Here is a 54,797-nt window from a genome sequence, read left to right as displayed (position 1 = left end):
TCTCGACCGGCTTCTCGGCCCAGGGACGGCGCACGAGCAGGGCCACCATGGCGACGGCCAGGGCGGTCAGGAGCGGGAAGCTCAGGGCAACGAGCTGGTGCGTGGTCATCGAAGACCTCCCAGGATCCACTGACCCAGCAAATGTAGGAGCACTCCGGTGACAATGCAAACCACGCCGGAGCCATAGATCAGGCCGGCCGGGGTATTCGGCGGCAGCACGCCATAGACGAACTGGGCCAACGGCACGAACGTTCCGGCGGTGACGATCGCCGTCGCCAGCGTGTTCATCCAATTGGCCGCCAGTCTCAGCCGCTCGTTGCGGCGCTCGTCCGGCGTCAGCGGCATCTCAGCACGACCCCAGCACCAGGTTGAACCGTGTCAGGAATCGTTTCTCGGCCTTGGCCGCGCTCCACGGCGTCAGGTACTCCGTCACGGTCGCCTCCGGCAGGCCGGGATCGCGGCCGAACAGCTTCTTCGCCTCGCTCTCGGAGAAGCCCGCCAGCCGGGTCGCCTCCAGATAGGCGGAGCCGCGGTCGGCCGCCTTGATCTGGCGCTCGATCTCCGGCGCGAGCTCGGCCGGAAGGCCGAAGCGGATGTGGATGGCGCCGAGCAGCCGCTTCTCGACGGATTTGTAGCTGCCGCCGAGCACCGCCTTGAACGGCGAGATCATGTCGCCGATGACGTATTCCGGCGCGTCGTGCAGCAGCGCCGCGAGCCGCAGCTTCGCATCGATGTTCGGCTTCTTCGCGCGCATCACCATCTCCACCAGCAGCGTGTGCTGCGCGACCGAGAAGATGTGCGCACCGGACGTCTGGCCGTTCCAGCGCGCCACGCGCGCCAGGCCGTGCGCGATGTCGGCGATCTCGACATCGAGCGGCGAGGGATCGATGAGGTTGAGCCGCCGGCCGGACAGCATGCGCTGCCAGACACGGTCCTGCCCGCTCGGGGGCTTCTCAATTGTCATTTGGGAGGTTTGAGGCGCGGGGCGCGGCGCTTGCCGCTGCAGGTCTCATGGCAGAAGCAGGTGACGAGATGGTCGTTGACCATGCCCGTCGCCTGCATGAAGGCGTAGACGATCGTGGGGCCGACGAACTTGAAGCCACGCGACGCCAGCTCCTTGGACATCTTGATCGAGAGCGGCGTCGACGCCGGCACGCTCGCGGTGGTCTTGAACGCATTGACCTTCGGCGCGCCGTCCATGAAATCCCACAGCAGCTTCGAGAAGCCGGGACCCTTGTCCTGGATGTCGAGCCAGGATTTCGCGCTGAGAATCGCGCCCTCGATCTTGGCGCGGTTGCGCACGATGCCGGCATCGTTCATCAGCGCGTGGATCTTCTTGTCGGAATAGCGCGCGATCTTCGCAGGCTGGAAATCATCGAAGGCGCGGCGGAAATTGTCGCGCTTGCGCAGGATCGTGATCCACGACAGTCCGGCCTGGAAGCCGTCGAGGATCAGCTTCTCATACAGCGCGCGATCGTCATATTCCGGCACGCCCCACTCGGTGTCGTGATAGGCGACATAAAGCGGATCGCTGCCCGGCCAGGGGCAGCGCGTCAGACCATCGGGATGGACGACCGCAGCGCGACCCATATCAGCGGCTCAGGCGACCGTCTGCTTCGGCGCGCCCTGCAACGCGTCGGGATCGGCGATGCGGACGGTGAGACCGCCCGCCGTCAGCGGCGTGCCCGCCTCCATCGCCTCGGCGACACGGTCGATGCGCACCAGCGCCAGGCCCTTCTGCTGCGCAGCCGAGCCCATCGTGCCGACGCTCTTCTCGCCCGCCAGAATCGGCGTGCCCGGCTCCGGGCTCGGACCATCGAGCAGAACCTTGGCCGCCCGCGTCCGCGTGGTGCCGCGATGGTGCATGCGGCTCACGACCTCCTGGCCGACATAGCAGCCCTTGCCGATGTCGACGCCGTGCAGCCGGTCCATGTTGGTCTCGTAGGGAAAGGCGTCGCCATACATGAAGTCGAGCCCGCCGCGCGGCACGGTGTGATCGATGCGATGCGCCTCGTAGTCTGCGGCGGCGACGACCTCCGCGCCCAGTCGCGCGGCGATCTCGGCGAGATCAGCCTGCGGCGCGATGACGCGGCAGCCCAGCGCGTCGTGGCGCGGGTCCTTGAAGCACAGATCGATCGCCGCAGCCGGCGCGCCGTCCCAAGCCGCGATGACGCCGACCTGGTCGGAGAGATTGCTGATCGCGACCTTGGCGCGCAGCTTGTACAAATTGAGTTTGTCCGTCAGCGCCTGCGCCAGCGCGCGGGGGCAATCCAGCAGGAAGCGTTCACCGGCGTCCCCCGCGGGCGCCTGCGCCACCAGGAAATCGATGATGATCTTGCCCTGCGGCGTCAGCAGCGCACCGAACCGGGCGTCACCCGGAACGAGCTTGGTGACATCGGTGGTAACCAGACCGTTGAGGAACTTGCGTGCATCGTCGCCGCTGACCTGGACCACGCCCCGGTCGTCGAGAAACGTCGCTTTCATTCGAAAAACCTCTTGCGACACGCCGCACTGAAACGTAAGCCGCCCTGGCATAAACCACAAGGCTGAAACGCCGCACTGCGGTGGCTTCATTCTAAAGATCAAGGCGCGCGCCGCCTCGCAGGCCAGCAAATGGGCAGGCGCGCAGCATGATCGAACTGCCTTGGGGTGATCGGGAGAATGACATCCTATGAGGGGTTCATGAGCCAGCGCTTCCAAGTCATTCTGAAATCCGGCACCGTGGTCAATCACGACGGCGAGGGTGTCCGCGACATCGGCATCTCGGGTGGACGCATCGTCGAGATCGGCGATCTCAGTGCGGCCTCCGCCGCCGAGATCATCGACTGCAAGGGCCTGCACGTGCTGCCCGGCGTGATCGACACCCAGGTGCATTTCCGCGAGCCTGGTTTGACCCACAAGGAGGATCTCGAAACCGGCTCGCGCAGCGCCGTGATGGGCGGCGTCACCGCCGTGTTCGAGATGCCCAACACCAATCCGCTGACGGTCACCGAGGAGGCGTTCACCGCCAAGATCGAAGCCGGGCGCCATCGCATGCATTGCGACTTCGCCTTCTTCATCGGCGGCACCCGCGAGAACGTCGAGCAACTGCCGGTGCTGGAGCGCGCCGAGGGCTGCGCCGGCGTCAAGGTGTTCGTCGGCTCCTCCACCGGCTCGCTGCTGGTCGAGGACGACGACAGCCTGCGCCGCATCTTCCAGGTGATCCGCCGCCGCGCCGCGTTCCACGCCGAGGACGAATACCGCCTCAACGAGCGCAAGAATTTGCGCGTCGAGAACGACCCGCGCTCGCACCCAGTGTGGCGCGACGAGGAGGCCGCGCTGCGCGCTACGCAGCGGCTGGTCAATCTCGCGCACGAGACCGGCAAGCGCATCCATGTGCTGCACATCTCGACCAAGGAAGAGATCGTCTATCTGCGCGACCACAAGGACGTCGCCACCGTCGAGGCGACGCCGCACCATCTCACGCTCGCTGCGCCCGAGTGCTACGAGCGGCTCGGCACCTACGCGCAGATGAATCCGCCGGTGCGCTCCGCCGACCATCGCGACGTGATCTGGTGGGGCGTCCACCAGGGCATCGTCGACATCCTCGGCTCCGACCACGCGCCGCACACCGCGGAAGAAAAGGCCAAGACCTATCCGGCCTCGCCTTCCGGCATGACTGGCGTGCAGACCTTGGTGCCGATCATGCTCGACCACGTCAACGCCGGCCGGCTATCGCTGCAGCGTTTCGTCGACCTCACCAGCGCGGGCCCCGCCCGCATCTACAACATCGCCCGCAAGGGCCGCATCGCCGCCGGCTACGACGCCGATCTGACGATCGTCGACCTCAAGCGCAGCGAGACCATCACCAACGAATGGGTCGCCTCGAAAGCCGGCTGGACGCCGTATGACGGCGTGCGCGTGACGGGCTGGCCGGTCGGCACCTTCGTCCGCGGCCAGCGCGTGATGTGGCAGGGCGAGCTGCTGACGCCTGCGACCGGCGAGCCGGTCAGTTTCATGGAGACGCTGCGGCCGTAACGGCGCAACTGATTATTTCGCGCCGTCGTTGCGAGCGTAGCGAAGCAATCCAGGGGTGGTGTACGGGACTCCGGATTGCTTCGCTACGCTCGCAACGAAGCGGGCATCACGCTGCGCGACGATCAGCTCGCAGCTCCGATCTGATCATCGGCCGCGATGTCCGATGCCGCTCAGGCAAACAGCTTGTCGATATCGTCCTGCGAAATCGCCACGCCCACCCGCTTCGGACCCTCCAGCAAGTCCGGCTCGGTGCTTGGGGCCGCGACCTCGGCTGCGAGCCGGGCCAGTTCCTCTTTTCCCCACATCCGGACCAGTCGGTTGATGTGGTCTTCCATGAACTTCAACGACTTGACGACGCGCGTGATCCGCTGCCCGGTGAGGTCCTGAAACGCGCACGCCTCGAACACCTTGTTCGAGCTGTCGAGGATCTCGTCGCAGATCGCCGCGGTCGTCGGGTCCTTGACGCTCTGCAGCTTCGCGACGCTGTTGCCGATCGTCTCCATGCTTTCGAGGATCGCGTTCCCGGCCACCTCCGTGTTCTCGACGATCGCATCGAGGGTGTCGGCCATCGTCGCGAAGTTGTTCTTGCTGTCGCCTTGAAGAGCTGCGAATTCCCGCCGCATGCTGCTGATGTGGGCGAACATCTCGACCAGGAGCGTTTTCAGCATCCTCTCTTCTTCTGGCGCAATCATCAGAAATCCCCGACTTTTCCCTAACGTTTCCTTAACCAAGCTCTTCACGCGGCAGCTGCAAACTCCGCTCTGCTCGTCGGTGACGGCATTTCGGATTTCGCTCCGGCGATGACCAGGTCGCGACACGGCCAATCGAGTTTTCGCGTCAGCTCGCAACGGTACTATGGTCAAGTCGGTGAAGATCAGCGGCCTAGTTTTTCCTATTTTCGTTAAGGGCGGATGTTCATGCCCCCCCAACGCCTTCGAATGGTGAAGGGTTTCTGACGCCGGATGGCGGCTGATGACCGGGGCAGTTCCCGGCCGTTCGGCGGCCCGATCGGCGATCCACGGCTGTCCATCGGCGGTTCGCCGCAGAAGAATGCGGGCTGTCCACGCGACGTCGTCAGGCAAGGTGTCCCGCGGCTTTGAGGATCAGCTGCGTGATTTCGTCGGGATGGGAGATCAGTGAGAGATGGCTGGCATTGAGTTCGATGGTCTCGGCGCCCATCCGCTTGGCCATGAAGCGCTGGAGATCCGGGCTGATGGTGCGGTCTTCGGTCGAAACCGCATAATAGCTGGGCTTCGATCGCCAGGCTGCGTTGGTGGTTTTGCCTGACAGCAGCGCCTTTTGGAACGGTTGCTGGACGGCGTAGAGGACTTTCGCTTTCGCTGTTGGCAGGTCGCCCGCGAAATCGCGCAAAAACGCCGCTTCGCTGAGACGCCCTTCGTCGCCGTCGAACACGATACCGGCTGTCGCGGGCGGCGTCGGGTAGGTCTTGGCAAGGGCGGTGTAGTCCTCGCCAGCATCCGGCGCACGTGCAGCCACGTAGACCAGCGCGGAGACCTTCGGATTCATACCGGCCTCGGTGACGATCATCCCGGAAAAGGAATGGCCCACCAGCACCGTCGGGCCATCTTGCTGCGCCAGAACCCGTTCAGCCGAAGCCACCGCGTCGGGAAGCGTCGTCAGCGGATTTTGAACGGCCGTGGCATTCAATCCCGCTTCTTGCAATCGTGCGATCACCTCGGACCAACACGAGCCGTCTGCGAACAGCCCGTGCACGAGCACGACGTTGGTGGCCTTCACTGGATTGGACGTAGCGGTCTTGCCGGATGTCGAGATCAGCGAAGCCGCACCAAGGGTCACCAGGGCGGCGGAGAAGGTCCGTCTATCAATCATCGCGCATTCTCCGGAGATGTCGATCGTGCGGTCGGCGCCGGCGGCACTGGCAGAATGATTTCAGAAGCGACCTTCCAATCTTTGCCGATGCGAAGCCAGTTGACAATCATCAGGAACGGCTTGGCTGTTCCGTCCTGTCCCGCATAGGACACCGTGATGTTCATTGGAACATAGGATTCGGCGACATCGCGTGTGAGGCCGACGATCTTGAGCCGCGAATAGTCCGGCTCGAGCACGACCGGGCCGGAACTTCCGATGTCATGCAGCTTTTGATCAATGGTCTCGTTGCCCCAATAGCCTGCCCAGTTTCCTTCGGACGGGATCGCGCTCTTGGCAACCAGCAGCGTCGACGGCGATTGCCAGAACATCTCGTGCAAACCTCTGAAATCATGTTTGTTGGCTAGTTCCATGAGCCCGGCGAATTTCGATCTGATCGCGCCGAGTGTAGCCGCATCCAGCGGCTCCTTGGTCATCGCCCGTGGAGATGCATGTGCCGGCATGACAGCCGCGGCCAAAAGAGCCCAGGCCGTGGTGAGAAACACCCTGTCCATGCGAAAATGTCCATCATCTGTTTCCAGCGTGCCGGCCGGAGTTCGTGTTATTTATCGGCCTATCTGGCGCGAATGGCGTCCTTGAGAATTGGCCCGCGCATTCACTCAGCAAGGATGTGACTTTCGCATCGAGATCTTGCGCCACGGCAAGCGCCGCCGCGTGGCCGCAGGGCCGCAAGTCGCTCTCATCCTGTCGGAGGAGATGCGCACGCCATCGGGGCGCTCATCAATGAGGATTGTGACGGGAGCGTAAGACCCGGCATCGGGCAGGGGCCACCCTCTTGTAAATGGGTGTGTGCACTCCCGGCGCGACAGCGCCGGGAGTGGCGACCGTCACTTCGCCCGTGCGGCCTTTTCGATGACCTCGGCCACCTCTTTCGCATGGACGACGAGCGAGGCATGGCTGCCGGCAACGTCCGTCGTCTGGGCCTTGATCCTCGCTGCAAACGACTTCTGCGCCTCGGGGGCGACGGTCTTGTCCTTCGTGGTGATGACGTAGAACGTGGGCTTGTCATGCCAGGCCGCAATGGTGACGGGGGCCTCGAACGCAACGTGGTTCAACGGAAGCTGCGAGTTCGCCAGGTGCTCACCGATTTCCGGAGGAAGATCGGCGGCGACGGCTGACGCAAACACCTTCGGATCGATGTACAGATCACCCTTGGCGTCGGGATGGATCGCTCTGGTGCCCTCGGTCTGCGGGCCGGCCTTCGCCAGCGACGCCAGGGATTCTCCGACGTCGGGTGCGAAGGCGGACACATAGACCAGCGCCGACACCTTGGGATCGTCGCCCGCCTGCGTGATCACCACGCCGCCCCAGGAGTGGCCGACCAACACAGTCTTGCCGTTCTGCTTTGCGAGCGCCTGTTTTGTGGCGTCGACATCCGCCGCAAGGGAGGTGAGCGGATTTTCGACCAGCGTGACGTTGTAGCCTTTCTTGGTGAGAATATCGGCGACAGGCTGCCAACTCGTCTGGTCCACGAAGGCGCCGTGCACGAGAACGATGTTCTGGGCTGCTCCCTTCGGCGGTTCGGCCGAATGAGCGGAGCCGACCAATGTCGACCCGGCAAGAAACGCGGTGGCAGCTGAGAGGAGGATATTTCGCATCGAATGATCCCATGGGCATGTCGGACGGAACAGCGTCCGGGGGGAATGGACAGGCGTTTCCAATAAGCTTGCGGGTCTTCCATTCGCGTCGGCGATAGAGTTGCCGCGCGCGACGTCGGCCCGCCGCGACATGACCTAATCCGCAGTCCATCCGGACGATAGAGATCGATCGTCCGAATGTTGTGTCCGATCGTCCACCGAGCTAGCTTGGACAGAATGGACATCCTCGCTCAAATGCTCGACCGCGTTCGTCTCGGCGGGACGCTGCTTTTTCACTTCGAGCTCGGCCATCCCTGGCATCTCGAACTGCCGGCGCGCCCTTACGCGTTGTTTCATTATGTCAGCCGAGGATCGGCGACCCTCGCTGTCGGGCAGGGACAAGAAATCCAGATGACCGAGGGCGATCTCGTCGTCATCACACGCGGCGAACCTCATGTGTTCTATTCGGATCGCCGGGCCAAACCTTTGCGCATCATCGATATCGATCGGGCATCATCGCGGTTTGGAGTCATTCGTCACGGCAGCCGTGTGAAGCCGCACGCGACCATGATCTGCGGCAATTTCACGGTGTCGCGGCCGATATTTGGCAGCGTGCTGGAGCTGCTACCGCCAGTGCTTTTGCTGAGGCCGGCGACGGACGGTGAATGGCTCGAAGCGATCCTGCGCCGCATGGTCAGCGAAGCAGCGCTCGAGCGCCCCGGCCAACGCGTCGTACTTTCGAAACTCACGGAAGTGCTCTTTGTCGAGGTGCTCCGAAGCTGGATTTCGTCTCTCAGTCCCGGACAAGGCGGCTGGCTCGGGGCGATTTCCGACCCGCATATCGGGCCGGCCCTCAAGCTCATTCATGAAAACCCGGAGCATCCCTGGACCGTGAGCGGCCTCGGACATCAGGTCGGGCTCGGCCGCTCGGCGTTTTCGGCGCGTTTTACCAAGCTCATCGGCCAGTCCGTGCAGCGCTACGTGATCGAACGCCGCATGGCTGAGGCGGCGTTTCTGCTGGAAACCAGCGATGAGTCGATCGCGCAGATTGCCAGCCGGGTCGGTTACGAGACGGCGGCAGCATTCTCCAAGCTGTTTCATCGGCACAACGGTCAGTCGCCGGGGAGCTATCGGGCCGCTCAGCGCGCCGAGGGAGGCCCCGCGCAATCGGACCACTCGGAACTACAAATGTCCAATTGAGCTGGCTTACGCGGTCGCCGTGCCTGCAACCGGCCCGTCCCTGCTGTTCGTCGTGAGCTCGATTGCCGAGGTCACGCCTGCTGTTCGACGCGAGAGCGCAAGCGTAGGTGATGGGGGGACGAGACAGCCGGTCCCCAGCGAGAGCACGTAGCAAGCGTTAAACCTGTCGCGCAAGAGGGGGCTGGGGGGCGGTGTGCCGTACGACCGCGTGCGGGCTGGTACTGACGGCAGCAACTCGAACTCTTACAGTCTCCTGAACTCATCCAAGGTTCGGATCACCAATGGCATGAACTCACTGCCGCCGGCAAAGCCAGCTATTCGGCTCCTTCCGGACATTCGGCGTCAGTTTGATGAGGTCCGCTTTCGAAGTTCGATGGCTGCGATAGAGTCAAATTTCATGACGACGCAGTCGCTTGTGACCCGAAGCGGATGCTCGCATCGGCTGCTAGTCAGCTTCAACGTAGCGAATGATGCTCTGATTTTGAACGTTTGCGACCAGTTCATCCGCGCGGGACAAAAGCCGGCTGAGTAGAGCAGAGCAATTTGCCGGGTTGTAGCCGAGAGCGAGCCCGACGGTGGGCGGGTGGCCCTCGAGCGCTCTGGCAACAACGTTTGGAGCCAGCATATTCTGCGCATAGAGTGGAACGAGTGTGACTCCGCCAGTGGACGCGACCAGTGACATGGCCGACGATATGTTCTCGCCTTCGTACTTTGCCTTGAGCACGATTCCAACCTTCGACGCATAATCCTGAATCACAGCGTGCAAGACCGGAGACGTTCTGGCCGAGCTGACATAGATCTCACGGACAAGATCCTGCGGGCGAATCCTTTTGCGCGACGCCAGGCGATGGTCTGCCGGCAGCACTACGATCAAGGGCTCCTTCGCCAACAACTTGAAGGTCACGCCTGCGGTCTGTTTCTCGGGCCGGAGAAAGGCTATGTCGAGCTTCCCGCGCGTCAATGCGAGCGCAAGTTCTGGCGAGGACTGACTGGTCAGGGTGACTTCGATCTCCGGCTCTTCCTCGCGGAGGATACGCAGCAGATGGGGGAGCCACATCACCTCCAGACCCACCATGAATCCCATGGAAAGCGTCGGCTTCTGCGGCTGCGCGATCTGCCGCGCGCCAACCGTCGCTGCCTCGACCTGCAACAGCGCCAACCGCGCATGATCGAGAAAGACTCTTCCGGCCTCGGTCAGCGCTACGCCACGCGCCTGGCGCTCCAGCAACTCCACGCCAACTTCGGATTCCAGATCGCGAATCTGCCGGCTCAGGGACGGCTGTGAGGTGTTGAGGCGCCGCTGGGCTGCCGTCAGAAAACTACCTTCCTCTGCAACGGCAATGAAATAGCGCAAATGCCGGAGTTCCATTCCGCCCTCAATATGCTTCCAAGGCATATATCCGAGCCTACAAGGTATTTGTTTCTGGCGGAAGCAGGAAATACCTTCATGCGGCCATGCGTTGGCCGTCGGGTGTTGCCGAGGCAAGGGCTCTCTCGGGCTCCTCATTATAAAATTCGGCCCGCGACATCGAGCAGCGCGTAGCTCAATGGATCAGTTAGTTCCTGTCTTTTCAGAAAGACGGACAGCGCCGATGGAGCGACTCGATGCCGACGATCACGACTAACGACGGTGTAAACATCTTCTACAAGGATTGGGGATCAGGTCAGCCGATCGTCTTCAGCCACGGTTGGCCGCTGACAGCGGACGACTGGGATGCCCAGATGACATTCTTTCTTCGTCATGGGTATCGGGTGATCGCCCACGACCGGCGGGGCCACGGCCGGTCCGACCAGCCCAGCACCGGCAACGACATGGACCGCTGGGTTGCCGACCTTGCAACCCTGACTGCACACCTGAACCTGCGCGACGCGATCCATATCGGGCATTCGACAGGTGGCGGAGAGGTGGCTCGCTATGTCGCCCGCCACCAGGAGCGCGTCTCGAAGGCGGTGCTGGTCGCTTCGCTGACGCCGAACATGTACCGGAGCGAGAACAACCCATCGGGTCAACCGCCGGAGTGGTTCGAAGCGATCCGGGCAGGCGTGCTGGGCAACCGGTCGGAATTCTACCGTTTCGTTCCGGAGAATCCGTTCTACGGGTACAACCTCGATGGGGCCAAGCCTTCGGAGGCAATCATTGCCAACTGGTGGCGCCAAGGCATGGCCGGCGGTGCTCTCGCTCACTACGCGACTGTCGACTCGTGGCTCGAAGATTATACCGAAGACCTCAAGAACATCACTGTGCCGGTGCTGGTGATGCATGGCGAGGCGGATCAAGTCGTCCCGTTCGCAAGCTCCGTGCCGCGTGCGGTCGACCTGCTCAAGAACGGGTCGCTGAAGACCTATCCCGGCTACCCCCATGGCATGCTGACCACGCACGCGGATGTCCTCAACCCCGACCTGCTCGCGTTCATCAGGTCTTGACGACATCTCTCATCCATCATCGCCTTGCCGCACGAAGGAGATGCCGTTTGAAAGGCGGCCTCTCCTTCAGCTCAAGAGACCGTATTGGACAGCCGCGTTTGGCCAACGCGGGTTTCGCGCGGCACACCGAGCAGGAACTCGGTCTCTCAGCGAAAATCCATCTCATAGCGCTTGCTGCCGCTCCTGCGCCGGCTGTGCCATCATGGCCGGATTGGATTGAAGCGCCGCGATCAAGCGCCGGGATAGCACACCCGTCGGGCAAATCAGTTGAGCGATTTGGTCGGTGACGCCGTCGTTCCCGTCTCCGCAACGACACGAGATGCATAGGCCGAAAGGATGATTTTGCGCATCGTCTCAACGTGATCGCGGTCGCGGTGCATGCTGGCTAAAAAAGCCGCTTTCCAATTATCAGAATTCGTGCCACTTCTCTCTCCATCCCGCCTCACCGAGAGGGGCGTACGCGCGGTCGTCACGAGACGCGAGGCGGGGAGGCGGTGGACGTGTCGGGTTGCAGCGTGGGCTTGTCTTGCGCGGACGAACAGCTTCGATGCGGACGTGAAGCCGTGTGGTCCTGGCCTCCCGAAGCCGAGGTCAAGCCTGCGATCGGTGCGAGAGCGCCGGCGCGGACGATGGGGGCAAGACAGCCGGTCCCCAGGGAGAGCACGGAGTAAGCGTTAAACCCATCGCGCAGGGAAGGCTGGGCTCATCCGGCTGCACCTGTGGTTCCTGCCCCGTGCATTCTTGTTCGCACGGGGGCCATGGGCGTCAGCCGACGCCCAGCCTTCCCTGCGCCCTCGATCGATGCGAGGGACGAACGACGGTCATCGCTCGGGCGCCCGCGCCGCGAGGACGATGAGGCGTGTCTCATCGCTCTTTGACATGTGAAGGTGGATGCCGATGCGCGTGAGCGCTGACGCCGTCGTGCCAAAATCGCCGCGAAGCATTTGAGCGGTAGGGCAAAGCGGCGCCCGCAGGGCGTTGCGTGCCCACCGTCGTGAGGCGAACGCGGACCGCGATGGTGGGCACGGCGCGCGAGAGAGCGCTGCATTGTCGGCAGAAGCGCGGTGCGCCTTTGCCCACCCTACGGCAGGTTGCTTGGGGGCCGGATCAGCGGCGCGAGCTTTACTGCGTCGCGCGCGACAGCGAGAACTCGCCGTTGCGGATGCGCTCGGGAAAACCCTCGACGAAGGTCGCGACCGCGTCCTCGCCGTAGGTCGTCACGAGCTCGGCCAAAGCGGCGAACAGGCTGGCCTGCGCCAGGCAGTCGCCGTCGACGCCATCATGGCGCGCTTCTGCCCAGGCTTCGTTGAGGTAGCTGAGCGCGGCCTGCTTCTGCTCATGGTCGGGCAGGGCGGCGGGAAGGGCGCTGAAGGTGAGGGGATAACTCATTGAATTCAGTCTGGCGGGGCCGCGAGGCGCGTTGATTTCCGAACGCGGGCGCGCCGGACAAGTGAGCATTACCACGCGAGGCGGGAACGCCTAGGCCAGTTCTTTAGGAAAGGTTAACAAGGTTAACGCAAACGTGGATAACGCGCCGGCCCCGTTAATTGGCGTAACGCGCCGTGAGGTCGCGCGAGATCTTCGATCCCTCGTCGATGTAGCGGCGGATCGCGACCATCGCGGCCGGGGTGCAGGTCCGGTAGGTCTGCTGGAAGCCGTTATAGCCGCGGTTGAAGCCTGCGATCATGCGGGCGCGGCGCTCGCCGGACGGGGTCTCGGCATCTACCAGCGCCTGCATCTGGTTGCGCCATTTGGCGCCTTCATTGCTGCCGCAGATGCCGCGGAGGTAATGCAGTGTGCCGAGGATCTCGGCCAGCCGCTGCAGATCGCCGTCGAACGGCGCAGCCGCATCCTGCGCCCGCACCGGAGCGGCGGCGCAGGCCGCAACGAGGACGAGGATGGCCAGCAGGCGTTTGGGGAACATCGGGAGCACTGCCGTCATATGCCTTCGCCCGGTGGCGGACGCAAGGCGCCTACACCAGAGCCCGGGCGGCGGCGATGATCTCCGGCAAGCCGTCGGTGAGGGGCAGGCCGTCCAGATCATCGGGAGCGCGCCACAGCACGTCGTCCAGCTCCTCGTTCAGCACGGGCTCGCCGGCCTGCCAGCGCGCGGCAAAGGGCAGGATCACGTAGTGGCCGTCGCCGCCCTTGCCGCCCTGGCTGGCCGGCAGCACCTCGCGCCAGCCGGCCAGCCCAATGATCGAGATCGACAGCCCGGTCTCCTCCATCACCTCGCGCGCCAGGGCCTCGTGCAGGCTCTCGCCGAACTCCACCCGCCCGCCCGGGAGGGTGTAGACGCCCTTCGCCGGAGACCGCGCCCGGCGCACCAGCATGATCCTGCCGTCGCGGAAGATCGCGGCGCTGACGGCGAGCTGGGGATGGCGGGGAGGCGGGGCGAGGGTCATGGCAGCGACGGCTCCGGGCATGGTATGCACTCTGGCGTGAAGACCACCGGGTCGGCAGCCGGTGCAACGCTAGAAGCTTGCCATGATCGCGTCGACGGCGTCGACTTCGTCGACCTCCGCCACCGGTTCCGGATCGAACTCGATGTCGCCATTGATGATGCCGCCGGCCTGCGACACCAGCGGCTTGACCCAGCCCGCGGCCTGCTCGGCCAGCTTGGCCTTGGTGGAATCCTGCTTGGCGTCGCGCATCGCGCTGCCGACCGCGAGCAGGATGTCGGTCATGGTCTTGGTGAGATGGTCGAAGCGATCGCGAATCGCCGGATCGGCCTGCTCATAGGCCTCGATGACGAGATCGCGGGCCTTGAAATTGGTGTGGGTGAAATGTTCCGGGTAGCTCAGTGGCGACCACGCCAGGAAATCCTCGGCGCATTCCGGGATATCCGGAATCATTTCAAGCAGCATAACGGCTTCGTTGAAATGATTCAGATAGTCGGTGGCGAGACCGGTGCGCGGATTGATGTTGGCGGCGCGCAAGATCGCGGCCCGCGCCGGATCAATGGCGCTGCCCGCCGGTCGTGGGGTCGTGCGATCGGAAGGCACGGATTGGGTCGCCGCTGCGGTCATCCGCTGCAGTGTTCCCAACCCCGGTTAAAAGGTGCTGAACACACCAGGATTTGAGTGACATTATGTGTGGACGTTTCGTGATCACTTCACCACCCGCAGCTATCAGGCAGATCTTCGGCTACGAGGAACAGCCGAACTTTCCGCCGCGGCACAACATTGCTCCGACGCAGCCGATTCCCGTAGTTTTCCTGGATCAGGACGTCAGGCATTTTCGCTTGATGCGCTGGGGTTTCATGCCGGCCTGGGTCAAGGATCCCCGTAGTTTCACGCTGGTGATCAATGCGCGTTCGGAGTCCGTACGCGAGAAGCCCGCATTCAAGAACGCGATTCGTCGTCGGCGCGTGATTGTGCCCGCTGATGGGTATTACGAGTGGCAGGTGATCGATGGCCGCAAGCGGCCATTCTTCATCCATCGCGCCGACCGCGCGCCAATCGGCTTCGCCGCGCTCGCCGAGACGTGGATGGGACCGAACGGCGAGGAAGTCGATACGGTGGCGCTGATGACGGCCGCCGCGAGCGCCGATCTCGCGACGCTGCATCATCGGGTTCCCGTGACCATCAGGCCGGATGATTTTTCACTCTGGCTCGACTGCCGCGCGCACGATGCCGACGACGTCATGCACCTGATGGTCGCGCCGCGGGAAGGCGAGTTCGCCTGGTACGAGGTCTCGACCCGCGTCAACGCCGTGGCCAACGACGACGAGCAACTGCTCCTGCCGATGACCGAGGAGATGCGGGCCGCCGAAGATGCGCAGCGCAAGCCGGCGAAGAAAGTTGCGTCGCGAAAAAATACAACTTCGCCCGCTGATGACGGGCAGGGGAGTTTGTTCTGAGGCAGGCTTTGACAAACCGAGACGGTCGTCATCCCCCCGTTTTCGCGGAGGACGACAGCGGAGCAAGATCCGCGAGCAAGGCGTTGGCCGCACTCAAACAAAGATCCGCAGCGCCGCGTGCTGCAGCAGCATGATGGTCTTGGCGTCCTGGATGCGGCCGTCGGCGATCATCGCGAGCGCCTCGTCGATCGAGAGTTCCATCACCTCGATCTCCTCGCCCTCATGCGCGAGCCCGCCCCCGGCGCTGACGCGCATCTCGGGCTCGTACTCCGCGACGAAGAAGTGGATCTTCTCGGTGACCACGCCCGGGCTCATGAACGCCTCGAACACGAACTTCACGTCATGCAGCCGGAAGCCGGTCTCTTCCTCGGCCTCGAGGCGGATGCGCTCCTCCGGCGAGGCATCGTCGAGCAGCCCGGCCGCGGCCTCGATCAACAGGTCGTCATGGCCGTTGAGGAAGGCGGGGTAGCGGAACTGCTTGACCAGGATGACGCTGCGCTGGACGAGGTTGTAGGGCAGGATCGCCGCCGCGTTGCCGCGCTCGAACACGTCGCGGCTCTGCATCTGCCAGGTGCCGTCGTCGCGCCGCCACTCGAACCTGGTCGAGGTCAGCGTGCCGTAATGGTCGGAGAGCACGCGCCGCTCGTGCACGCGGATGCGGTCGGAGATGCTCATGGGGGACCTCTATTTCATGCCGGGAGTCGGCGGGCGACCGTCGAGCCATTTCGAGAACACCACGCTGTCCTGCACGGCGTAGTCGAGCGCCTGGTAGAATTCCTGCACCTTGGTGTTGTCGCCGCGCACCATCAGCATCAGCTTGGCGATGCCGCGTGCCCGCAGCCAGTCTTCCGCGGCCGCCATGATGGCGCGGCCGAGGTCACGCCCGCGATGATCGGGATCGACGCTGACGTAATAGACCCAGCCGCGATGGCCGTCATGGCCGACCATCGCCGAGGCCGCGATGACGCCATCGACGCGGCCGACCAGCACGGTCGAGTCATCGCCGCGGCGGGCGAGCGCGATGTCGGCGGCGGGATCGTTCCACGGCCGCGTCAGACCGCAGCGCTGCCACAGAGCGACAATTGTGGGCACGTCCGCATCGGTGATGTCGGAGACGACGAGAGCAGGGGCGATGTTCATGAGCGGGTCGAGAGCCTACAGCACCTTGCCGGGGTTCATGATCCCGAGCGGATCGAACTGCGCCTTGATCGCGCGCATCAGCGCGATCGCGGTCGGGTCCTTCACATCCGGCAGCTCGTCGCGCTTGAGCACGCCGATGCCGTGCTCGGCCGAGATCGAGCCGCCCATGCGCAGCACGATCTCGAACACCACCGCATTCACCTCGTGCCAGCGCGCCAGATAGTCGGCGGTGTCGGCGCCGACCGGCTGGCTGACATTATAGTGGATGTTGCCGTCGCCGAGATGGCCGAACGGCACCGGCCGCGCGCCGGGCAGTTTCTTCACGACAGCCTCATTGGCCTCGGCGATGAAGGCCGGCACCGCGGCGACCGGCACCGAGATGTCGTGCTTGATCGAGCCGCCCTCCGGTTTCTGCGCCCAGGAGATGTCCTCGCGCAGCTTCCAGAACGCCATGCGCTGGGAGAGATTCTCGGCGATCACGGCGTCGTCGACGATGCCGGCTTCAAGACCTTGCTCGAGGATGGTCTCCAGCGTCGCGCGCGCATCGTCGCGCGACGACGACAGCTCCATCAGCACGAACCAAGGATGCGGGCCCGACAGCGGCGCACGGTTGCCCGCGACATGGCGGATCGAGAAGTCGAGCGCGATATGCGCGATCAGCTCGAAGCTGGTCAGGCTGCCGGCGGCCTCGCGTTGCGCGATCGCCAGCAGCTTCAGCGCGTCCTCCGGAGACTTCAGTCCGACGAAGGCGGTCTCGATCGCCCGCGGCTTCGGGAACAGCTTCAGGCTTGCAGCCGTGATGATGCCCAGAGTCCCCTCGGCGCCGATGAACAGGTTGCGCAGGTCGTAGCCGGTGTTGTCCTTCTTCAATTTCGACAGCGCATTCAGCACCCGCCCGTCGGCCAGCACCACCTCGACGCCGAGCGCCATCTCGCGCGCGACGCCATAGGCCAGCGCAGCGGTGCCGCCGGCATTGGTCGAGAGATTGCCGCCGATGGTGCAGCTGCCCTCGGCGCCGAGCGACAGCGGGAACAGGCGGTCGACCTCGGCGGCCTTCTGCTGCGCGACCTGCAGCACCACGCCGGCCTCGGCGATCATCGTGTTGGAGGCAGTGTCGACGTCGCGGATCTTGTCCATGCGCTTCAGCGACACCACGACCTCGCCATTGTGCGGGGTCTGGCCGCCGACGAGGCCGGTGTTGCCGCCCTGTGGCGTCAGAGCGATACGATGCGCGCTGGCGAGCTTGCAGATCGCGGCCACTTCAGCGGTGGAGCCTGGGCGCAACACCAGCGGCGAGCGGCCGTGGAACAGATTGCGCTCCTCGGTGACGTAAGGCGCGACGTCGGCCTCGGCGGTCAGCGCCTGGCGCTCGCCGACGATGGCGGTGAATTGCGCGATCAGCTCGGGGGACAGCGGCGGCAAAGCAGGCGGGCTGATGTTCATGGTTGGTCGCTTCCAGTGTTATCGCGGCGCGGCGGCGCGGCGCAGCCGGTCGTTGATCGCCTCGCCCAGTCCGTCGTTCGGGATCGGCATCACGGCGATGCTGCGCGCGCCGCTCGCATCGAGGCTGCGAAGATAGCCGAAAAGATGCGTTGCTGCCTCTGCCGGATCGCCCGAGGGCGACAGGTTCAGCATCGCGGCTGCGCCGGCGGCGCCGGGCAGGTTCACGGGGCCGAAGGCGAGCAGCGCCTCGCCAGCCGCGAGGTCGTTGGCCTCGAGGCGGACGGCGGCGCGCGGCGCATAATGCGAGGCCAGCATGCCCGGCGCGAGCGGCTGCTCGGCTGCATGCATCTCCGCGGTTACCCGTCGCGCCAGAGGCCGGCCGAGCACGGCCTCGATCGCTTCGCTGGGAACTCCGCCCGGGCGCAGCAGAGCGGGTGCCTCGAAGCAGCCGACGATGGTCGATTCGACGCCGACCTCGACCGGGCCGCCGTCCAGGATCAGGTCGATACGTCCGGTGAGATCGGCCGCGACATGGGCTGCCGTCGTCGGCGACACATGGCCGGAGATGTTGGCCGACGGCGCCACCACGGCGCCACCGAATGCGGCGAGCAGCGCTCGCGCTATGGGATGGGCCGGCACGCGGATCGCAACCGTGTCGAGGCCGGCGGTGGCGAGATCGGCGACGGGACACCCGTCCGCCTGCGGGACGACGAGTGTCAGCGGCCCCGGCCAGAACGCGGCGGCCAGCCGCTCGGCTGTGGCATCGAAGCGGCCGATTCGTCGCGCTGCGCCGAGATCTGCGACATGGGCAATCAGCGGGTTGAAGGCCGGCCGCCCCTTGGCTTGATAGAGATGAGCGATCGCGGCCGCATTGCTCGCGTCGGCGCCGAGGCCGTAGACGGTCTCGGTGGGAAACGCGACCAGCCCGCCGCGCGCGAACACGCCCGCCGCCGCGGAGATTCCCTTCGCGTCGGCAGGCAGGACCTGCGTCTTCAGCTCTGTCGTCTCGGGCTCGGGCATGATCGGCCGGCGGTGGTACGTTTGCGCGCCCGCTATAGCGGCTGGGGCGGAGCGAATGAAGCCCGCAAATCGCGCGCGGCCCTGCGCCCGCGCCATGACGGTTGCGCAAAGTCCCATTGTGCCAACGAGTTAACCCATCCACCGGTGATCTGCGATTTCGATGCGATTTCCTGCCTCGTGTGCCTTGCGAAGACGGAAACCCGAGGCTATAAGCCGGCTTCCCAAGTCGGAGCGTGGCTCAGCCCGGTAGAGCACTGCGTTCGGGACGCAGGGGTCGCAGGTTCGAATCCTGCCGCTCCGACCATCTTTTCGGGCACTTGCAAAGTGCCTTTCCCGATCCTGCAACGAGATGTGCAGCAATGCCCGTTGGGCAATGCGGACGCCATTCGATTGAGCGGTCTTTCACCGAGCATGACGCCCTCCTGTAGGGGCGGCTCCTTCCCTCGTTGCGCGCGGATAGTCCGGTCGCGCTGCACGGCGACGCGGCAGCGGGCTTGCCGACGAGGTGACGGCGGCGGGGGCGCACGGCAGAGTTGTCGAAGGTTGGGGATCGCGCTCACCGAACTCCAGCGAGGCCTTCCAAGTCCTGGCTGTACGCCAGTTCTTCGGCGGTCTCCAATAGAGCGTCCTCTGCCAGGCGCGGGGACAATACGGGTGAGACAGGCTCAGGAGGAGAAGGGCTCGCATGCAGCGCGCTTGGGATGCCCGTATGCCGGCGAACCGATTCCAGGATTGTCGCTGATACGCCGATATAGGCTGCCCCGATGTCATACCCTTCCAGCCGCAGCTTCGCTCCCAGCGGTCTCACGGGACAGCCATGGGCGGCGATGACATTCTTGAAGATCCAGCTGGGCATGACACCAAGATAAGACGAGATGCCGTTTTCGAGGCCGAATTCCTGGCAGCCCTGGATGAGCTGCCCGATCACTTCGCGACGTCTGCCGGCGCTCAGCGTACGATCGCAGCCGAATCGCGATGCTTCCCAAATGGCGTCCGAATGCGGTAGCGAGCCTTCGACCAGGTCGGGCCACAGGGATCTGACCATGTAGGGGCGTGTAGTCGGAATCAGCCGGGCGGTCCCCAGCGCCTGATCGTGATCGTCGACGACCAGAATATAGGTGGCTGCCGGTGTGTCGAACTCATCATATTCGATGCCCTGATAATGAGGCACGGACCACCTCTGCCGCTCGACGAACATCCGGTACCGCAGCCGGTGATGCGAAATCCACGCTTCGCCATGTCGATGGACGGTTTCCCACCTGATTGAAACGGTACGCATGAGCATCTTCCAATCTGCCTCGTGACAGGAAGATGCAGACTAATGGGCACGGCGTTACAGAGGGAGCTACCCAGTCGAGTAGCTCCCTCGCCTATCGAGGGCTGTTGTGCCATCCGCTTTCTCGGGAGACGACATCTGTCAGACCGCGCCCCAATATCACCTATAATTAGACGCAATTCTGAGTTGTGCTGCTCGGCAGTTGTTGGCTTTTGCAAGGCTAGTCCTGGCCGGCCCGAACGACCCGCGTGATATGGGCGGGCTGCTGGGCTGCGGGTGATGCGTGCGGAAAGAATGCCGTGAATGTGCATGATCCGCTCGAAGTTTGTACCAGTGAGCTGATGCTTGCCGACAGGAGTGCCGAAGAACACCTATCAGGAAGGCACTTTGCTGCGCGATGTGGTTGACCGGATCGGCAACATCGTCCGGCCGCCGATTCCTGAAAAGGGCAACGCTGATGGCATCACGGCTTCTGAGAGATTAAGCGATTGTGATCGTCAATTGCACGACGGAGCGTATGATGGTAGTGTCTACCTCAGGTTGGGTTGAAGTTTGGACAAGCAAGCGCCCGCTTCTCGCCTCAGTCGAGGCCGACGAAGGGGCCGGGACGAACCGTCGGCAACCGGGACGTTGAGACGGATTCGTTTTCACGATCATATCTGGGCGGAACTTGCGCAGCTTTGTCTGCCGTGAGGTAGCAATGGACCTCTTCAGCTTCATCGATTGTGCAAACCGCACACAGTCGTTGGCCGACCTCTTCGACCTGCTCGTCCGTTCTGCGGACGACAAGGGGTTCGGTCAGGTGGCGTATGGCGCCTTGAACTACGAAGAGACTGTACGTCTGCCAGACCATCCGATGCCGGCCATCGCGCTCAACTTCCCGCTCGACTGGTGCAACCACTATTTCGAGCACAAATATCAAGAGATCGACCCTGTCATCAGGCGAACGGCGTCGCACAGCAAGCCTTTCATGTGGGATCAACTGCTCGAGCAGCGTCAACTGCACGACGGCGAGCGATTGGTCCTTCTCGAGAGCCGCGAAGCCGGCCTCAAGCACGGCGTGAGCGTGCCGCTGTTTGGGCCGTCCGGGCGCATCTCCGTTCTATCCTTTGCATCCCGCTTCGAGGACGCCGACCCGGTCCGGCAGTTGAAGCATCTTCACGCCCTGGCCTGTCAGTTCCATGTCGCTTTTGGCGAGCTTGCCCAGCCGGCGATGGGCAACAAGGCTATCAAGCTTTCGCCGCGCGAACGGGAATGCCTGGCGTGGACGGCGGAGGGCAAGTCCTCCTGGGACATCGGAATCATCCTCAAGATCAGCGAAAACACGATCAACTTCCACATCAAGAAGGCGACGAGAAAGCTCGGCACGAACAGCCGGACGGTCGCAGTCGTCAGAGCGATACGGCTTGGTCTGATCGAGGTCTCCGGACTATCCGGCTCAACGTCGCCGGCGTGGATGGATAGAATACCAAATGGAGCCAACCGCGATCAGGCGCCGCTAATCTGATACTTGCGGGCACCCATAACGCGTGAGAATAGGCGTCCTTGATTTCGGACTTTGACAGAGAGGGAGGACTCTTCCAGCCTGATGGGTGGGGTAACGGGCGAGGCACCGGATGAAGTCCATCTATATGAAATATGTGTCTGTCTTGGCTTTCTGCATCGCTGCCATTGTGAACGCGACCGGTGATGTGTTCGCGGCGGAAGTCGGGCCTGGGGCCACCCTGCAAATCGGTGCTGGAGGATCAGACATCACCACGCTCGATCCGCATCGTGCGACGACCAGCACCGACAAGCCGCTGATCGGCTTGATGTTCAATGGCCTGGTTCGATTCAAGCCCGGCAGCGCGGACCCTAAGGATCTCGAGCCCGATCTCGCCGAGCGCTGGGAAACCTCCGCAGACGGACGAGTCTGGACCTTCTTCATTCGAAAGGGTGTCAAGTTTCACGGCGATTGGGGCAGCCTCACCGCAGATGATGTCGTCTACTCGCTCACGCGTGCCGCAGACCCCAACCGCTCGAGCTTCGCTGCAGACTTTGCCGCAGTGGAGAAGATCGAGAAGGTAGATGACGCGACGGTCCGCATCGCGCTGAAATATCCGGATCCGCATTTCCTCGGCCGTTTGTCCAACTATCACGGCGGAAACATTGTCTGCAAAAAAGCGGTCGAGGAGCTTGGAGGCAAGTTTGCCTCCAACCCGGTCGGCACGGGTCCGTTTGCGTTTGCAGAGCACGAGACTCAGCGGCATGTAAAGCTGGTTGCAAACGAGGCCTATTTCCGCGGGCGCCCGCAAATCAGCAACATCATATACCGTACAATCCCCTCCGATAGCGCCCGCGAGCTCGCCTTTTCGTCCGGAGAGCTCGACGTCATTCAAGGCCGGCGCGAGCAGCGCTGGGTCGATACGACCCGTCAGCGCAGCAACATGGTCGTTGATGTCTTCCGTCCTGGAGAGTTTCGGACGCTTCACATCAACAGCAGCATTCCGCCGCTCGAGGACATCAGGGTCCGACAGGCGATCGCCGCGGCGGTCAATCTCGACGACCTGGTGCAGTTTGTCGGTAAGAGCGTCAGCCTGAAAGGCTGCTCGGTCGTTCCCCCCGGCTATATCGGAGAGGACTGTTCATCTGGGGCCTATCCCTACGATCCGGTCAAGGCGAAGGCGCTTCTGGCCGACGCGGGCTACTCGAATGGCCTGACGCTCAAGGTCGTGGTGTCCAATATCTCGGCCATCCTGCCGACAATGGAAATCATTCAGCGCCAGCTCGCAAAGGTGGGGATCAAGCTCGACATGAGCGTGGTCGATCACGCGACCTACCAGAGCCAGATCCGCGGCAATGCCAGCGCCCTGGTGTTCTATGGGGCTGCCAGATTTCCGGTCGCCGACACGTACCTGACCGAATTTTATCACTCGAGCTCGAGCATTGGAAAGCCCACGGCGGTTGCCAATTTCTCTCATTGCGAGGTTGCGGATGCCGAGATACAGGCGGCGCGGGTGGAAGGCAGCGTGGAGCGGCAGCAGGAGCTGTGGAAAGAGGCTCAGCGCAAGATCCATGACGCCGTCTGTTCTGTTCCGCTGTTTGAGCTTCAGCAGGTGTGGGGGCACAGCAAGCGCGTCAACTATGGCTATGAGCTCAAAGGAGCAATGAACCTCGCTCCGCCGATTACCGAAGCGACGACGCTCATGCCGCGCTGAGCGACTCCTGGGAAAGCCGTGCAGCCGTCGTGCGCGCTTGCTGGAGGAAGGCGTCGACCAGACTTGCATTGCGGCTGTCGCGCATTCGACAGAGCTGGAAGTCGTAAGACAAAGCGGGCTCAAAGCGTCTGATGGCCAGACGGTCCTGAAGCCCGCTGAACATCAAGGGGTGCACCAGCGCCACGCCGAGACCGGCTGCCACGAATTCGCAAAGGGTCGGTGAGACATTGGCAACGAGCACGGTGTGGGGTCTGACGTTATAGGCGTCGAACATCGTCGCAATGCACTGACCTGCCTGGCTCTCGGGATCGAAAGACACGAAGGGAATGTTGTGGAGATCATCCGGCTCCACGACGTTCTTCATCGCGAGGGGATGATGCGTCGGCATGATGCAGACGAGCGGCTGCTGCGTCAGCGGCTCGGCGATCACGTAGGGATTGTCGATCCGCGAGCTGACAAGGCCGACATCGAGCTTGCGTGTCACCAGCCAGTCCACAATCCATTCCGAGCTGCGTGACTTGACCGAGCAGAACACGTTGGGATGCTGCTGTAGAAATCCCATCGTCGCCTGCTGAATGAACGCGCGCGACAGGGCCGGCATGACGCCGACGAGAAGCTGCCCCTGCTCCTCGCGGCGGATCGCCTCGACGGCATTCTCCACCTGGCGGACGCCTGAAAAGATTCGATCGATCTCCTTGTAAAGCCGCATGCCACGCTCGGTCGGAGCTAGGCGGCCTTTGACCCGATCGAACAGGTTGAGCCCGGTATCCTCCTCGAGATGAGCGATCAGCTTGCTCATGGCTGGCTGGGAGATGTTGAGGATCAAAGCGGCCCGGCTGATCGAACCGCTCTCGATCACCGCTTTGAACGCCTCAACCTGTCTGAGGTTGATCTGACGAGCCATCCCATAACCCTGAAGAATACAGCCAGAGATTTTCGACTTTGACCAAATATCTCTTTTTGTCGTCAGATTGGGCAAGAGGAAATCTGATGCATCCTGAGATAATAGTTATCGGTGCTGGCACTGTGGGTGCTGCGATCGCTTATGGCCTTGCGCGACGACAATGCCGGGTGCTGGTGCTCGACGGTGACGATCGCGACCATCGCGCGGCGCGGGCCAATTTCGGCCTTGTTTGGCTACAGGGCAAGGGCCAGAACATGCCGGCCTACCAGCAGCTGTCACGCCGTAGTGTCGACATGTGGTCCGACTTTGCAGCGGAACTCACTGATCTGGCCAAGCTGGATCTTCATTACGAGCAGAATGGCGGTCTTGCGTTCTGCCTCGGAGAGGATGCGTTCGAGAAGCGCCGCTCGGATCTTCAGCGATTGCACAATCAGCTCGGCGGAGCGGAGGCGGATTGGCGGATGCTCGATCGTGCTGAGCTGACCAGACTGCTTCCGAAGGTTCGGTTGGGGCCGGACGTGGCCGGCGCGAGCTTCGGCCAGCGGGACGGGCATGCCAATCCGCTTCAGCTCCTTGCCGCTCTTCATGCTGGAATTCTGCGCCTTGGCGGAGACCTGCGTCGTAACGTTGCAGTGCGGCAGATCGTGCCCGGCGAGGCGGGCTTTACGGTGGCATTTGGAAACGAGACCGTCTGCGCGCCGCGTGTGCTCATTGCTGCGGGTCTCGGGTCGCAGGCGCTCGCGCAGCAAGTGGGTCTTGAAATCCCGCTGCGGCCTCAGCGAGGGCAGATCCTGGTCACCGAGCGCGTCGAACCATTTCTGCCTTTGCCGACCAGTGGCCTGCGTCAAACGCGGGAAGGCACCGTGATGATCGGTGCAACCCATGAGGAGACCGGTTTTGATAGCTCCGCGACCGCCGTCGCGGCAGCAGATCTCAGCCGGCGGACGCTTCGCATCGTGCCGGGGCTGGCTGAGGCGAAACTGGTCCGGCAGTGGGCTGGCTTGCGCATCATGACCCCTGATGGGTGTCCCGTCTACGCCCAGTCGCAGACGCACCCCGGAGCGTTCGCCGCGTTGTGCCATTCAGGTGTCACGCTTGCGGCCTTGCATTCGACCGTCCTGGCCGATGCGATCTTGGCCGGGCAGTTGCCGGATACGCTCGATATCTTTCACCAGGGTCGCTTTGATGTTCCGAAAGCTGCATGAGCCCGTTGAGACGGTGACGATCTATGTCGAAGGCAGGCCCGTCGCGGCGGAGCCGGGCGAGAGCGTGGCAGCTGTCCTGCTCCGGCAGGCCGTTGTCTGGTCGCGTCCGACGCCGGTGAAGGGCAGCAAGCGGGCTCCTTATTGTATGATCGGCGTCTGCTTCGACTGTCTCGCCCAGGTGGATGGAATAGGATCGGTTCAGACCTGCATGACTCCGGTGGAGGAGGGGATGAAGGTCGAGCGCCAGCAGCGTCAGCGGTGCTTGCCGTCATGAGCAAAACCGATCTCCTCATCGTAGGGGCGGGCCCTGCAGGCATGACCGCGGCGATCACGGCCCGCCGCTATGGAATTGACGTTCTGGTCGTGGACGATCAAACTTCGCCTGGCGGGCAGATCTGGCGCGCGGTCGAAACTCAAGCAGCGACCCCAAGGGGAGCCATCCTTGGAAGGGCCTATCAGGAAGGAAAAGCGACGGCCGATGCATTCCGCGCCAGCGGAGCGCGGTACGAACCTCGTACACAGCTTTGGCAGGTCGAACCCGGTTTCCGCGCCTTCGTGACCCATGATGGCAAAGCCAGGACGATCGAGGCGCGTGCCATCATTCTTGCGACCGGCGCCCAGGAGCGGCCCACTCCCTTTCCCGGCTGGACACTCCCGGGGGTGCTCACGGTGGGGGCTGCTCAGGTTCTGCTCAAAACTGCCGGACAGATCCCCTCTAAGCCAGTCTGGGTCGCTGGTTGTGGCCCGTTGCCGCTTCTCTACCTCGTTCAGTTGCTCAACGCCGGAGGTCGGATCGCCGGCTACCTCGACACCACACCGGCCGGACGTCACTGGGCGGCGCTCCGGCGTCTGCCGAAAGCCCTGGGTGCCGGTGGCGCGCTCCTCAAAGGGCTTGCGTGGAAGACCGTCCTGCGACGTAGGCGCGTGCCGATCATCCGTCATGTCATTGACCTGGAGGCACATGGAGCCGAGCGGCTCGAAGCCATCAGCTATCGAACGGCTGATGGACAACAGACGACGGTCTCCGCGGACAATCTGTTTGTGCATGAAGGTGTCGTGCCGAACATTCATGCAGCGTTGGGGTTGGGCTGCGCGGTCGAATGGCGTGACGAGCAGGATTGCTACGTTCCGGTTCTTGATCAATGGGGTGAAACATCCAAGGCCGGCATCTTCGTTGCCGGGGACGGCGCGGGCATCGCCGGTGCAAAGGCGGGCCAATGTCGTGGCGCGCTCGCAGCACAGAGGCTGGCTGTCAAGCTCGGCTATGCGGACGAGCAGATCGTGATCAAGGAAGCTGCTCGCGTTCAAAAGAGCTTGGCTTGCGAACTTGCATTGCGGCCCTTCCTTGACGCTATGTTCAGGCCGCACAGCAGGATCTTTAGTCCGTCCGACGAGACGGTCATATGCCGCTGCGAGGAGGTCACGGCAGGAGAGATCCGTGCGATGGCCCGGATCGGCTCCGGCCCGAACCAGATCAAGGCCTTCACGCGCGCGGGGATGGGGCCCTGCCAGGGACGGCAATGCGGCTACACCGTCACCCGCATCCTCGCCGAAATCCAGAATTGTCCTGCAAGGGAGGTCGGCTTCTACCGCGTCAGGCCTCCGCTCAAGCCGGTCACGCTTGGAGAGCTGGCCACGCTCGATCAGGAGGAGGAGGTATTGTGAGGCGCGTCCCTTGTCCCGAGAGAAGAGGTCAGCCCGGATATTCCGGCTTCACTTTGCAAGTGAACGGGACGGTCGAATGATCAGCTTTGCCTTCAAGCGGCTGTTGCTGGCGGTCCCCACCTTGCTGGTGATGCTGACGGCCATCTTCGTGCTGGTGCGTCTCGTTCCGGGCGATGCGGCATCTGTCATCCTTGGCGACCAGGCAACCGAAGCCTCGCTTCGGGCCATGCGAGCCCGGCTCGGGCTCGATCAGCCGATCCAGGTTCAATACCTTCACTTTCTTGCGGAGGTGCTCACCGGGAATCTCGGACAATCGCTGAGCAGCGGCCGGACCGTCGTTCAGGAGGTGCTGCTGGTGTTGCCCTCCACGATCCAACTCACCTTGGCTGCCGTCACGATCGGAATCGTCCTGGGTCTGCCGCTCGGAATTCTCGCTGCGCTCGGCCGCAATAGCTGGATCGACTATGTTTCGCGGCTGGTCTCGTTGCTCGGACTCTCGTTCCCGGCATTCGTGTCGGGCATTCTCTTGCTCATCGTCTTTGCCATCCAGCTCGGATGGTTCCCGGTTCTCACGTCGGATAGCACGGATCCCCTCGAACGGTTACGAAGCCTTGCCTTGCCTGCGCTGAACCTCGGCTTGATCCTGATGGCCTATGTGGTGCGTGTGACGCGGTCATCCATGCTGGGAGTCCTGGGCGAGGATTACATCCGCACAGCGCGCGCGAAGGGGGTTACTCCCACGCGCCTCGTCATGCGGCACGCTCTGCGGAATGGCCTCATTCCGGTGGTTACCGTCGTTGGCCTCTATTTTGGGACGTTGATCGGAAATTCGGTGCTCACGGAGATCATCTTCAACCGGCCGGGTCTCGGCAAGCTGATTTTCGGGGCCCTCAATGCCCGAGACTATACGCTGCTCGAGGGGCTGATGATCATCTTTGCCATTTGCGTGATCGTCGTGAATACGCTGACGGACATCACCTATGGCCTTATCGATCCGCGGGTGAAGTACAAATGACGATTGAGGTTGCATCGGTTGCGGTGTCGCAGCCCAGTCGATTGTGGTTGGCCTTCTCCAAAAATCCTCTGTTTTGGCTGGGGGCGCTGCTCCTTGCGATCATCGTCGCGGTGGCTGTGCTCGCGCCACTGATCGCCCCACATGACCCGCTGGAGCAGAATATCGTTGCCAGGCTCGAGCCTCCGTCGGCGGAGTTCCTGTTCGGGACAGACAATTACGGCCGAGATGTTCTGTCGCGTCTGATCTATGGAGCCCGCATCTCTCTCATGGTCGGCTTTGTCGCCATCCTGATTGCGATGACGATCGGCTGCACGATCGGGATCGTTGCGGGCTATGTCGGGGGAGTCCTGGATCAGCTCGTGATGGGCGTCCTCGATGTGATGCTCTCGTTTCCAGCTCTCCTGCTCGGCCTCATGATCGCGGCGATGCTCGGCGCCAGCCTTCAGAATCTCATCATTGCAATCGCGATTACGGAAATCGCGCCGTTTGCGCGAGTTGCCCGCGCGCCGACGATTGCCTTGAAGCAGCAGGATTTCGTGATCGCCGGTCGCGCGCTCGGGTTCGGGCCCGTCCGCATCATGGGGGTTCATATCCTCCCCAACCTCATCTCGGATGTCGTGGTGATGAGTTCGTTATGGATGGCTTCCGCAATCCGTACGGAAGCATCGCTGAGCTTCATCGGGCTTGGAGTTCCACCACCGACCCCGACCTGGGGCAGCATGATCCGCGAGGGGTTCGATAACATCCTCGACGCTTGGTGGCTGGCGGTCTTTCCGAGCCTTGCGATCTTGTTGACCGTGCTCGCGCTCAATCTCCTCGGAGACGCGCTGCGAGATGCGATCGATCCAAAACTGCGGGGAGAATAGCGGCCATGACATCGTTTCCTCGGCCGGCTCTCGACCTGCGCAACCTGCGGACCGAATTCCGCATCCGCGATCGCTGGTACCCGGCAGTACGGAACGTCTCGGTCTCACTGATGCCGAACGAAACGCTCGCAGTCGTGGGCGAGTCGGGCAGTGGCAAGAGCGTCACGGCCCTGTCGATCCTCCGGCTGCTTCCGCATGCCGGTGCTCGCATCCAAGGCGGAGAGGTGCTGTTCGAGGGCCAGGATCTGGTGACCTTGTCCGAGCGCGAGATGAGCTCCATCCGGGGTAATTCCATTGCGATGATCTTCCAGGAGCCGATGACGAGCCTCAATCCGACCATGACGGTCGGAGACCAGATCGCGGAGGCGATCCTCATTCACCGCGGCGGGTCGCGCATGCAGGCCAAGGCTGAAGCGCTTCGGCTCTTGGAAGAGGTCAAGATCCCATCGCCGAAGAGCCGTTTGGATGAATATCCGCATCAATTCTCGGGAGGGATGCGCCAACGCGTCATGATCGCCATGGCACTTGCCTGCCACCCGAGAGTTCTTCTGGCCGACGAGCCGACGACGGCGCTCGATGTGACCATTCAGGCGCAGGTGCTGAGCCAACTCGAAGAGCTCAAACAGGCCTACGGGATGTCGATGCTGTTCATCACGCATAATCTTGGCGTGGTTGCACAGATCGCCGACCGTGTTGCGGTGATGTATGCGGGCGAGATCGTCGAGCTTGCGACTGTCGACGCGCTGTTCGCAAAGCCCATGCATCCTTATACGGCGGCGCTGCTGCGTGCCATGCCACGAGCCGACCGGGGCACTGAAAATCTGGAGCCAATCCCGGGCAGTGTTCCTGCCCTGTCTGCCGTTCCAGCAGGCTGCTCCTATGCGCCCCGCTGCCCGTTCAAGGAGCGCACGTGTCTTGATCTGCACCCAGAGCTCGTATCATCAGGTGATCCCGGACATCTGGTGCGCTGTCCCGTCAGACCGGTCGGAGGAGTGCACTGATGACGACGTCTCTGGGAAACGGCGACTTTATCGTACGCAATCTGTCGAAGACCTTCGTGAGACACGGAGGTTCAGGCGCCAGATGCGTCCGGGCGGTTGATGACGTATCGTTCCGGGTGCCAAAGGGGACTTCCCTTGGCCTCGTCGGTGAGTCCGGGTGTGGCAAGTCAACGGTCGCGCGTGCCATCCTTCGTCTCATCGAACCGGATAGCGGATCGATCGTGTTCGATGGCATCGATGTTCGGGCAGCCAAGGGGGCTGCCTTGCGCGCGTTGCGTCGCCGGATGCAGATCGTCTTTCAGGATCCCTATTCCTCGTTGAACCCACGCCGAACGATTCGCCAGACTCTGGAAGAGCCCCTTCGCGTCCATCTCCGCATCTCATCCAAGGAGATCCGCGAGAAGGCTGAAGCCGCCATGGTTGAGGTCGGATTGCCGCGAGAAGCACTGGAGCGTTATCCGCACGAGTTCTCAGGCGGCCAGCGGCAACGGATCGGCATTGCACGGGCGCTGGTGTTGGATCCCGAACTGGTCGTGGCGGACGAGGCGGTTTCTGCTCTCGACGTTTCGGTGCAGGCGCAAATTCTTCGGCTGCTGGAGGGGCTCCGCGAGCGCCGCGGCCTCTCGTTCTTGTTCGTTTCGCATGACCTCGGGGTGGTCCGTCATTTCTGCGACCGGGTCTGTGTCATGTATCTCGGGCGCATCGTTGAAGAAGGACCGACGGTGGATGTCTTCGACCGTCCGTTGCATCCTTACACGAGGCTTCTGCGCGACAGTTATCCAGTCCCGGATCCAAGGGCACGCCGGCCTCTGGTCCAGATTGTGGGTGAAGTTCCCTCCGCAGCCAACCCGCCTCCGGGCTGCGGCTTCCATCCGCGTTGCGCGCGAGCAGACGGTCTGTGTTCCGTCGAACGGCCGCAGCTGGAAACGGTGTCCGACGACCGAGCCCGGGCGTGCTACGACCCGGAGGCAACCGATGTGGCGTGGGGAGGCCTGCGCATCGGAGCTCGATGACGGGAGGCATCGCCGGACGAATGCAGCGGCGAACTGACGTATCGCGATCCAACAGCCATTCACCGTGAAACGAGCCGAACTGGAGCAGGGCCTCGCTCTGTCGAAGGCGAGCACGCGGTCCGCTCCAGGGATTGACGGACCGCGGAGCCTTCCGGATCTGACCGGTGCGCCTTGGGCGCGCTGTTGGCCAGCCCGGGGCGGGGCATGTAGGTGGCAGGTCCGTCCGGGGCGAAGTCTAACGAATAGCCCAATCCTCGCACGGTCCGGATATAGTTCGGCTCGCCACCTTCACAGAGCGCCTTGCGAATACGGCTGATGTGAACATCGATTGAGCGCACGGCGTTTTCTTGGGTCTGTGCTCGTATGCTGGACAGAATCTGCTCCCGAGAAAACACTCTTCGCGGGGATTCGAGGAGATACTGCAATATCCGATACTCGACCGGGCAGAGGCGAATGCAACGCGATCCTCTGGAGACGAGATGGGCGTCCGACTCCATGACGATGTCGGCAAATCGAAGCATTTTGAGATGGGAGCAGGCTGATTCGCGCAGCAGGCCATGCAGCCGGTCGATGAAGATGTCCGGAAGAAACGGCTTCAAGATATAGCTCGTCCGATCTGTCTGGACGCACGTCTCCTCCAAGTGGGGCGATACGCTTGCCATGATCAATGTCGGGACATTCCGCATTGCAGGCTCCCGGTGCAACAGCTCGAGCGCGATCGCCACTCGATCTCCGCACGAGGCGTCGTCCAGGGCGATCAAACCGGGCCGCACCGCCGCGATGGAGGCGATCGCGTCTCGCAGGGTGTCGGCCAGCACGCAGTCGAAGCCGTTGCTTTCGATAATGTATTTGAGAAGGCTCGTGAATCCCCTGTCGCCGACCAGCAGGATGCGCGGTTTCGCTGGCATCGACATCAACTGGCTTTCGTCGCCGGCCTCGAACGCGGGAGCAGGCATCTGCTCGTATCTCGCCGCGGGTTGATCGCTCCCCGACTCCGGCGCCCAATCGGTCGTGACTGCAAAGCCTTTGTCCTGATTTTTAGCTGAGTTTGCGACACCGCGGAAATCGTCTGCCGGATGAGCGCCATCAGCTAGGACTGCTCTGTGCATCATTCCAATCTCCCATCACGTCTGCGCATGGTCAAATGCAGTAGAGCAGCTTCCCGCGGGCGCGACAGCTACCAAGCCGGATAGGGGGCAGGGCGTGTACGGCTACCGCCGGCCGGGTTGGGACAGAAAGGGATCGGTGAATTGGTGGTGCAATTCGGCAGATGGCGGTGGTCGCGGCAAGACGCGGAGGGGACCACGGACCTCTACCAGGGTTGGTAGTGGCAGCGCGGGATCAGTCTCCCTATCTTCGTGGCTCAGGCTCTCCGTGCCGCAGCCGGTCGCAGGTCATCAGAGTGGCGCGTCCAGTCGAAAGATCCATGGCATGATGTTCGGAGGGGCGCAGATGGTCAGCCGCATCGGATTTATGCAGGGCGACCTCATGGAGCCGGCCGACAAGAGAGGGCGAGGCTTTCTCACGGATTGTTGGCGCGAGGAATTTACGGTCGCCCAGAAAGTCGGCTTCCAAGTGATCGAGTGGAGGATCGGTGAAGAGCCGATCCTGATGAATCCTGTGATGTCGACCATTGGACGAGATCAGATGCGGCAGGTGAGCCGCGAGTGCGAGATCTGCATTCCCTCATTGTCCGCCGACTTCATGATGCGGGTTCCCTTCTACAAGGTCGCCGGCCGCGAGTGCAGGGCGCGGCTGGACCTGCTCGGTGCTGTGATCGAGGCATGTGCCGAGATCGACATCAAGCTTCTCGTGGTGCCCCTTCCGGGCGGCAGGCAACGGCTGTCCTCCCAGGAGACAGTGGCGCTTCGATCCGGACTGGATCGGCTTTGGCCGCTCCTGGAGGGGTGTGGAGTCGTCCTCTCCCTCGAGGCCGATATCGATCCGCGGCTTCTGGCATCGCTGATCGAGCCATACCCTGCAGACCGGTTCGGCATCACGTACACAGTTGGATGCCAGCCTTCGACCAGCTCTGCGCCTGAGGCTCTTGCCGCCTGCGGAAACCGGATCGTGAACGTCCGACTCAAGGATTGGAATTTTCACGTCAACCGCGTTTCGCCTCCTCGCCGGCGAACCGACCTCGCTGGCGCACTCAATCAGCTGAAACTCGCCGGTTACCAGGGCGATCTCGTTCTTCAATCGACCCCTGGTCAGTGTCGAGCGGAGTTGCTGGCGCAGTACGGCGCCATGGCTGCAACCTGGTGGAGCTTCGGTGGGCCAGATCATCTCAGTCTTGCTCCAGGCATGCTCGAGCCGGGCGAGAGCTTGGAGCAGCTGGCACATACGCGGTGAGTTTGGAGCTCGGTGCCATGCCAAGACGAACCTCCCACAGACTGTGACTTTGAATCTCTCTGCATACGTTCGCTGCGCCCAGGGGGCTCGTTCGAGACGAGGCATGATCCTTGCGGTTGCCCTCGGACCGCGCATACGCGCCAAAGTCATGGTCGCGATCAAGCAATCTGTTCGCTGCATGCAGAAGTGGAGTTGCGCATTTTGCGCTTCTCGCGACGTATTTGTTAGTAATTTTGGCGGGCACGTTAGCGAGATGCTTCTGGATGTTTACCGGATTATTATGTTGACCAAGTCGCGCCGCTCCAAGAATACTTCGATCTACGTTAGGTTGTGTCATGGAGCAGCGACATGCAGACGTCGGTTTCGATCATTGGTGCCGGGAATTGCGGGTGTGCGTTCGCGGCTGATCTCGCCAGCCGAGGAGCGAACGTACTGTTGTACGCGCATCCCGAACATCGCCGGCACGCCGAGACAATCGAACGCAACGGCTATCTGGAAGCTGGCCTCAAGATCGAGGGCCGCTTCCATCCCGTTGTCAGCTCGGACATGGCCGACGTCGTCCGGTTCTCCAGGTTCATCGTCATCACGGTCCCGTCATATGGCCATGAGGCCATCCTGAGCGAACTGGCAAAGTTCGATCTCAGCAAGCATGTGGTCATTTCGATCACGGGCAATTTCTTTGCTCTCATGGCTCGCAGACAAATCAATGCGCAGTACATCCTCGAAACCGCCACGGCGCCCTATGCGTCGAGAATGCACGACGGGAAGGTGCTGGTGATGGGCATCAAGAGCATCATGCCGATCGCGGCAATGCCCGTCGACGTCAGTCAGGCGTTGCGCGATGAGATCGGGGCCATCTTCCCGATGCCGCTGGAGTGGCGCAGCAATGTTCTCGAAATCGGAATGTCCTGCATTACAGGCGTGATCCATCCGACGCCGGCGCTGATGAATGCCGGATGGATCGAGACCCGAAAGGGCGACTTTTATTTCTATCGCGAAGGCATGTCGGCCTCGGTTTCCCGGGTCATCGACGAAGTCGACCGGGAGAGAATGGCGATCGCCCGGGCATTCGGCTTCGAACCGCAATCCGTCGTGGCGATCATGAACAGCTACTACGACAGAACTTTCGCGAGCTTCGGCGAGTTCGCCAGAGAGACGGTCGAGCACAACACCACGAAGATGGCCCCTCAGCATCTGCGCGACAGGTTTATTGTACAGGACGTTCCCTATGTTCTGGTCCCCTGGTTCGAGCTCGGCGTCAAGGTCGGGCTCCATTCCACCGCGATCAAGTCGATCATCGATCTCGCCTCCATCGTCAACGAGACGAATTATCTCGAGACAGGCCGAAATCTGCGCAGGCTGGGATTGGACGCGGCGTCCAAGGGCCAGGTGATCGAGACCTTCAGCGCTCCGCTCACGCCCCCCTGGCGCGATGAGCTTCGCCGCATCGCGTAGATCTTGGCACGTTGTCTGGGCGAGGCTCGTATGACGATCATCAGCAGCCGGCAGGATGTGCCAACCAACCCGGTGTCATCTCACCTGCCGGCGATCGGCTATAAGGTGCTGTCGGCCGCGGTGCTCGCCGTCATGTTCGCCTTGATCAAGAAGTTGGGCGGCGAGTACCCTGTTGGACAGATCGTTTTCGTTCGCAGTCTTTTCGCCCTGCTGCCGGTCCTCTGGCTTGTCCGGCGTCTCGGGGGGTATTCCCTGCTTCGCACCGAGCGGCTGGGCGCTCATCTGCGGCGGTCTGTCGCCGGCCTCTGCTCTCTCTTTCTCAGCTTCACCGCGGTCGGAATGCTGCCGCTCGCGACCGCGACGGCGCTCGGCTACGCCGCGCCATTGTTCATTACGCTGTTCGCCATTCCCTTGCTTGGTGAAAGCGTTCGGCCCCATCGTCTTGTTGCCGTCGTTTTCGGATTTGGCGGCGTCCTGTTGATGGCCCATCCCGATGGCCGTGGGCTCTCCTCGGGAGTGCTGGTCGCGTTGGCCGGTGCCGTAGCGACGGCGCTTGCATTGATCTCGATCCGCAAGATGCGGGACACCGAGACAAGCATGGCCATTGTGTTCTACTTTTCACTGTCGGGCACGTTGGTGGGGGCTGCGACGCTGCCGTTCTCTGCAGTCTGGCCGAGCGTCACTGATCTGCCCGTTCTCGTCGCAATCGGTGTTCTGGGCGGTGCGGCCCAGATTCTGCTGACCAAGGCCTACCAAATGGCGCCGGCGAGCGTGGTTGCACCCTTCGAATATGCGACCTTCGTCTTTGCCTTTCTGCTCGGACTGCTGATCTGGCGGGAGATGCCGGTCCCGATCGAGCTGGCCGGAATTGCAGTCGTGATCGCCTCAAATCTCTACATTGCCCTGTATGAGCAGCTGGCCGGAATTCCCTCGAAGCTTCGGTTGCCCGCCAGGTGGCACCACACCGCGACCGTCCCTGCCAAAACTGACTGAACGGGCTCGGCGCGGGATCCTGCTCAAAGCCTATAACTCAGGCGAATAGATGCTCACAAAATCCGACTTTGACTTCCTGCCGCCATTCGCGAGGAAGATGCGTAAGGGCAGCTTCGTGCCGCTTCGATAGAGTTCAGTTTGCCAATGACGCGTTGGACGGCGGCGCTGCCGGCTCGTCCGGCCCAGTACATAGGATGAAGATCCTGGAGGCCGCATGACGTATACCTCTGCCGAGCTGCTGGCCGAATGGGTCGGCGCGAGCAAAGTTCCAGAAGAAGCCCGGATCAGCGCAGCGAAATGCGTGTTCGATTTGATGACGGCCGCGATCGCCGGTTATGAGACGCCGAATGCGGCGGCTGTGCGCCAGATCGCGAGCGCGACCTGGGGCCATGGACCGGCGGCGATGTGGTTTTCCGGAGAGCGGTCGACCGCTGCGGGGGCGACGTTCGTGAATGCGGCCAGCGCGTGCTCGCTCGATCTGGATGATGGCCACCGCGCCGCCTCGGGGCATCCCGGTGCAGCGATCATTCCGGGGGTCTTGTCACTGCTCGGCAGTCTGTCTTTGGATGGGCAACGGGCCCTTGCCGCCATCGCCATCGGATATGAGATCGGCATTCGTATTTCTGGTTCCCGGGATCTGCGAAGCGTTCCGACGGTGAACAGCGGCCTCTGGAGCGGTCAAGCCGTTGCCGCAGCGGTGGGGTGGCTGAGAGGGCTGTCGCGGCAGCAGATCGCACATGCGATCTCAATCGCCGGCACCACGGCACCGAGCCAGTCCGCGACCCCATACACGCGGTTCAGAGGCAACAGTGTCAAGGAGGGGATCCCATGGGGAGCTGCCAATGGGATCCTGGCGGTCGACCTGGCAAAGCAGGGCTTCACTGGACCGATCGACATTCTGGACAGTTCGGAACGTTACGATCGTGGGCGGCTGCTCGACGGGATCGGGACGAGTTGGCTCATCAACAGCACCTATTTCAAGCCCTATAGTTGCTGCCGTTGGCTTCACGCGCCGATTGATGCTCTGCTCACATTGATGAAAGATCATGGCATTCACCCCAAAGCCATCATCAACATCGATGTGGAGACCTTTGGAAGATCGTTGACCCTGAGCAACGAGGTGGCGCCGGCCACGTTGGAGGGAGCGCAGTACAGCCTTCCCTTCTGTCTCGGTGTCGCGGCCACCAGCGGCGCATCGGCGTTGCTCCCGGTGACCAAGGAGTTGCTGACTGATCAAACAGCCATCGAGATCGCCGGGCGTGTACGAATGACCGTCAATCCCGAGTTTGATCGGATGTTTCCGGCTGCGGTTCCCGGGCGCGTTCGCATCACCACGGCTTCGGGCACCTTTGAGCAAACCGTGTTGGCGCCGAAGGGAGAGCCGACGAACCCGATGAGCTGGGACGACATCGGGTCGAAATTCCAAGCCATTGCAGCGGGGCGCGTCGATCCTCACCTCACGGCTGGAATACGAACCGCGATTGGCGCGCTGCGGAGGGGGGATGTTGCACCCTTACAATCGATGCTGGAGGCAAAGCTGTTCGCCGGTCGGAATGACACGTTGCCCATCGAGCGGCTGAAGATCGTCCAGTAGGCCAGAGAGATAGCGTCACCGCCGCCATTTGCGATCGAGCGATCCGGAGTCCTGGGGCACTGACCTGTCATCATTCGCGACGACATCGGCGTGCTCGATCAAACGGTGCGGCGTTTTCCATCGTGCCGGGGCACCTGGCTGCACCGCTTTTGGCCATTGACCGCGCGAACCCGCAGATTGAGGGGGGGCGCGTTGAGGCGGGACGTTTTGCCGGGGCATCATTTGAAGAGCAGGCGCTTGGCTACTCGCGTCAGGCAGCAATGATGGAAAGAGGGGCCGCTAAGGCAATCGGCCGCACTGCGGAAGGCGAACGAGCTTTCGGAGCCGGTGGTCTCGCCGCAGGCGTAGGGACCACCAATTTCGGTAGCTGGCCAAGCGCAGGCTTGCGTGGCATGAGTAGGCCGGGCTGGCCGAGCACGACTTATTTGGTCTCGAAAGCTCGCTTGAAAGGAACCGGCGTCGAAGACGACGTCGTTCCCGCTTTGCAGGCGAGCTCTCAGCGTGAGCGGTTGCTGGCCTCAGGCAATCTAGGACCTATTGATTACGGCCTGCAGCAGATATTGTATTGATGTTAATACGACTGGGCGATATCGTCTCACATCGAGAAGGAGAGGCGATGGCGCCCGTTGGGTGCACGTCGATCCCTTGCAACCGACCGGCTGTCGGCGACCTTCCACCGACCGTTTTCGGCCTGGAGTTCGGTGATGTCTCTTGATGAAACCCTGCGAATTTTGGCAGCCGTCGAGCCAGATGGTCCGATGCTCGATAGGCAAACCATCGAAGAAAATCCCGATGCCGTGCTTGTGGCCCTCGGCCGCAGCTTTGAAGCCCTCTCCGCAGAACTCGCAACGCTCCAGCAGCAAGATGCGCAATCAGCTGCCGCGTCCTGCGACGCCAAGTCCCAGATGGCTGCCGTGGTCGCGCCCAGCATAGAGCGCATTGAAGCGGTCTTGAGCTCGCTCGACCCGATCGAGCGCGCCATCATGGCGATTCCGGCGCGAACGGTCGTTGGTCTGGGTGTGAAGGCACGGCATGCTGCACACGTATTGTCGAATTACTGGACGGACGTTCCCGAGCGGCTGGACTGGGATGCCCGGACGGTGCGGCATCTGATCGAATCCGCTTGTTCCGTGGCCGGTGTCGATCTGAGCTGAGGTCTTTGCTGCGGGCCGTCTTCGTCATCGAGCGGACCGATGATCTTGGCGACAATCTTGGCGACAGGCGCGCACGGGCTGGCGCCTCCGTCGGACGGGCAAGGAAGCAGAAGGAAGCCGAGCCTGCGATCAAGCTTGAGCCTCAGCGGCGTCGTGCAATGAGGACTTGCGATTCGATGACTTCTACGACGCCGCCGGCGGTCGCGAACGGCGACATCTCTGTCGCCAGCTCCTGCGCGAGCTGACCTGAGAGGGCGCCCAGCTGTTCAGGCGAGGACGTCGACATCGATAGTGCGCGATCGATCAGACGGACGACAGGCACCAGACGCTGCTCAATGACGCCAATTCTGGTGAGCTGACTGAAGCTCGACTCCAGCAGGATCGTTTCGTGGCGCAAGCGCTCGGATGCGAAGCCGACACTCCTGTTGGTGAAGCGATCGACGACGTCGGAATATCGCTTGTACCAGGCATTCTGGGGGACATCGGGGCGCACGTCATTGAACAGCAGGACTGCTCCGTCCTCCTCAATCAATGCATCGAGCTTTCGCAGCGTATCGGCGCGATCCATCCAATGAAAGGCGCGCCCGATCGCCACGGCGCGAAAGCGGCCGAGCTGCGGGCCCAGGTGGAACGAGCTGCCTTCGATCAGTTGGATCTCAACGCCCGCCGCGGTCGCGATCGTCCGGGCAGCCTCAAGCATGGCGGGCTCCGGATCTATTCCGATGACCTCGCCGACCAGCGGCGCAAACGCGATCCCGAGCCAACCTGGGCCGCAGCCTAAATCCATCAATCGATGGTCCTTGGTCAGACGAAGGTGATCCGCCACCAATTGGATGAGCGCGGGTGCGTAGTTCGGTCGCCCGGCCACGTAGTGAGGGACCGTCGATTGGAAGCGAGGGAAGGAAGGAGAAGCTGGTTCTGACGTCATCTGTGTCGTTCAGCCGTCATGCAGAGGCTCATTTCTTGTGATCTCTTCCAATGGGGTGGTCCGCTGCGGGCAAGCCCTCGCGAGATCGAGAGCGTTGCTCCTTCGCGCGCACCCAAATTCCGGTTTGGACGGGCGTGCCCTGGACCCTGCGCGTTTGCAGGCAGGCTAGAAGTCTTTCAACGGCATACGCAGCTCATAGGTTGCGGGGGGAGCAAGCAGCTCGAAGTGTTGAATCGGACGTCCGGCGCCGTCGAAATGAATGCGCACCACCTTCAAGAGCGGCGCGCCTATCGCGACATTGAGACGCGCAGCGACAATGGGGTCAGCCGCAGCTGCCGTCACGATCTGCTCGCCGGACGCGAACGTAATGCCGAAGCGCTGCAAGATCGCATAGAGCGACCCACCTTCCATGTCTTCAGGACCAAAGTGCCGTCCGATCGCTTCCGGAATGTAGGTCGTCACCTGCATGATTGGCCAGTCATTCATGTAGCGGATGCGAACCGTCCGCTGGAAGAGGTCGTCCGACTGGGCTTGGAAATGCTCGCGAACGTGACGAGGGGCCACCTTGAATTCGAACTCGACCACGTGAGCTCGCGTCGTGCGCACGATCTCCCTGGCCCGGGCGGCGAGGTCCATCATCGGCACGGTGAGGGGCTCCGGCTTCGACAGCTCCCGAACGAACGTGCCGATGCCCTGCCGGCGTTCAATCAGTCCAAGCTCGTTGAGAGTGTCCAAAGCTGCCCGAATGGTGACGCGCGAGACGCCGAAGAGCGCAGCCAGATCCGCCTCCGCCGGCAATATTTCTCCCGGCGCATAGCGGCGTTCGGCGATCTCATCCTGCAGGACCAAGAACACCTGATGATGAAGCGGTATATCGCGCCTGCGTCTTGCAAGAATCGTGGGACGCCGTTTGGGGCGCTTGGGCTCATCTGCCGGAGCCGTCTTCCGCGCCGTTTTCTTGGCAGCAACAGAGGCGTCCAAATGCCGGGAAGTTCGGGGCGCCACCACCTAGCCTCGATCACACAGTGCCGCGGGCGTGTTCATCGCTTCGAGCTCTCCGCAGTGCTATTTCGATGCGAGCGTCTGGAGAGCCTTTTCGACGAATCTGTTCGTAAATGTCTCTGAGAGATCGACCGTCACGCCACGCAATTGTGGGTCGACTGTCGACAACACCTGAAGTGCGATGCCCGCGCTCTCGGTGCTGAACCGGCCGTCGGGTGAAAACATGTCTCGTGTGCCCCGGATGGAGGCGAGAAATATGTTTCGATCGGGCTTGGCCCATTCCTCCGGGAGCGCATCGGCAATCTCATCGACCGATGCGCGATCAATCCACTGTAGCGCGCGAACCATTGCGAGAGCAAAGGCCTGGACTGTATCGGGACGGCGCTCGATGAAGTCCGATCGCGCGTAGATCGTCCCTGACGGATAGAGGCCACCGAAAATGCCGATCGTGCCTTCGTTGGTGCGCGTGTCCGCGACCAGCTTGACGTCACCTGCGGCGATCAGCGTGGTCAGCGCCGGTTCTCCCGTCACGACCGCATCCACCGCCCCGTTGCGGATCGCGGCCACGGCGCCTGTGCCACCTCCCACACTGACGAAGGACATGTCGGCTGGGGAGACGCCGGCTCGCAAGGCGATATACTCCACCATGAACTGAGTCTGGGATCCTAATGCCGTGACCCCGATCTTCATGCCTCTCAGGCTGCTTGGGTCGCGATAGTCCGCAGCCTTCTCCTTGCGCAGGGCCAATGCGAACGTCGGATGCCTGCCGAACAGCACAACCCCGACGATCTTCTGTCCCTTTGCATGCATCTGAATCGTGTGGTCGAAAGCGCCGGCAGTGAATTCAGCACTTCCTGCCACCAGAGCCTGCAGCGCCTTGGATCCGCCACTCACATCAAGAAGCTCCGGCTCGAGGCCCGCATCCTTGAAAAAGCCGAGCCGTTCGGCGAGTGTCACTGGCGCGTATTGTAGAAAAGCCTTTCCGCCGATCGTGACTCTAACTCTGGCTGGCTCGACGGAGTCGCTTGCCCAGACCAAGTCCGGCGAGCCACATAAGGCCAATAGCGGAAGCCCGAGGAAACTGCGTCGCTGTAACACTGGCCGGGTCTCGCGGGCGTTGGGAAGAAGAGTGTGTCGAAGTGAATTTTTCTCAGGATCCGATCACATTCGAATCATACGAACGATCATCCGCACGAGCAAGATGAAAGCTCGCCGAGGTTGCACAAGCGCGATGCACGCTGAGCGATAGTTGTCATAAATTGCGACCAAAAATTGTCGAAAGTAGTTGGTGTGCATCGATTGTGGCCGGCGAGTCGGCTCGTGCATTCCGCTGATCTCGTCGCCGCACCAGAAGTGAGCTGGCAGCGTTCGCGACCTACAAGGCACGCCTGCCGTCTATGCGAATTGCCGGCTCAGCGCGGATGCGGGGAGCAATGGCCGCAATGAGTGTCATGGACCGACTGGGCCGCAGCGCTGGCGAATGTCGGTGTCGGTGATTGCGTCTTCCGAACCACCCGACAGCATTCATGAACAAAAAACTGATCGCGGAACGGCCGATGACAGCCGAAGACGATGAGTATATCCGCGACCTCGCGATACCCACTATTTTGCCGGCCCTATTTTTCTACCGGCGGACGGAAATGAACTCAGAAGACTTTGTCCAATTGCGCACCGAGCGCGGCCGTCGGCTGGATGCTCGCCGGATCCGGCGAGACTATCGGCGGATTGCCACGACATGCCCGCCCTGGCACAGGAAAGGCTGCTCTGGAACCACCATCCCTCGAACAGCCTCCGATGACCCGCGCCAGCATTCCCTCGATCGACTGCACCAGCCTTCAAGTCCAGCTCGCGGCCCTGCCGGGTCTCGCCCGGCTGCGGGAGTTGTCGCCGGGCTTTTCCGAAGCGACTGACGAGACGATCGCAGCCATTCTGGAGCAGGCGGCAGCCTTTGCGGCCGATCGGCTCGAAGCCCTTAACGCGCAATCGGACATCGCAGCACCACGGCTGACGGATGGCGTTGTCGCGACCTCGCAGCTGCACCGCGAGGTCTGGCGCGACTATGCCGAGGGCGGCTGGATCGCGCTCGACCTTCCGGAGCAGCTTGGCGGGCAGGGGCTGCCGCTGGTCGTCGCCGTCGCCGTGCAGGAGGTGTTCGATCGTCATTGCGCCGCGTTCGGCATGCTGCCGGTGCCGGTGCGCTCGGCGGTGAGGCTGATCGATGCCTGGACTTCCGACGACGGCATTCGCTCGGAATGGTTGCCGAAGCTGATTGCCGGCGAGTGGGGCGCGACGATCTGCATCTCCGAGGTCGGCGCGGGCTCGGATGCCAGCCGCATCCGGACCAAGGCCGTGGCCCGCGGCGACGGACGCTGGTCGATCACCGGCGAGAAGCAATGGATTTCGTTCGGCGGCCACGATCTGACCGGACGCATCGTGCATTGCCTGCTGGCGCGCACCGACGGAGCCATGGGACTGTCGCTCTTCCTCGTTCCCGATCGCATCGACGGCGCGGACAACGGCGTCGTGGTCCGCAATATCGAGCACAAGCTTGGCCTGCATCTGTCGCCGACCTGCGCGATGGGCTTCGAGAACGCCACCGGCTATCTGCTCGGCGAAGAAGGCCGCGGCCTGTCGCAGATGTTCGTCATGATCACCAACATGCGGATGGCGGTCGGTGCCATGGGCCTCGGCATTGCCTCGGCGGCTGCCGACACGGCCCTCGGCTATGCGCGCCAGCGCCTTCAGGGCGGATCGGGCGCGCAGCCATTGCCGATTACGGCGCATGCCGACGTTCAGCGCATGCTGATGTCGATGCAGTCGAATGTCGAGGCCGCGCGCGCCCTGATCTACGCCGCCGCGGTCGAGGCCGATCTCGCACGGACCGAGACTGATGCGGAGGCTCGGCGTGAGAGCTCGGCGCTGGCCCAATGGCTGTTGCCGATCATCAAGACGCTCGGGGGCGAGCTGGCCTTCACGACCGCGGACACCGCCATCCAGGTGCTCGGCGGCGCCGGCTACACGACGGACTGGCCCGTCGAGCAGCTGCTGCGCGACTCGCGCGTGCTGCCGATCTTCGAAGGCACCACCGGGATGCAGGGGCTTGATCTGCTGCATCGCCGATTGTGGAAGGATGGCGGCGAAGGGCTGCGTGTGTTCCTGACACGAGCGAAGGCCGACATCGCCGCGTTCGCCTCGCGCAACAGCGAGACAGCCAACGCCGCAGGCGAGATCGTCGAACTGCTGGAGGCGACGGCGCAGCAGCTCGCGCAGATGACGGATCGCCCGCGCGACGGCGAGGCCGGCGCGACGGCCTTTCTGCACCTTGCGATCGATGCTGCACTCGGCTGGTCGGCCGCACGGCTCGCTAAGATCGACGGAGACGCGCCGGCGTGCGTTCGCTTGCGGGCACTCGGCGGTTTCCTGATCGATGATCTCCTCGCCCGGGCGCGCTGCCATGCAGCGATGGCTACCCGAGGCGCTGCGTCGCTGGACGGCTTCTCGACGCTGACCTGAGCGGATCGAAGATCGGGGTCGGGTTGACTCGTGCGGTGGTCGGCATCGGGGCTGCGGGTTGTCCCGGTCCGACGACTGGTGAAGGACACGTTAACGTCGTTAGTTGTGCTGCGAGATATCTCACGCGGTTGGTTGTGCTGACACAACGATCTCTGTCACGCGGAGTGCAAGGCTGAGCCCAGTTCAGTTCGTTAGTTCCAGGCCATGCTCCATCTTCTCAATCGCTTCCGTATCTCGACCAAGCTCGTGACTGCCGCGCTCGCTGGCGTGGCCTCCGTCATCATCATGATTGCAGGACAGGTTGTCTGTAACGCCAGCATCGAACGCGATCTCGGCCGGGCCTTCGACCAGCAGGAGATCGTCAGGCTGGCGATCGAGACCAAGGCCGAATCCAGGCAGATGCAAGTGGCGGTGCGCGATCTCCGGCTTGCGAGGTCGGAGACCGACATCGCGGCGGCCGAGCAGCGCCTCTCCGGCGGGCGCCAAGCGGCCGATCAGTTCTGCGTCGAGATGGACAAGAGGTCGACATCGGCCGAGATCAAGGCGCGGATTGAAACGCTGCAGGCGGCCATCGCCGCCTATGCGACGGGCGCCAGGCGCATCGCCGACGTCAGGCACAGGATGGCCCGCGAGCTTGCGGACGGACGCGCTGCGGAGATCGCCGCGCTCGAGGCCGAAGCGGCAGATCTCGCCCGCAATGTCACGCTGCCGGTCGCCAAGACGATCGACGAGCTGGCGAATGGGATCGTGACCTTCGCGGCCTCGAAGGCGGCCGCGGACAAGACAGCCGTCTGGTCGGTGATCTCCACGTCCGAGACCGCATCCGTCTCTGTCGGCGCGATCGCAATCCTGGTCCTGAGCGCTACGGGTCTGATGAGCGTGTTCGCGGTGTCCCGTCCGATCGGCAGGATGGTGCACAGCATGACCGCGTTGGCCGATGGCGCGCTGTCGGCCCTGATCTCTGGGGTCGAGCGCGGCGACGAGGTCGGCGACATGGCGCGGGCGACCCAGGTCTTCAAGACCAGCCTGCTGGAAACGCAGCGCCTGCGCACCGAACAGGCCGAGGCGGAAAGCCGCGCGGAGGCGCAGCGTCAGAAGGACATCGAGAGCTTCACGGCTTCCTTCGAGAGTGCCATCGGCGGGATCATCGAACGTGTCTCGTCGAGTTCGGGCGGTCTCGAGCAGGCCGCCTCGAGCCTGGAAACGACGGCCTCGACCACGCGGGAGCTGTCCATCAGTGTCGCCTCGGCGTCGGAGCAGGCCTCCGCCAGCGTTCAGTCGGTTGCAGCGGCCACGGAGGAGATGGCGGCAACGGCAGCCGAGATCGGTCGCCAGATCGAAGGCGCCTCGCGGGTCGCGAGGGAGGCGGTGGCGCAGGCGACGAGCACGGACGAGTCGATGACCAAGCTGGCAGCCGCGGCCGACAAGGTCGGCAGCATCGTCGGCATGATCACCGCGATCGCCCAGCAGACCAACCTTTTGGCGCTCAACGCCACGATCGAGGCGGCGCGGGCCGGACCGGCCGGGCGCGGCTTTGCGATCGTTGCCTCGGAGGTGAAGGAGCTCGCAGCCCAGACGGCGGACGCGACCAAGGACATCTCCGGCTACATTGCCGAGATCCAGTCTGCAGCCGTGACGGCCGTCGGCGCGATCAAGGACATCAGGTTTACGATTTCCGGCATGTCGGACATCACTGGCGCGATTGCGGCCGCCGCCGAGGAGCAGGGCAATGCGACCAAGGAGATCTCCCGCAACGTGCAGCAGGCCGCGGTCGGCGCGGCACAAGTCTCGTCGGGAATCTCCGAGGTTCAGTCCGGCGCGACCGACACCGGTGCATCATCATCGCAGGTGTTGACCGCGGCGCAGTCACTCTCCGCCGATGGAATGCGCCTGAAACAGGAGGTCGGTCACTTCCTCGCCCGGGTGCGCACGGCATGAGGTCGTCCGAGCTCATCAGCATGCCAACCCGGTGGGCCATGGGCTGACCTCATAGGAACCATCCCGGGCCGCGACTCTTGCAGTCGCAACACAGGCTTCCAACCCGGAGATGGATGATGACCAAGATGACTGGCGCTTCTCGCAACAGAACCTTGCCCGCCCTGACGACCGCTTGCGTCATGACCTTGCTCTTGGCCGGCGGCGCGGCCGCTGCCCCCAAGGGCCAGTCGCCCACCAAGGATCAGCATTTCATGACCGAGGCGATCGAGGGCGATCTATCCGAGGTCAACATGGGCAAGCTGGCGCAGCAGAAGGGCCAGAGCGATCAGGTCAAGCAATTCGGACAAGCGCTGCAGCAGGATCATGGCGAGCATCTGCAGAAGGCGCAGCAACTGGCGAGCCAGAACGGGATGAAAGTGCCGTCCGAGCCCAACAAGCAGCAGAAGGCGATCTACGCCAAGATGGAAGGCCTCTCCGGCGACCGCTTCGACCGCGCCTTCGCGAAAGCCATGGTCAGCGATCACGAGCAGGATATCAAGAAGTACCAGAAGGAAGCTGCGGCGAACTCGCCCTTGTCGGACTTTGCCCAGCAGACCGTTCCGGTGCTGCAGAAGCATCTGGACATGGCTAAATCGCTTGGCAAGTGACGCCGAGGTCGGGCAGTCGCGGCAAGACCGCGTCGATGCGATCAGCCTTGTGCCGAGGATTCGAGTGGAGAACCTGCGCCCTGCCGCTCCGTGGCAGGCGACTCCAGCGTCGGCAGCTGGCGCAGCATCAGATAGTCCGGACGAAAGCCGGCCAGCTGCGTCAGCCCGGCCCAATCGGTGACCGTGATCGTTCGCGAATGCCAGTGCAGCAACTCTCGGCGGCGGAGGTCCTGAATCGTCCGATTGGCGTGCACCGGCGAGATGCCGCAGATGGCCGCGAGATCGGATTGCGTGAATGGCGAGGGGAAGCGCAGGTCTCGCCCGAGCCCGACAGCGCGCAGGCGAACGGTGATCTCGCAGATCAGATGCGCCACCCGGCTCAACGAGTCTCGGCTGCCGAGATTGGTCAGCCAGGTCCGCAGCGTGGCCGCGTCGGCGAGTGTCAGCAGCGAGAGCGCTCGCGCCAGCCGTGCGGAGCGCGCGCGGGCCTCGCGCAAGAAGGCGTGCGGCACGAACGCGGCTACGACCGGGCTCAGCGCGTTGAGCTGCGCCGCAACGCGCGGGACGATGGTGGTGTAGAGGTCGGGGACGTCGCCAGGAACATAGATGGCCGTGATCTGGCCCGAGCCGGCATCGGTGTCCTTCCAGCAGACATAGCCCTGCAGAAGCAGGCAGCACGTCGTCGGTTCGTCGCCCTTGCGCCAGACGTCCTCATGCGGGGCGAAGCTGCGGATCGAGCTCGGCATCTGCGCCAGGAGTTCAAGATCGTCGCTCGACAACTCCAGCAGGCTCGTCAGGCGATCCGCCAGCTTCGTGAACGCAAAACCTGACTGCATCCGGCATCGTCCTCATCAGCCATCGTATCGGCGACGGCCCATTCCAACCTGCAATCGGATTCAACATCGGCAGGTCTGATCGTTCCTATGGTTCCCGTAGCCCGCGCCTGTTCCTCGCGTAGGAAGATTCGCCGTCGCGATCGCGTTTGCGCTCGCGTCCGTTCCGGGCGTGAAGCGCGTTGACGCGGCGATGGAAGCGTCTGTGGATCTGGCTGTCGGCGGCAGCGCTCAGTAGAAGCTGGCGGTGCGGTCGCGGGCCTTGCTGCCTTGCGCCATCGACATTGCCCGGCTTTCGCGGCCCTGGTAGTTTGCCGTCCGATCATGGATGGACGAATGGCGAGCGATGACTGAGCAGGAGAAGGCCGAGCAGGTCGTGACCGCGTTGCGATCGGCGCGGGCTGCGGCGCCGGACGCAGCCTTGCAGATGCTGAACGGCCTCATGGGCCTGGTGCGCAGCCCGAGCGACGAGCAGCCGCTCGAGACCGAAGAGGCGCGCTCGTCCGCTTTCATGTCGATCTGCGAGGTCGGCAAGGCGCTGCATCGCGGGCAGCCCACCGAGGCGCTGTGGCCGGCGGCGGTGTCGGCCAGCGAACGCTGGCTGAGGCTCGCCAGATGAGCGATGCGCAAGGTGGGTGACCTCCGGTCAGCTGCTGGCGGTCCCGTCTGGCGGCCGATGGCGATCGCCGATCTCGGGATGGTCGACGCAATCGCGGCGCGCGTGCATCCCGATTTCCCAGAGGATGCCGCCGTCTTCGCGGAGCGGCTGCGGCTTTATCCGGACGGTTGCCACGTCTTGGCGGCAGCCGACATCGCCGGCTACCTGATCAGTCATCCCTGGCGCGGTGAGCCACCGCCGTTGAACAGCCTCATCGGGTGCATCCCTCCCGAGGCCAGGACCTACTACATCCACGACCTTGCGCTGCTGCCGTCCGCTCGCGGAAGCGGAGCCGCGGGCCGCATTGTGCAACAACTCATCGAACAGGCGCGGCGGCTTCAGCTCCCCTCGCTGTCGCTCGTTGCCGTCAACGGCTCAGTGCCGTTCTGGGAGAATCAGGGCTTCGTCGTCGCGCGCGATCACGATGCCACGGGCTACGGCGAGGATGCGCGCCGGATGGTTCGTCATCTCGCCTGAGCCGTCGCTATCGACCTGATGAGCCTGCGACATGCGAACGGCCCGGTCATCGACCGGGCCGTTGCCCGTGCTGATCAGCCGGTCATTCCGGCATCGAGACCGGGCGTTTCCACAGGTCGCGCCGCCGGCTGAAGCGGTTGGCGTGCAGCATCCAGCCGCCGATCGGCTTGCCGTCGCGGTGCCGTCCGCCGCTTTCCGCGCCCATCCACGCCGCGATGGCGCCGAGCAGCAGCGCCGTTGCCACCGAGAAGGCGAGGATCGTGGTGCTCGCCCGCGAGCGCGACAATGCCGTCTTCGCATTGGCGATGGTGCTGTCGACGCGACGCTCGGCGTCGGGGCCGGTCAGCCCCGTCGTGCCGCTGACGAGCTGCACCAGGTAGTTGCGATCATCCGTGCTGACGCCGCTGTGGCTGGAGGCCGTGAGCAGAATCCGCCCCGCTTCGCTGCGGGCCGGCGCAAGCTCCGGGCTCGGTGCCCGCTTGGGCGCGCGGAACAGATGATCGAGTTCGTAGCTCAGCACCGACGGCTCGCCAGCCGCAGGCTGCGTGCTCATCGGGTTCGGCCGCGTCGCCGCCGACGCGATCATCGCCGCCAGCACCGTGCCGAGCACAACAGCGAGGGCCCATGCGGCGACGCCATGCAGGCCATCACGCTTCTCGGTCTCGTCGCTCTCGGCGGGACCATAGGGGGCGCGCACACGCCCGGCGATGTAGCCGCCGCAGCCGAAGCTGACCAGCGCCTGCAACACGAGATAGAGACCCGAGAGCAGCCACAGCGCAACCGAGGCGTCGCGCCAGGTCGGGGCCGTCGAGCTCACGCCGAGCCCGACCGTCATGGCGAAGGTGATGAGGATCGACGAGACGGCGGCGGCGGTGAGGGCGCCTGCAATGACCGGGGTCCATTGCAGCGTCCAGCTATCGGTGGCCACGCGCCCGATGGGCGACGTGGCGACCGGCGCAGTTTCCATGGCCATCGGCGTCGTCTCAGCGCAGGCCGAAGAACGACAGGATGGCCATGACCACCACGATCAAGCCCACCAGATAAATCAGTCCGTCCATGATTTCCTCCTCCGGTTTGAAACTCTCGGCCGTATAAGCAACGGCGAAGCGCAATGTTCCGTCCCGTCGGTTGGTGTCAGGGCCAATTGACGGCAGAGGAGGAGCTGCGTGGCGATGCAGCATGAAGCTTGGATGAAGGAGCTGTGGTCGCGCGCGTCGGGCACGTCGCCTAGTAGAAACGCGCGAGCCTCGGGAGTCTGGCAACGGCGGCAGTCCATCAGATTGCCGCCGATCTCACGTGATGAGTTCTCCGGCGGCAATCAACGATGTCGCGCGCCGCGGCCTTCGACCGTCAATAGCGGGGATAGTAGCCGCGCTGGCGGGCATAGGCGTAGGCGGGGTTGATACCGCAGCCGGCATCGGTGCCGGAGGCGGCAGCCTGGCATTGCTGATAGGTGGCGAACTGGCAGTTGCCGGGATAGCCCCACATCCTGCCTTGCAGGCAGAAGCGATCCTGTGCGGCGGAAGCGGGGGAGATCGCGGAGAAGCTGGCGAGCACGGCGGCGGCAGAGAAGGAGGCAAACAGCAGACGGCGCATGTATTTATCCTTGCGTTGAAAGATATGATTGTAACGCGAGGCTGCGCAGGGCCGTTCCTCACGCGCAACATTAACTGTTGGGTCGCCGTCGTCGTTTCCCATTCAAGATCAGGCGCGCGATCTGCGGCTTCGGCCTTCAGACGTCACGTCATCAGGGAGCACGTCGTGCGCTGGCGGTATCAGGCTGGGCGGCCCTCGTGATCAGCTCGAAGACGCCGGAACATTCGCGGACTCGTCATGTTGCTCACCCGTCAACAGCGGATGCTCGCCATGTTCGGTCGATCCAGAAAGTCGGATGCTGCACGTCGGGAGACGGCGTCATGGTTCGGTCCGGGCCGCGCGCGCGGCCCGGGGACGGGAGGCATGCTGGCGCTGCTCGGGCTGGCGTTCCTGATCCAATATTTCGATCAGCAGTCCGAACAAACCGGGCGCCGCGGGCGCGCAAGCGGCGGGTCCGATGACGGTCACGGCAGGCTGGCCTCCTCGCCCTCCGAGATCCCGGCGCGTGGCTGGAAGGATGTCCTCTATCGCGTCTATGAGAACGTCACCGAGCATCGGATCGTCGCGCTTGCCGCCGGCATGACGTTCTACACGCTGCTGGCGATCTTCCCGGCGCTCGCAGCCCTCGTCGCAATCTACGGACTGTTCTCCGACCCGGCCAGGATCACCGGACATCTGGAGCAGCTGCAAGGCCTGATGCCGGGCGGCGCCATCGACATCGCGCGCGACCAGCTCACGCGCGTCTCGGCGAAGGGCAGCCAGGCCCTGGGCGTGACCTTTCTCGTCAGCCTTGCGATCTCGCTGTGGAGCGCGAACGCCGCGATGAAGTCGCTGTTCGATACGCTGAATATCGTCTATCGCGAGCCGGAGACGCGCGGCTTCATCAAGCTCAATGCGATTTCGCTGCTGTTCACGGGAGGAGCAATCTTGTTTGCCCTTCTCGCCATTGGCGCCATCGTCGTCGTCCCGGTCGTCCTACATTATGTAGGCCTGTCGGACGTAGCCGATCTCCTGCTGCGCATCGGCCGCTGGCCCGCGATCTTCATCTTCGTTTCGCTTGGGCTCGCACTGATCTATCGCTACGGTCCGGATCGCGAGGAGCCGAAATGGCGCTGGATCAGCTGGGGCAGCGCGCTGGCCGCGGCGCTGTGGCTCGGAGGATCGGCGCTGTTCTCCTGGTATGCGGCGAATTTCGGCAGCTTCAACGCCACTTACGGATCGCTCGGTGCCGCGATCGGCTTCATGACCTGGATCTGGATCTCGGCCATCGTCATCCTGATCGGCGGGGAACTCGATGCCGAGCTGGAGCACCAGACGCTGCGCGATACAACGACCGGCCCCGAGAAGCCGCTCGGCACGCGCGGCGCCACCATGGCGGACACGGTCGGACGGTCGGCCTGACGCTGCAGAAAATCGTTTCAGGGCCCGCTGCTATCTCCGACGAGACGCGAGAGTCGGGTTCCGGGGGAACCCAAGACGGTGCGACCGAGTTCCTTTTCCGCTCGTCGCGCGGTGGCTGGGGCCAAGGCCCTGCGCCCGGGCCGACCATTGCCGAGTTCGCCCATATTCACGAAGGAGCTTTGAATGACGGAGGAGCTTGCTGGCGGCGCGTACCGTCGCGAGGGTCTGTCCCGCATTTCCACCGGCAGCGATGGTCTCGATGACATCCTCGGCGGCGGCTTGGACCCGAACCGGCTGTATCTCTATGAGGGACGGCCCGGAACGGGAAAGACCACCATCGCGCTCCAGTTCCTTCTCAAAGGCCAGAGCCTCGGCGAGCGCGTGCTCTACATCACCTTGTCCGAGACCAAGCGGGAGCTCGAGGTCGTCGCCGAGCGCCACGGCTGGTCACTGGACGGGGTCAACGTGTTCGAGCTGGTCCCGCCGGAGACGACGCTCGATCCCGAACGCGAACTCACCGTATTCCATCCGGCCGAGGTGGAGCTCAGCGAAACCACCGGCCTGATGTTCAAGGAGGTCGAGCGCATCGATCCCACCCGGGTCGTGATCGACAGCCTCTCCGAACTGCGGCTGCTCGCGCAGAGTCCGCTGCGCTATCGCCGCCAGGTGCTGGCCGTGAAGCACTTCTTTGCTAAGCGCAACTGCACGGTGATCCTGCTCGACGACCTCTCGTCCTCGCAGGACGACCTGCAGCTCCATTCCGTTGCCCATGGCGTCGTCGTGCTCGAGCAGCTTGCGATCGAATATGGTGCTGAACGCCGACGTCTGCGCGTCATCAAGATGCGCGGCATGGCCTTTCGCGGCGGCTTCCACGATTTCACCATCGCCAAAGGCGGCTTGCGGATCTTTCCGCGCCTGGTCGCCTCGGAGCATCACCGCTCCTTCCTCGGCGAATTCACCCCGAGCGGCAATGCAGAGCTCGACCAGCTCCTCGGAGGCGGGCTCGAACGCGGCACCAATGCACTGATCCTCGGGGCGGCAGGCGTCGGCAAATCATCGCTCGCGCTGAGCTACGCGATCGCGGCGGCCGGCCGCGGCGAGCACGTGGTGTTCTTCGCCTTCGACGAGGGGCGCGGCACGGTGGAGGCGCGGGCGCGCTCGCTTGGCTTAAAGCTGCACCAGCATCTGGAGTCCGGTCTCGTCCGCTTTCAGCAGATCGATCCCGCCGAGCTGTCTCCGGGGGAGTTCGGCGCGAACGTGCGCCGCAGCGTCGAGCATGACAATGCTCGCGTCATCATCATCGACAGTCTCAACGGCTATCTCAACGCGATGCCGGACGAGCGCTTTCTCATCCTGCAGATGCACGAGCTGCTGAGCTATCTCGGCCAGCAGGGCGTGCTGACCATCCTGGTGCTCGCACAACACGGTCTGGTCGGGCCGATGGATACTCCGCTGGACATCAGCTATCTCAGCGATGCCGTGCTGATGCTGCGCTATTTCGAGGTGGCGGGCACCGTGCGTCGCGCGGTGTCGGTGGTGAAGAAGCGCAGCGGGTACCACGAACATACGATCCGGGAGTTTCGCTTGAGCGGCGCCGGCATGACCCTCGGTCCTCCGCTGGTGGAATTCAGCGGCATTTTCTCGGGCAATCCGCGCTTCGCCGGAGCCGATCTTCCGGAGCTGGGACTGCGAGATGAGCACTGAAGGCGATCAACGTGTGCTCGTGTTCGCCCCGATCGGACGCGACGGGCCTGCCTCCGCAGAGCTGTTTCGCAGCGCGCGGATCGATGCGGCCGTCTGCTCTTCTTTGTCCGATCTGATCGTTCAGTTGCGTCAGGGCGTCGGCGCGGTCGTCATCGCCGAGGAGGGCCTGTTCGCGACGGATGCTGAGCCGCTGACGGAGTGGGTCGCACGGCAGCCGCCGTGGTCGGACCTGCCCTTCATCGTGCTGACCAGCCACCGGGAGCAGCCGGCCGTCGTGGCGTGGCGGCGCGATCTCGTGACGGCGCTGCGCAACGTTTCCCTGCTCGAGCGGCCGATCCAGCCGATCACGCTGTTGAGCGCGGTGCAATCGGCGATGCGGGCGCGGCGTCGCCAATATGAGATCCGCGCGCTGATCCATGCGCGCGAGCAGGCCGCCCAGGAGCTGGAGCGGCTGGTGGTGGAGCGGACACGCGCGCTCGCCGAATCCAACGAACACCTGCGGGTGGAGATGGCCGAGCGCGCGCAGGTCGAGGAGACGCTGCGGCAGGCGCAGAAGATCGAGGCGATCGGCCGGCTGACTGGCGGCGTTGCGCACGACTTCAATAACCTGCTGATGGTGATTTCCGGCGGCCTCGACATGCTCGACCGTCAGTCCGACCCGGCGCGGCGGCGGCGCCTGATGGACGGAATGATCCAGGCAGCGCAGCGCGGCGCCAGCCTCACGCGGCAGCTGCTCGCATTTTCCCGCCGGCAGGAGCTGCGGCCGGAGCCCGTCGACATCGCCCGCCAGATCGGCGGCATGCGCGAGCTGCTCGATCGCAGCCTGCGCGGCGACGTCCATGTGCAGTTCGAATTTCCCGACGCGCTCTGGCCGGTCGAGGTTGATCCCGGCGAGCTCGAGCTCGTGGTGCTCAATCTCGCCGTCAATGCGCGCGACGCGATGCCGACCGGCGGCACGATCCTGGTGCGCGGCGAGAATCTCGCGAACTGGCGCGATGACGAAATCTCAGGCGATTTCGTGCGCCTGTCGGTGGTCGACAGCGGCACCGGAATGTCCGAGGATGTTCGCCTGCGCGTCTTCGAGCCGTTCTTCACCACCAAGGATATCGGCAAGGGCTCAGGTCTCGGACTGGCCCAGGTCTACGGTTTTTCCAAGCAGTCGCGCGGCACCGTCCGGATCGAGTCGGAGCTCGGCCGCGGCACCACGATCGCCTTGTATCTTCCGAGATCGGCGCACGCCGCATCGACGTCTCGGCGCCATCTCGTCGACTTTCACCATGCCAGCGCTCGTCACCACGCTCAGGGACGAATTCTTCTGGTCGAGGACGACGCCGAGGTGGCAGCACTGGTGAGCGAGATGCTGCGCCAGCTCGGCTATGAGGTCACCCATGCCGCCAGTGCTGCGGCCGCGCTCGGCGCGCTGGCCGACGGACGCGCGGTCGATCTCGTCTTCTCCGACGTCATGATGCCGGGCGGCATGAACGGCGTCGAACTTGCGCGCGAGATCCAGAAGCGGCGCGGCGACATGCCGATTCTCCTGACCAGCGGCTATTCGGGGACGGCCGTGCACGCCGCCCGGGAGGCCGGCGTGCGCATTCTGTCGAAGCCGTATGGCGTCGACGAGCTCGCCGCCGCGATCGACGCCGCCAAGACGGAAAGCGTGCCGTCCCGCGCGCGAAGCTCCTGAACCGTGTCCGAGAGCGTCGCGCGGTCCGCTCAGGACAGCGTCGGCTCAGACGCCGCGGCGGCGTGCTCGATCACTGCTGCGGCGTCCAGCACGAGGTCCTCGCGGAAGCGCGGTCCCACGATCTGCACGCCG

At 63.4% G+C, this 54,797-nt stretch carries 56 protein-coding genes and 1 tRNA gene (2 of these 57 running past the window's edge); 28 read left to right on the top strand and 29 right to left on the bottom strand.

The window, feature by feature from the left end:
- The 5 genes in view from NLR35_RS07835 to NLR35_RS07815 are tightly spaced (at most 9 nt apart) and all read right to left on the bottom strand, a layout consistent with a single transcriptional unit that may run on beyond the window.
- Positions 1-109, bottom strand: partial view of a hypothetical protein gene (locus NLR35_RS07835; protein ID WP_257165973.1) — the 5' portion only. It extends 116 nt beyond the left edge of the window; 109 of the gene's 225 nt are visible here — the first part of the coding sequence; it begins with the start codon at positions 107-109; its stop codon lies off the left edge, out of view.
- Positions 106-345 carry a hypothetical protein gene (locus NLR35_RS07830; RefSeq protein WP_257165972.1) on the bottom strand — a complete coding sequence of 80 codons (240 nt, stop codon included), beginning with the start codon at positions 343-345 and terminating at the stop codon, positions 106-108. The genes NLR35_RS07835 and NLR35_RS07830 overlap by 4 nt, the downstream gene beginning before the upstream one ends.
- A gap of 1 nt (position 346) precedes the next feature.
- Positions 347-964 (bottom strand): HD family hydrolase, encoded by a 618-nt coding sequence (locus tag NLR35_RS07825; protein ID WP_257165971.1) that lies wholly within the window; start codon positions 962-964, stop codon positions 347-349.
- Positions 961-1,590 (bottom strand): DNA-3-methyladenine glycosylase I, encoded by a 630-nt coding sequence (locus tag NLR35_RS07820; protein ID WP_257165970.1) that lies wholly within the window; start codon positions 1,588-1,590, stop codon positions 961-963. The genes NLR35_RS07825 and NLR35_RS07820 overlap by 4 nt, the downstream gene beginning before the upstream one ends.
- Before the next feature lie 9 nt (positions 1,591-1,599).
- Positions 1,600-2,484 carry a folate-binding protein YgfZ gene (locus NLR35_RS07815; RefSeq protein WP_257165969.1) on the bottom strand — a complete coding sequence of 295 codons (885 nt, stop codon included), beginning with the start codon at positions 2,482-2,484 and terminating at the stop codon, positions 1,600-1,602.
- A 198-nt stretch (positions 2,485-2,682) separates the two neighbouring features.
- On the opposite strand from NLR35_RS07815, the gene NLR35_RS07810 reads away from it, so the two are divergent.
- Positions 2,683-4,017 carry a dihydroorotase gene (locus NLR35_RS07810; protein WP_257165968.1) on the top strand — a complete coding sequence of 445 codons (1,335 nt, stop codon included), beginning with the start codon at positions 2,683-2,685 and terminating at the stop codon, positions 4,015-4,017.
- Positions 4,018-4,187: 170 nt separating this feature from the next.
- Here NLR35_RS07810 and NLR35_RS07805 read toward each other — a convergent pair whose 3' ends face one another.
- The 4 genes from NLR35_RS07805 to NLR35_RS07790 form a co-directional block, all read right to left on the bottom strand.
- Positions 4,188-4,709: a protein phosphatase CheZ gene (locus NLR35_RS07805; protein ID WP_257166153.1), complete on the bottom strand. Its 522-nt coding sequence runs from the start codon at positions 4,707-4,709 to the stop codon at positions 4,188-4,190.
- A gap of 382 nt (positions 4,710-5,091) precedes the next feature.
- Positions 5,092-5,868, bottom strand: a complete 777-nt coding sequence (locus tag NLR35_RS07800; protein WP_257165967.1) for an alpha/beta fold hydrolase — start codon at positions 5,866-5,868, stop codon at positions 5,092-5,094.
- Positions 5,865-6,419, bottom strand: coding sequence for a hypothetical protein (locus NLR35_RS07795; RefSeq protein ID WP_257165966.1), 555 nt, complete (start codon positions 6,417-6,419; stop codon positions 5,865-5,867). The genes NLR35_RS07800 and NLR35_RS07795 overlap by 4 nt, the downstream gene beginning before the upstream one ends.
- Before the next feature lie 333 nt (positions 6,420-6,752).
- Complete coding sequence (locus NLR35_RS07790; RefSeq protein ID WP_257166152.1) at positions 6,753-7,523, bottom strand: alpha/beta fold hydrolase; 771 nt, start codon at positions 7,521-7,523, stop codon at positions 6,753-6,755.
- A gap of 177 nt (positions 7,524-7,700) precedes the next feature.
- Here NLR35_RS07790 and NLR35_RS07785 point away from each other — a divergent pair, with 177 nt between their 5' ends.
- Positions 7,701-8,702 carry an AraC family transcriptional regulator gene (locus NLR35_RS07785; RefSeq protein ID WP_257165965.1) on the top strand — a complete coding sequence of 334 codons (1,002 nt, stop codon included), beginning with the start codon at positions 7,701-7,703 and terminating at the stop codon, positions 8,700-8,702.
- Between the two features lie 445 nt (positions 8,703-9,147).
- Here the strand turns inward: NLR35_RS07785 and NLR35_RS07780 are convergent, their stop codons facing one another.
- Positions 9,148-10,071, bottom strand: coding sequence for a LysR family transcriptional regulator (locus tag NLR35_RS07780; protein ID WP_257165964.1), 924 nt, complete (start codon positions 10,069-10,071; stop codon positions 9,148-9,150).
- A gap of 236 nt (positions 10,072-10,307) precedes the next feature.
- On the opposite strand from NLR35_RS07780, the gene NLR35_RS07775 reads away from it, so the two are divergent.
- The gene (locus NLR35_RS07775; RefSeq protein ID WP_257165961.1) at positions 10,308-11,126 is read left to right on the top strand and encodes an alpha/beta fold hydrolase; all 819 of its coding nucleotides are present in this window, start codon (positions 10,308-10,310) and stop codon (positions 11,124-11,126) included.
- 1,122 nt (positions 11,127-12,248) lie between these two features.
- Here the strand turns inward: NLR35_RS07775 and NLR35_RS07770 are convergent.
- From NLR35_RS07770 to NLR35_RS07755, 4 genes are all read right to left on the bottom strand, one after another.
- A complete protein-coding gene (locus tag NLR35_RS07770; protein ID WP_006610703.1) occupies positions 12,249-12,515 on the bottom strand; it encodes a hypothetical protein in 267 nt (88 codons plus the stop codon).
- A gap of 154 nt (positions 12,516-12,669) precedes the next feature.
- Positions 12,670-13,068 (bottom strand): TIGR02301 family protein, encoded by a 399-nt coding sequence (locus tag NLR35_RS07765; RefSeq protein WP_257165960.1) that lies wholly within the window; start codon positions 13,066-13,068, stop codon positions 12,670-12,672.
- 31 nt (positions 13,069-13,099) lie between these two features.
- A complete protein-coding gene (locus tag NLR35_RS07760; protein WP_257165959.1) occupies positions 13,100-13,531 on the bottom strand; it encodes an NUDIX hydrolase in 432 nt (143 codons plus the stop codon).
- 69 nt (positions 13,532-13,600) lie between these two features.
- Positions 13,601-14,155, bottom strand: coding sequence for a hypothetical protein (locus NLR35_RS07755; RefSeq protein WP_306577298.1), 555 nt, complete (start codon positions 14,153-14,155; stop codon positions 13,601-13,603).
- 62 nt (positions 14,156-14,217) lie between these two features.
- On the opposite strand from NLR35_RS07755, the gene NLR35_RS07750 reads away from it, so the two are divergent.
- Positions 14,218-14,988 (top strand): SOS response-associated peptidase, encoded by a 771-nt coding sequence (locus tag NLR35_RS07750; protein WP_257165957.1) that lies wholly within the window; start codon positions 14,218-14,220, stop codon positions 14,986-14,988.
- A 93-nt stretch (positions 14,989-15,081) separates the two neighbouring features.
- Here the strand turns inward: NLR35_RS07750 and NLR35_RS07745 are convergent, their stop codons facing one another.
- From NLR35_RS07745 to NLR35_RS07730, 4 genes are read right to left on the bottom strand one after another with little or no spacing between them, the layout of a single operon-like run.
- On the bottom strand, positions 15,082-15,663 hold the full coding sequence (locus NLR35_RS07745) for an NUDIX domain-containing protein (RefSeq protein WP_257165956.1): 582 nt from the start codon (positions 15,661-15,663) through the stop codon (positions 15,082-15,084).
- A gap of 9 nt (positions 15,664-15,672) precedes the next feature.
- Positions 15,673-16,128, bottom strand: coding sequence for a GNAT family acetyltransferase (locus tag NLR35_RS07740; RefSeq protein ID WP_257165955.1), 456 nt, complete (start codon positions 16,126-16,128; stop codon positions 15,673-15,675).
- 15 nt (positions 16,129-16,143) lie between these two features.
- Positions 16,144-17,571 (bottom strand): FAD-binding oxidoreductase, encoded by a 1,428-nt coding sequence (locus NLR35_RS07735; protein ID WP_257165954.1) that lies wholly within the window; start codon positions 17,569-17,571, stop codon positions 16,144-16,146.
- 18 nt (positions 17,572-17,589) lie between these two features.
- Entirely contained in the window at positions 17,590-18,591 is a 1,002-nt protein-coding gene (locus NLR35_RS07730) for an L-threonylcarbamoyladenylate synthase (protein ID WP_257165953.1), read from the bottom strand.
- 227 nt (positions 18,592-18,818) lie between these two features.
- Between NLR35_RS07730 and NLR35_RS07725 the strand changes: the two genes are divergently transcribed.
- Positions 18,819-18,895: transfer RNA gene (locus tag NLR35_RS07725), tRNA-Pro, on the top strand.
- 252 nt (positions 18,896-19,147) lie between these two features.
- On the opposite strand, the gene NLR35_RS07720 is transcribed toward NLR35_RS07725, so the two are convergent.
- Positions 19,148-19,870 carry an acyl-homoserine-lactone synthase gene (locus tag NLR35_RS07720; RefSeq protein WP_257165952.1) on the bottom strand — a complete coding sequence of 241 codons (723 nt, stop codon included), beginning with the start codon at positions 19,868-19,870 and terminating at the stop codon, positions 19,148-19,150.
- 354 nt (positions 19,871-20,224) lie between these two features.
- Here NLR35_RS07720 and NLR35_RS07715 point away from each other — a divergent pair, with 354 nt between their 5' ends.
- The 3 genes from NLR35_RS07715 to NLR35_RS07705 all read left to right on the top strand — a co-directional run bounded on the left by NLR35_RS07715 (position 20,225) and on the right by NLR35_RS07705 (position 23,064).
- The gene (locus NLR35_RS07715; protein WP_257165951.1) at positions 20,225-20,416 is read left to right on the top strand and encodes a hypothetical protein; all 192 of its coding nucleotides are present in this window, start codon (positions 20,225-20,227) and stop codon (positions 20,414-20,416) included.
- Between the two features lie 151 nt (positions 20,417-20,567).
- Entirely contained in the window at positions 20,568-21,374 is an 807-nt protein-coding gene (locus NLR35_RS07710) for a LuxR family transcriptional regulator (protein WP_257165950.1), read from the top strand.
- 109 nt (positions 21,375-21,483) lie between these two features.
- Positions 21,484-23,064 carry an ABC transporter substrate-binding protein gene (locus tag NLR35_RS07705; protein WP_257165949.1) on the top strand — a complete coding sequence of 527 codons (1,581 nt, stop codon included), beginning with the start codon at positions 21,484-21,486 and terminating at the stop codon, positions 23,062-23,064.
- Here the strand turns inward: NLR35_RS07705 and NLR35_RS07700 are convergent.
- On the bottom strand, positions 23,051-23,968 hold the full coding sequence (locus tag NLR35_RS07700) for a LysR substrate-binding domain-containing protein (protein ID WP_257165948.1): 918 nt from the start codon (positions 23,966-23,968) through the stop codon (positions 23,051-23,053). The genes NLR35_RS07705 and NLR35_RS07700 overlap by 14 nt on opposite strands.
- A 38-nt stretch (positions 23,969-24,006) precedes the next feature.
- Here NLR35_RS07700 and NLR35_RS07695 point away from each other — a divergent pair, with 38 nt between their 5' ends.
- From NLR35_RS07695 to NLR35_RS07665, 7 genes are all read left to right on the top strand, one after another.
- Positions 24,007-25,173: an FAD-binding oxidoreductase gene (locus NLR35_RS07695; protein ID WP_257165947.1), complete on the top strand. Its 1,167-nt coding sequence runs from the start codon at positions 24,007-24,009 to the stop codon at positions 25,171-25,173.
- The gene (locus NLR35_RS07690; RefSeq protein ID WP_306577297.1) at positions 25,094-25,447 is read left to right on the top strand and encodes a (2Fe-2S)-binding protein; all 354 of its coding nucleotides are present in this window, start codon (positions 25,094-25,096) and stop codon (positions 25,445-25,447) included. The genes NLR35_RS07695 and NLR35_RS07690 overlap by 80 nt, the downstream gene beginning before the upstream one ends.
- A complete protein-coding gene (locus NLR35_RS07685) occupies positions 25,444-26,838 on the top strand; it encodes an NAD(P)/FAD-dependent oxidoreductase (RefSeq protein ID WP_257165945.1) in 1,395 nt (464 codons plus the stop codon). Before NLR35_RS07690 ends, NLR35_RS07685 begins: the two co-directional genes overlap by 4 nt.
- 76 nt (positions 26,839-26,914) lie before the next feature.
- A complete protein-coding gene (locus NLR35_RS07680) occupies positions 26,915-27,853 on the top strand; it encodes an ABC transporter permease (RefSeq protein WP_257165944.1) in 939 nt (312 codons plus the stop codon).
- Positions 27,850-28,719 (top strand): ABC transporter permease, encoded by an 870-nt coding sequence (locus NLR35_RS07675; RefSeq protein WP_257165943.1) that lies wholly within the window; start codon positions 27,850-27,852, stop codon positions 28,717-28,719. Before NLR35_RS07680 ends, NLR35_RS07675 begins: the two co-directional genes overlap by 4 nt.
- A 5-nt stretch (positions 28,720-28,724) precedes the next feature.
- Complete coding sequence (locus tag NLR35_RS07670; RefSeq protein ID WP_257165942.1) at positions 28,725-29,720, top strand: ABC transporter ATP-binding protein; 996 nt, start codon at positions 28,725-28,727, stop codon at positions 29,718-29,720.
- Positions 29,720-30,733, top strand: coding sequence for an ABC transporter ATP-binding protein (locus tag NLR35_RS07665; RefSeq protein ID WP_257165941.1), 1,014 nt, complete (start codon positions 29,720-29,722; stop codon positions 30,731-30,733). Before NLR35_RS07670 ends, NLR35_RS07665 begins: the two co-directional genes overlap by 1 nt.
- 59 nt (positions 30,734-30,792) lie before the next feature.
- Here the strand turns inward: NLR35_RS07665 and NLR35_RS07660 are convergent, their stop codons facing one another.
- Positions 30,793-31,845 (bottom strand): response regulator transcription factor, encoded by a 1,053-nt coding sequence (locus NLR35_RS07660; RefSeq protein WP_257165940.1) that lies wholly within the window; start codon positions 31,843-31,845, stop codon positions 30,793-30,795.
- A gap of 340 nt (positions 31,846-32,185) precedes the next feature.
- On the opposite strand from NLR35_RS07660, the gene NLR35_RS07655 reads away from it, so the two are divergent.
- The 5 genes from NLR35_RS07655 to NLR35_RS07635 all read left to right on the top strand — a co-directional run bounded on the left by NLR35_RS07655 (position 32,186) and on the right by NLR35_RS07635 (position 38,281).
- A complete protein-coding gene (locus NLR35_RS07655) occupies positions 32,186-33,085 on the top strand; it encodes a sugar phosphate isomerase/epimerase (protein WP_257165939.1) in 900 nt (299 codons plus the stop codon).
- 348 nt (positions 33,086-33,433) lie between these two features.
- Positions 33,434-34,540: an NAD/NADP-dependent octopine/nopaline dehydrogenase family protein gene (locus NLR35_RS07650; RefSeq protein ID WP_257165938.1), complete on the top strand. Its 1,107-nt coding sequence runs from the start codon at positions 33,434-33,436 to the stop codon at positions 34,538-34,540.
- A 30-nt stretch (positions 34,541-34,570) separates the two neighbouring features.
- The gene (locus NLR35_RS07645; protein WP_257165937.1) at positions 34,571-35,533 is read left to right on the top strand and encodes a DMT family transporter; all 963 of its coding nucleotides are present in this window, start codon (positions 34,571-34,573) and stop codon (positions 35,531-35,533) included.
- Between the two features lie 214 nt (positions 35,534-35,747).
- Complete coding sequence (locus NLR35_RS07640) at positions 35,748-37,127, top strand: MmgE/PrpD family protein (RefSeq protein WP_257165936.1); 1,380 nt, start codon at positions 35,748-35,750, stop codon at positions 37,125-37,127.
- A gap of 704 nt (positions 37,128-37,831) precedes the next feature.
- Positions 37,832-38,281: a hypothetical protein gene (locus NLR35_RS07635; RefSeq protein ID WP_257165935.1), complete on the top strand. Its 450-nt coding sequence runs from the start codon at positions 37,832-37,834 to the stop codon at positions 38,279-38,281.
- A gap of 142 nt (positions 38,282-38,423) precedes the next feature.
- Here the strand turns inward: NLR35_RS07635 and NLR35_RS07630 are convergent, their stop codons facing one another.
- The 3 genes from NLR35_RS07630 to NLR35_RS07620 form a co-directional block, all read right to left on the bottom strand.
- Complete coding sequence (locus tag NLR35_RS07630; RefSeq protein ID WP_257165934.1) at positions 38,424-39,209, bottom strand: class I SAM-dependent methyltransferase; 786 nt, start codon at positions 39,207-39,209, stop codon at positions 38,424-38,426.
- Positions 39,210-39,374: 165 nt separating this feature from the next.
- Positions 39,375-40,064, bottom strand: a complete 690-nt coding sequence (locus NLR35_RS07625) for a GntR family transcriptional regulator (protein ID WP_257165933.1) — start codon at positions 40,062-40,064, stop codon at positions 39,375-39,377.
- A 210-nt stretch (positions 40,065-40,274) separates the two neighbouring features.
- Entirely contained in the window at positions 40,275-41,309 is a 1,035-nt protein-coding gene (locus NLR35_RS07620; protein WP_257165932.1) for an ABC transporter substrate-binding protein, read from the bottom strand.
- A 696-nt stretch (positions 41,310-42,005) separates the two neighbouring features.
- Between NLR35_RS07620 and NLR35_RS07615 the strand changes: the two genes are divergently transcribed.
- The 3 genes from NLR35_RS07615 to NLR35_RS07605 all read left to right on the top strand — a co-directional run bounded on the left by NLR35_RS07615 (position 42,006) and on the right by NLR35_RS07605 (position 46,309).
- The gene (locus tag NLR35_RS07615; RefSeq protein ID WP_257165931.1) at positions 42,006-43,724 is read left to right on the top strand and encodes an acyl-CoA dehydrogenase; all 1,719 of its coding nucleotides are present in this window, start codon (positions 42,006-42,008) and stop codon (positions 43,722-43,724) included.
- A gap of 204 nt (positions 43,725-43,928) precedes the next feature.
- The gene (locus tag NLR35_RS07610; RefSeq protein ID WP_257165930.1) at positions 43,929-45,662 is read left to right on the top strand and encodes a methyl-accepting chemotaxis protein; all 1,734 of its coding nucleotides are present in this window, start codon (positions 43,929-43,931) and stop codon (positions 45,660-45,662) included.
- A 113-nt stretch (positions 45,663-45,775) separates the two neighbouring features.
- A complete protein-coding gene (locus tag NLR35_RS07605; RefSeq protein ID WP_257165929.1) occupies positions 45,776-46,309 on the top strand; it encodes a DUF4142 domain-containing protein in 534 nt (177 codons plus the stop codon).
- 41 nt (positions 46,310-46,350) lie between these two features.
- Here NLR35_RS07605 and NLR35_RS07600 read toward each other — a convergent pair whose 3' ends face one another.
- Positions 46,351-47,145, bottom strand: a complete 795-nt coding sequence (locus tag NLR35_RS07600) for a Crp/Fnr family transcriptional regulator (RefSeq protein WP_257165928.1) — start codon at positions 47,143-47,145, stop codon at positions 46,351-46,353.
- Positions 47,146-47,488: 343 nt separating this feature from the next.
- On the opposite strand from NLR35_RS07600, the gene NLR35_RS07595 reads away from it, so the two are divergent.
- Both NLR35_RS07595 and NLR35_RS07590 read left to right on the top strand, forming a co-directional pair.
- Positions 47,489-47,761, top strand: a complete 273-nt coding sequence (locus NLR35_RS07595; protein ID WP_257165927.1) for a hypothetical protein — start codon at positions 47,489-47,491, stop codon at positions 47,759-47,761.
- Between the two features lie 57 nt (positions 47,762-47,818).
- A complete protein-coding gene (locus tag NLR35_RS07590) occupies positions 47,819-48,277 on the top strand; it encodes a GNAT family N-acetyltransferase (protein ID WP_257165926.1) in 459 nt (152 codons plus the stop codon).
- 82 nt (positions 48,278-48,359) lie between these two features.
- Here NLR35_RS07590 and NLR35_RS07585 read toward each other — a convergent pair whose 3' ends face one another.
- From NLR35_RS07585 to NLR35_RS07575, 3 genes are all read right to left on the bottom strand, one after another.
- Entirely contained in the window at positions 48,360-49,250 is an 891-nt protein-coding gene (locus NLR35_RS07585; protein ID WP_257165925.1) for a hypothetical protein, read from the bottom strand.
- A 10-nt stretch (positions 49,251-49,260) separates the two neighbouring features.
- The gene (locus NLR35_RS07580; protein WP_257165924.1) at positions 49,261-49,389 is read right to left on the bottom strand and encodes a hypothetical protein; all 129 of its coding nucleotides are present in this window, start codon (positions 49,387-49,389) and stop codon (positions 49,261-49,263) included.
- Positions 49,390-49,627: 238 nt separating this feature from the next.
- Positions 49,628-49,873 (bottom strand): DUF3551 domain-containing protein, encoded by a 246-nt coding sequence (locus NLR35_RS07575; protein WP_257165923.1) that lies wholly within the window; start codon positions 49,871-49,873, stop codon positions 49,628-49,630.
- Positions 49,874-50,236: 363 nt separating this feature from the next.
- On the opposite strand from NLR35_RS07575, the gene NLR35_RS07570 reads away from it, so the two are divergent.
- The 3 genes from NLR35_RS07570 (at position 50,237) to NLR35_RS07560 (ending at position 54,665) form a co-directional block, all read left to right on the top strand.
- Positions 50,237-51,274, top strand: coding sequence for a YihY/virulence factor BrkB family protein (locus tag NLR35_RS07570; RefSeq protein ID WP_257165922.1), 1,038 nt, complete (start codon positions 50,237-50,239; stop codon positions 51,272-51,274).
- Positions 51,275-51,457: 183 nt separating this feature from the next.
- Positions 51,458-52,978, top strand: coding sequence for an ATPase domain-containing protein (locus tag NLR35_RS07565; protein ID WP_257165921.1), 1,521 nt, complete (start codon positions 51,458-51,460; stop codon positions 52,976-52,978).
- Positions 52,968-54,665: a response regulator gene (locus NLR35_RS07560; protein WP_257165920.1), complete on the top strand. Its 1,698-nt coding sequence runs from the start codon at positions 52,968-52,970 to the stop codon at positions 54,663-54,665. The genes NLR35_RS07565 and NLR35_RS07560 overlap by 11 nt, the downstream gene beginning before the upstream one ends.
- A gap of 29 nt (positions 54,666-54,694) precedes the next feature.
- Here NLR35_RS07560 and NLR35_RS07555 read toward each other — a convergent pair whose 3' ends face one another.
- Positions 54,695-54,797 carry the end of an amidase gene (locus NLR35_RS07555; RefSeq protein WP_257165919.1) on the bottom strand. 1,298 nt of this gene lie beyond the right edge of the window, so only the last 103 of its 1,401 coding nucleotides appear in the window; the start codon falls outside the window, past its right edge; it ends in the stop codon at positions 54,695-54,697.

The organism is Bradyrhizobium sp. SRS-191 (assembly GCF_024586915.1).
Taxonomy (GTDB): domain Bacteria; phylum Pseudomonadota; class Alphaproteobacteria; order Rhizobiales; family Xanthobacteraceae; genus Bradyrhizobium.
This window is presented reverse-complemented; position numbering and strand designations above follow the sequence as displayed.

Bases quoted from the DNA above. Each gene is read 5' to 3' on its own strand.
- NLR35_RS07830 (WP_257165972.1), bottom strand. From the start codon at position 345: ATGCCGCTGACGCCGGACGAGCGCCGCAACGAGCGGCTGAGACTGGCG.
- NLR35_RS07825 (WP_257165971.1), bottom strand. From the start codon at position 964: ATGACAATTGAGAAGCCCCCGAGCGGGCAGGACCGTGTCTGGCAGCGC.
- NLR35_RS07820 (WP_257165970.1), bottom strand. From the start codon at position 1,590: ATGGGTCGCGCTGCGGTCGTCCATCCCGATGGTCTGACGCGCTGCCCC.
- NLR35_RS07815 (WP_257165969.1), bottom strand. From the start codon at position 2,484: ATGAAAGCGACGTTTCTCGACGACCGGGGCGTGGTCCAGGTCAGCGGC.
- NLR35_RS07810 (WP_257165968.1), top strand. From the start codon at position 2,683: ATGAGCCAGCGCTTCCAAGTCATTCTGAAATCCGGCACCGTGGTCAAT.
- NLR35_RS07805 (WP_257166153.1), bottom strand. From the start codon at position 4,709: ATGATTGCGCCAGAAGAAGAGAGGATGCTGAAAACGCTCCTGGTCGAG.
- NLR35_RS07800 (WP_257165967.1), bottom strand. From the start codon at position 5,868: ATGATTGATAGACGGACCTTCTCCGCCGCCCTGGTGACCCTTGGTGCG.
- NLR35_RS07795 (WP_257165966.1), bottom strand. From the start codon at position 6,419: ATGGACAGGGTGTTTCTCACCACGGCCTGGGCTCTTTTGGCCGCGGCT.
- NLR35_RS07790 (WP_257166152.1), bottom strand. From the start codon at position 7,523: ATGCGAAATATCCTCCTCTCAGCTGCCACCGCGTTTCTTGCCGGGTCG.
- NLR35_RS07785 (WP_257165965.1), top strand. From the start codon at position 7,701: ATGTTGTGTCCGATCGTCCACCGAGCTAGCTTGGACAGAATGGACATC.
- NLR35_RS07780 (WP_257165964.1), bottom strand. From the start codon at position 10,071: ATGGAACTCCGGCATTTGCGCTATTTCATTGCCGTTGCAGAGGAAGGT.
- NLR35_RS07775 (WP_257165961.1), top strand. From the start codon at position 10,308: ATGCCGACGATCACGACTAACGACGGTGTAAACATCTTCTACAAGGAT.
- NLR35_RS07770 (WP_006610703.1), bottom strand. From the start codon at position 12,515: ATGAGTTATCCCCTCACCTTCAGCGCCCTTCCCGCCGCCCTGCCCGAC.
- NLR35_RS07765 (WP_257165960.1), bottom strand. From the start codon at position 13,068: ATGACGGCAGTGCTCCCGATGTTCCCCAAACGCCTGCTGGCCATCCTC.
- NLR35_RS07760 (WP_257165959.1), bottom strand. From the start codon at position 13,531: ATGACCCTCGCCCCGCCTCCCCGCCATCCCCAGCTCGCCGTCAGCGCC.
- NLR35_RS07755 (WP_306577298.1), bottom strand. From the start codon at position 14,155: ATGACCGCAGCGGCGACCCAATCCGTGCCTTCCGATCGCACGACCCCA.
- NLR35_RS07750 (WP_257165957.1), top strand. From the start codon at position 14,218: ATGTGTGGACGTTTCGTGATCACTTCACCACCCGCAGCTATCAGGCAG.
- NLR35_RS07745 (WP_257165956.1), bottom strand. From the start codon at position 15,663: ATGAGCATCTCCGACCGCATCCGCGTGCACGAGCGGCGCGTGCTCTCC.
- NLR35_RS07740 (WP_257165955.1), bottom strand. From the start codon at position 16,128: ATGAACATCGCCCCTGCTCTCGTCGTCTCCGACATCACCGATGCGGAC.
- NLR35_RS07735 (WP_257165954.1), bottom strand. From the start codon at position 17,571: ATGAACATCAGCCCGCCTGCTTTGCCGCCGCTGTCCCCCGAGCTGATC.
- NLR35_RS07730 (WP_257165953.1), bottom strand. From the start codon at position 18,591: ATGCCCGAGCCCGAGACGACAGAGCTGAAGACGCAGGTCCTGCCTGCC.
- NLR35_RS07720 (WP_257165952.1), bottom strand. From the start codon at position 19,870: ATGCGTACCGTTTCAATCAGGTGGGAAACCGTCCATCGACATGGCGAA.
- NLR35_RS07710 (WP_257165950.1), top strand. From the start codon at position 20,568: ATGGACCTCTTCAGCTTCATCGATTGTGCAAACCGCACACAGTCGTTG.
- NLR35_RS07705 (WP_257165949.1), top strand. From the start codon at position 21,484: ATGAAGTCCATCTATATGAAATATGTGTCTGTCTTGGCTTTCTGCATC.
- NLR35_RS07700 (WP_257165948.1), bottom strand. From the start codon at position 23,968: ATGGCTCGTCAGATCAACCTCAGACAGGTTGAGGCGTTCAAAGCGGTG.
- NLR35_RS07690 (WP_306577297.1), top strand. From the start codon at position 25,094: ATGCGATCTTGGCCGGGCAGTTGCCGGATACGCTCGATATCTTTCACC.
- NLR35_RS07685 (WP_257165945.1), top strand. From the start codon at position 25,444: ATGAGCAAAACCGATCTCCTCATCGTAGGGGCGGGCCCTGCAGGCATG.
- NLR35_RS07680 (WP_257165944.1), top strand. From the start codon at position 26,915: ATGATCAGCTTTGCCTTCAAGCGGCTGTTGCTGGCGGTCCCCACCTTG.
- NLR35_RS07675 (WP_257165943.1), top strand. From the start codon at position 27,850: ATGACGATTGAGGTTGCATCGGTTGCGGTGTCGCAGCCCAGTCGATTG.
- NLR35_RS07670 (WP_257165942.1), top strand. From the start codon at position 28,725: ATGACATCGTTTCCTCGGCCGGCTCTCGACCTGCGCAACCTGCGGACC.
- NLR35_RS07665 (WP_257165941.1), top strand. From the start codon at position 29,720: ATGACGACGTCTCTGGGAAACGGCGACTTTATCGTACGCAATCTGTCG.
- NLR35_RS07660 (WP_257165940.1), bottom strand. From the start codon at position 31,845: ATGATGCACAGAGCAGTCCTAGCTGATGGCGCTCATCCGGCAGACGAT.
- NLR35_RS07655 (WP_257165939.1), top strand. From the start codon at position 32,186: ATGGTCAGCCGCATCGGATTTATGCAGGGCGACCTCATGGAGCCGGCC.
- NLR35_RS07650 (WP_257165938.1), top strand. From the start codon at position 33,434: ATGCAGACGTCGGTTTCGATCATTGGTGCCGGGAATTGCGGGTGTGCG.
- NLR35_RS07645 (WP_257165937.1), top strand. From the start codon at position 34,571: ATGACGATCATCAGCAGCCGGCAGGATGTGCCAACCAACCCGGTGTCA.
- NLR35_RS07640 (WP_257165936.1), top strand. From the start codon at position 35,748: ATGACGTATACCTCTGCCGAGCTGCTGGCCGAATGGGTCGGCGCGAGC.
- NLR35_RS07635 (WP_257165935.1), top strand. From the start codon at position 37,832: ATGTCTCTTGATGAAACCCTGCGAATTTTGGCAGCCGTCGAGCCAGAT.
- NLR35_RS07630 (WP_257165934.1), bottom strand. From the start codon at position 39,209: ATGACGTCAGAACCAGCTTCTCCTTCCTTCCCTCGCTTCCAATCGACG.
- NLR35_RS07615 (WP_257165931.1), top strand. From the start codon at position 42,006: ATGACCCGCGCCAGCATTCCCTCGATCGACTGCACCAGCCTTCAAGTC.
- NLR35_RS07610 (WP_257165930.1), top strand. From the start codon at position 43,929: ATGCTCCATCTTCTCAATCGCTTCCGTATCTCGACCAAGCTCGTGACT.
- NLR35_RS07605 (WP_257165929.1), top strand. From the start codon at position 45,776: ATGATGACCAAGATGACTGGCGCTTCTCGCAACAGAACCTTGCCCGCC.
- NLR35_RS07600 (WP_257165928.1), bottom strand. From the start codon at position 47,145: ATGCAGTCAGGTTTTGCGTTCACGAAGCTGGCGGATCGCCTGACGAGC.
- NLR35_RS07595 (WP_257165927.1), top strand. From the start codon at position 47,489: ATGACTGAGCAGGAGAAGGCCGAGCAGGTCGTGACCGCGTTGCGATCG.
- NLR35_RS07590 (WP_257165926.1), top strand. From the start codon at position 47,819: ATGGCGATCGCCGATCTCGGGATGGTCGACGCAATCGCGGCGCGCGTG.
- NLR35_RS07585 (WP_257165925.1), bottom strand. From the start codon at position 49,250: ATGGCCATGGAAACTGCGCCGGTCGCCACGTCGCCCATCGGGCGCGTG.
- NLR35_RS07575 (WP_257165923.1), bottom strand. From the start codon at position 49,873: ATGCGCCGTCTGCTGTTTGCCTCCTTCTCTGCCGCCGCCGTGCTCGCC.
- NLR35_RS07570 (WP_257165922.1), top strand. From the start codon at position 50,237: ATGCTGGCGCTGCTCGGGCTGGCGTTCCTGATCCAATATTTCGATCAG.
- NLR35_RS07565 (WP_257165921.1), top strand. From the start codon at position 51,458: ATGACGGAGGAGCTTGCTGGCGGCGCGTACCGTCGCGAGGGTCTGTCC.
- NLR35_RS07560 (WP_257165920.1), top strand. From the start codon at position 52,968: ATGAGCACTGAAGGCGATCAACGTGTGCTCGTGTTCGCCCCGATCGGA.